The organism is Mycobacterium sp. ENV421, from assembly GCF_002887815.1.
In the GTDB taxonomy this organism is placed as follows: Bacteria; Actinomycetota; Actinomycetes; order Mycobacteriales; family Mycobacteriaceae; genus Mycobacterium.
Map to the genome: position 1 here is coordinate 1 of NZ_PDHO01000003.1, position 57671 is coordinate 57671.

At 67.4% G+C, this 57671-nt stretch carries 55 protein-coding genes and 3 tRNA genes (1 of these 58 running past the window's edge); 29 read left to right on the forward strand and 29 right to left on the reverse strand.

The window, feature by feature from the left end; genetic code table 11:
- Positions 1-77 precede the first annotated feature (77 nt).
- From CRM90_RS04325 to CRM90_RS04345, 5 genes are read left to right on the forward strand one after another with little or no spacing between them, the layout of a single operon-like run.
- The gene (locus CRM90_RS04325; RefSeq protein ID WP_102805796.1) at positions 78-494 is read left to right on the forward strand and encodes an EVE domain-containing protein; all 417 of its coding nucleotides are present in this window, start codon (positions 78-80) and stop codon (positions 492-494) included.
- A gap of 28 nt (positions 495-522) precedes the next feature.
- A complete protein-coding gene (locus tag CRM90_RS04330) occupies positions 523-1488 on the forward strand; it encodes a pirin family protein (protein WP_102806102.1) in 966 nt (321 codons plus the stop codon).
- An 8-nt stretch (positions 1489-1496) separates the two neighbouring features.
- Complete coding sequence (locus CRM90_RS04335) at positions 1497-1838, forward strand: GNAT family N-acetyltransferase (protein WP_102805797.1); 342 nt, start codon at positions 1497-1499, stop codon at positions 1836-1838.
- Positions 1839-1864: 26 nt separating this feature from the next.
- Complete coding sequence (locus CRM90_RS04340) at positions 1865-2698, forward strand: acyl-CoA thioesterase domain-containing protein (RefSeq protein ID WP_233209161.1); 834 nt, start codon at positions 1865-1867, stop codon at positions 2696-2698.
- A gap of 29 nt (positions 2699-2727) precedes the next feature.
- The gene (locus CRM90_RS04345) at positions 2728-3501 is read left to right on the forward strand and encodes a cyclase family protein (protein ID WP_102805798.1); all 774 of its coding nucleotides are present in this window, start codon (positions 2728-2730) and stop codon (positions 3499-3501) included.
- A gap of 10 nt (positions 3502-3511) precedes the next feature.
- Here the strand turns inward: CRM90_RS04345 and CRM90_RS04350 are convergent, their stop codons facing one another.
- From CRM90_RS04350 to CRM90_RS04370, 5 genes are read right to left on the reverse strand one after another with little or no spacing between them, the layout of a single operon-like run.
- Positions 3512-3787, reverse strand: a complete 276-nt coding sequence (locus tag CRM90_RS04350; protein WP_102805799.1) for a hypothetical protein — start codon at positions 3785-3787, stop codon at positions 3512-3514.
- A 27-nt stretch (positions 3788-3814) separates the two neighbouring features.
- Positions 3815-4558 (reverse strand): YqjF family protein, encoded by a 744-nt coding sequence (locus tag CRM90_RS04355; RefSeq protein ID WP_502693227.1) that lies wholly within the window; start codon positions 4556-4558, stop codon positions 3815-3817.
- On the reverse strand, positions 4555-5898 hold the full coding sequence (locus tag CRM90_RS04360) for an APC family permease (protein ID WP_102805800.1): 1344 nt from the start codon (positions 5896-5898) through the stop codon (positions 4555-4557). Before CRM90_RS04360 ends, CRM90_RS04355 begins: the two co-directional genes overlap by 4 nt.
- Positions 5895-7526, reverse strand: a complete 1632-nt coding sequence (locus CRM90_RS04365; protein WP_102805801.1) for an amidohydrolase — start codon at positions 7524-7526, stop codon at positions 5895-5897. The genes CRM90_RS04360 and CRM90_RS04365 overlap by 4 nt, the downstream gene beginning before the upstream one ends.
- Positions 7523-8506 (reverse strand): nitrilase-related carbon-nitrogen hydrolase, encoded by a 984-nt coding sequence (locus tag CRM90_RS04370; protein WP_102805802.1) that lies wholly within the window; start codon positions 8504-8506, stop codon positions 7523-7525. The genes CRM90_RS04365 and CRM90_RS04370 overlap by 4 nt, the downstream gene beginning before the upstream one ends.
- Positions 8507-8582: 76 nt before the next feature.
- On the opposite strand from CRM90_RS04370, the gene CRM90_RS04375 reads away from it, so the two are divergent.
- On the forward strand, positions 8583-9188 hold the full coding sequence (locus CRM90_RS04375) for a TetR/AcrR family transcriptional regulator C-terminal domain-containing protein (protein WP_102805803.1): 606 nt from the start codon (positions 8583-8585) through the stop codon (positions 9186-9188).
- On the opposite strand, the gene CRM90_RS04380 is transcribed toward CRM90_RS04375, so the two are convergent.
- The gene (locus CRM90_RS04380; protein ID WP_102805804.1) at positions 9185-9454 is read right to left on the reverse strand and encodes a YdeI/OmpD-associated family protein; all 270 of its coding nucleotides are present in this window, start codon (positions 9452-9454) and stop codon (positions 9185-9187) included. The two genes, CRM90_RS04375 and CRM90_RS04380, sit on opposite strands and share 4 nt — an antisense overlap.
- Before the next feature lie 152 nt (positions 9455-9606).
- On the opposite strand from CRM90_RS04380, the gene CRM90_RS04385 reads away from it, so the two are divergent.
- Together CRM90_RS04385 and CRM90_RS04390 are read left to right on the forward strand one after the other, a co-directional pair.
- Entirely contained in the window at positions 9607-10707 is a 1101-nt protein-coding gene (locus CRM90_RS04385; protein WP_102805805.1) for a GGDEF domain-containing protein, read from the forward strand.
- A gap of 233 nt (positions 10708-10940) precedes the next feature.
- Positions 10941-12092, forward strand: coding sequence for a GGDEF domain-containing protein (locus CRM90_RS04390; RefSeq protein ID WP_102805806.1), 1152 nt, complete (start codon positions 10941-10943; stop codon positions 12090-12092).
- 62 nt (positions 12093-12154) lie between these two features.
- Here CRM90_RS04390 and CRM90_RS04395 read toward each other — a convergent pair.
- Positions 12155-12237: transfer RNA gene (locus CRM90_RS04395), tRNA-Leu, on the reverse strand.
- Positions 12238-12462: 225 nt separating this feature from the next.
- On the opposite strand from CRM90_RS04395, the gene CRM90_RS04400 reads away from it, so the two are divergent.
- The 7 genes from CRM90_RS04400 (at position 12463) to pknB (ending at position 22380) form a co-directional block, all read left to right on the forward strand.
- On the forward strand, positions 12463-14103 hold the full coding sequence (locus tag CRM90_RS04400) for an FHA domain-containing protein (protein WP_102805807.1): 1641 nt from the start codon (positions 12463-12465) through the stop codon (positions 14101-14103).
- Between the two features lie 150 nt (positions 14104-14253).
- Positions 14254-14721, forward strand: coding sequence for an FHA domain-containing protein FhaB/FipA (locus CRM90_RS04405; RefSeq protein WP_102805808.1), 468 nt, complete (start codon positions 14254-14256; stop codon positions 14719-14721).
- The gene (locus CRM90_RS04410; protein ID WP_102805809.1) at positions 14718-16316 is read left to right on the forward strand and encodes a PP2C family protein-serine/threonine phosphatase; all 1599 of its coding nucleotides are present in this window, start codon (positions 14718-14720) and stop codon (positions 16314-16316) included. Before CRM90_RS04405 ends, CRM90_RS04410 begins: the two co-directional genes overlap by 4 nt.
- On the forward strand, positions 16313-17716 hold the full coding sequence (locus CRM90_RS04415) for an FtsW/RodA/SpoVE family cell cycle protein (protein ID WP_102805810.1): 1404 nt from the start codon (positions 16313-16315) through the stop codon (positions 17714-17716). The genes CRM90_RS04410 and CRM90_RS04415 overlap by 4 nt, the downstream gene beginning before the upstream one ends.
- Positions 17713-19188, forward strand: a complete 1476-nt coding sequence (pbpA, locus tag CRM90_RS04420) for a D,D-transpeptidase PbpA (protein ID WP_102805811.1) — start codon at positions 17713-17715, stop codon at positions 19186-19188. The genes CRM90_RS04415 and pbpA overlap by 4 nt, the downstream gene beginning before the upstream one ends.
- Positions 19189-19219: 31 nt before the next feature.
- A complete protein-coding gene (locus CRM90_RS04425; protein WP_102805812.1) occupies positions 19220-20500 on the forward strand; it encodes a protein kinase domain-containing protein in 1281 nt (426 codons plus the stop codon).
- Positions 20497-22380 carry a Stk1 family PASTA domain-containing Ser/Thr kinase gene (gene pknB, locus CRM90_RS04430; RefSeq protein WP_102805813.1) on the forward strand — a complete coding sequence of 628 codons (1884 nt, stop codon included), beginning with the start codon at positions 20497-20499 and terminating at the stop codon, positions 22378-22380. Before CRM90_RS04425 ends, pknB begins: the two co-directional genes overlap by 4 nt.
- On the opposite strand, the gene CRM90_RS04435 is transcribed toward pknB, so the two are convergent.
- Both CRM90_RS04435 and CRM90_RS04440 read right to left on the reverse strand, forming a co-directional pair.
- Positions 22364-23086: an aminodeoxychorismate/anthranilate synthase component II gene (locus CRM90_RS04435; RefSeq protein WP_233209162.1), complete on the reverse strand. Its 723-nt coding sequence runs from the start codon at positions 23084-23086 to the stop codon at positions 22364-22366. The genes pknB and CRM90_RS04435 overlap by 17 nt on opposite strands.
- A 28-nt stretch (positions 23087-23114) precedes the next feature.
- The gene (locus CRM90_RS04440) at positions 23115-23906 is read right to left on the reverse strand and encodes a DUF881 domain-containing protein (protein WP_102805814.1); all 792 of its coding nucleotides are present in this window, start codon (positions 23904-23906) and stop codon (positions 23115-23117) included.
- 49 nt (positions 23907-23955) lie between these two features.
- Between CRM90_RS04440 and crgA the strand changes: the two genes are divergently transcribed.
- Together crgA and CRM90_RS04450 are read left to right on the forward strand one after the other, a co-directional pair.
- Positions 23956-24237 carry a cell division protein CrgA gene (crgA, locus tag CRM90_RS04445; protein ID WP_036342287.1) on the forward strand — a complete coding sequence of 94 codons (282 nt, stop codon included), beginning with the start codon at positions 23956-23958 and terminating at the stop codon, positions 24235-24237.
- A gap of 155 nt (positions 24238-24392) precedes the next feature.
- Positions 24393-24812: a PH domain-containing protein gene (locus CRM90_RS04450; protein ID WP_102805815.1), complete on the forward strand. Its 420-nt coding sequence runs from the start codon at positions 24393-24395 to the stop codon at positions 24810-24812.
- 69 nt (positions 24813-24881) lie between these two features.
- Here the strand turns inward: CRM90_RS04450 and CRM90_RS04455 are convergent, their stop codons facing one another.
- Entirely contained in the window at positions 24882-25409 is a 528-nt protein-coding gene (locus CRM90_RS04455) for a peptidylprolyl isomerase (RefSeq protein WP_036342285.1), read from the reverse strand.
- 107 nt (positions 25410-25516) lie between these two features.
- Here CRM90_RS04455 and cwsA point away from each other — a divergent pair, with 107 nt between their 5' ends.
- A complete protein-coding gene (gene cwsA / locus CRM90_RS04460; RefSeq protein ID WP_102805816.1) occupies positions 25517-25927 on the forward strand; it encodes a cell wall synthesis protein CwsA in 411 nt (136 codons plus the stop codon).
- Positions 25928-26295: 368 nt separating this feature from the next.
- Here cwsA and CRM90_RS04465 read toward each other — a convergent pair.
- From CRM90_RS04465 to dnaA, 10 genes are all read right to left on the reverse strand, one after another.
- Positions 26296-26368, reverse strand: a tRNA-Ala gene (locus CRM90_RS04465).
- 129 nt (positions 26369-26497) lie between these two features.
- Positions 26498-26571: transfer RNA gene (locus CRM90_RS04470), tRNA-Ile, on the reverse strand.
- Positions 26572-26640: 69 nt separating this feature from the next.
- The gene (locus CRM90_RS04475; RefSeq protein ID WP_102806105.1) at positions 26641-27540 is read right to left on the reverse strand and encodes a DUF3566 domain-containing protein; all 900 of its coding nucleotides are present in this window, start codon (positions 27538-27540) and stop codon (positions 26641-26643) included.
- A gap of 31 nt (positions 27541-27571) precedes the next feature.
- Positions 27572-30103, reverse strand: coding sequence for a DNA gyrase subunit A (gene gyrA / locus CRM90_RS04480; protein WP_102805817.1), 2532 nt, complete (start codon positions 30101-30103; stop codon positions 27572-27574).
- Positions 30104-30141: 38 nt separating this feature from the next.
- Positions 30142-32154, reverse strand: coding sequence for a DNA topoisomerase (ATP-hydrolyzing) subunit B (gene gyrB / locus CRM90_RS04485; protein ID WP_102805818.1), 2013 nt, complete (start codon positions 32152-32154; stop codon positions 30142-30144).
- Positions 32155-32377: 223 nt separating this feature from the next.
- Complete coding sequence (locus CRM90_RS04490; RefSeq protein WP_102805819.1) at positions 32378-32941, reverse strand: DUF721 family protein; 564 nt, start codon at positions 32939-32941, stop codon at positions 32378-32380.
- Positions 32938-34086: a DNA replication/repair protein RecF gene (recF, locus tag CRM90_RS04495; RefSeq protein ID WP_102805820.1), complete on the reverse strand. Its 1149-nt coding sequence runs from the start codon at positions 34084-34086 to the stop codon at positions 32938-32940. The genes CRM90_RS04490 and recF overlap by 4 nt, the downstream gene beginning before the upstream one ends.
- A gap of 9 nt (positions 34087-34095) precedes the next feature.
- Positions 34096-34989, reverse strand: a complete 894-nt coding sequence (gene gnd / locus CRM90_RS04500) for a phosphogluconate dehydrogenase (NAD(+)-dependent, decarboxylating) (RefSeq protein ID WP_102805821.1) — start codon at positions 34987-34989, stop codon at positions 34096-34098.
- Between the two features lie 27 nt (positions 34990-35016).
- Entirely contained in the window at positions 35017-36204 is a 1188-nt protein-coding gene (gene dnaN / locus CRM90_RS04505; protein WP_036342279.1) for a DNA polymerase III subunit beta, read from the reverse strand.
- 511 nt (positions 36205-36715) lie between these two features.
- A complete protein-coding gene (gene dnaA, locus CRM90_RS04510) occupies positions 36716-38218 on the reverse strand; it encodes a chromosomal replication initiator protein DnaA (protein ID WP_102805822.1) in 1503 nt (500 codons plus the stop codon).
- Between the two features lie 557 nt (positions 38219-38775).
- Between dnaA and rpmH the strand changes: the two genes are divergently transcribed.
- The 9 genes from rpmH (at position 38776) to CRM90_RS04555 (ending at position 44870) form a co-directional block, all read left to right on the forward strand.
- On the forward strand, positions 38776-38919 hold the full coding sequence (gene rpmH, locus CRM90_RS04515) for a 50S ribosomal protein L34 (RefSeq protein ID WP_046365060.1): 144 nt from the start codon (positions 38776-38778) through the stop codon (positions 38917-38919).
- A gap of 18 nt (positions 38920-38937) precedes the next feature.
- Complete coding sequence (gene rnpA, locus CRM90_RS04520; RefSeq protein WP_102805823.1) at positions 38938-39294, forward strand: ribonuclease P protein component; 357 nt, start codon at positions 38938-38940, stop codon at positions 39292-39294.
- Positions 39291-39569: a membrane protein insertion efficiency factor YidD gene (gene yidD / locus CRM90_RS04525; protein WP_102805824.1), complete on the forward strand. Its 279-nt coding sequence runs from the start codon at positions 39291-39293 to the stop codon at positions 39567-39569. The genes rnpA and yidD overlap by 4 nt, the downstream gene beginning before the upstream one ends.
- On the forward strand, positions 39562-40644 hold the full coding sequence (yidC, locus tag CRM90_RS04530; RefSeq protein WP_102805825.1) for a membrane protein insertase YidC: 1083 nt from the start codon (positions 39562-39564) through the stop codon (positions 40642-40644). The genes yidD and yidC overlap by 8 nt, the downstream gene beginning before the upstream one ends.
- Before the next feature lie 34 nt (positions 40645-40678).
- On the forward strand, positions 40679-41242 hold the full coding sequence (locus CRM90_RS04535) for a Jag family protein (RefSeq protein WP_102805826.1): 564 nt from the start codon (positions 40679-40681) through the stop codon (positions 41240-41242).
- A 47-nt stretch (positions 41243-41289) separates the two neighbouring features.
- Positions 41290-41997, forward strand: a complete 708-nt coding sequence (gene rsmG, locus CRM90_RS04540) for a 16S rRNA (guanine(527)-N(7))-methyltransferase RsmG (protein ID WP_102805827.1) — start codon at positions 41290-41292, stop codon at positions 41995-41997.
- Positions 41994-42935 carry a ParA family protein gene (locus tag CRM90_RS04545; protein ID WP_102805828.1) on the forward strand — a complete coding sequence of 314 codons (942 nt, stop codon included), beginning with the start codon at positions 41994-41996 and terminating at the stop codon, positions 42933-42935. The genes rsmG and CRM90_RS04545 overlap by 4 nt, the downstream gene beginning before the upstream one ends.
- 12 nt (positions 42936-42947) lie before the next feature.
- Positions 42948-43913: a ParB/RepB/Spo0J family partition protein gene (locus CRM90_RS04550; protein ID WP_102806106.1), complete on the forward strand. Its 966-nt coding sequence runs from the start codon at positions 42948-42950 to the stop codon at positions 43911-43913.
- 228 nt (positions 43914-44141) lie between these two features.
- Entirely contained in the window at positions 44142-44870 is a 729-nt protein-coding gene (locus tag CRM90_RS04555) for an acetyltransferase (protein WP_102805829.1), read from the forward strand.
- Here the strand turns inward: CRM90_RS04555 and CRM90_RS04560 are convergent, their stop codons facing one another.
- The 8 genes from CRM90_RS04560 to CRM90_RS04595 all read right to left on the reverse strand — a co-directional run bounded on the left by CRM90_RS04560 (position 44871) and on the right by CRM90_RS04595 (position 55490).
- Entirely contained in the window at positions 44871-46118 is a 1248-nt protein-coding gene (locus CRM90_RS04560; RefSeq protein ID WP_199189775.1) for an N-acetylmuramoyl-L-alanine amidase, read from the reverse strand.
- A gap of 203 nt (positions 46119-46321) precedes the next feature.
- Complete coding sequence (trxA, locus tag CRM90_RS04565; RefSeq protein ID WP_036342267.1) at positions 46322-46654, reverse strand: thioredoxin; 333 nt, start codon at positions 46652-46654, stop codon at positions 46322-46324.
- On the reverse strand, positions 46651-47622 hold the full coding sequence (gene trxB / locus CRM90_RS04570) for a thioredoxin-disulfide reductase (RefSeq protein WP_102805830.1): 972 nt from the start codon (positions 47620-47622) through the stop codon (positions 46651-46653). The genes trxA and trxB overlap by 4 nt, the downstream gene beginning before the upstream one ends.
- Positions 47623-47701: 79 nt before the next feature.
- Entirely contained in the window at positions 47702-48196 is a 495-nt protein-coding gene (locus CRM90_RS04575; protein ID WP_102805831.1) for an RsmA family anti-sigma factor, read from the reverse strand.
- Between the two features lie 12 nt (positions 48197-48208).
- Positions 48209-48772, reverse strand: coding sequence for an RNA polymerase sigma factor SigM (sigM, locus tag CRM90_RS04580; RefSeq protein ID WP_102805832.1), 564 nt, complete (start codon positions 48770-48772; stop codon positions 48209-48211).
- 72 nt (positions 48773-48844) lie between these two features.
- Positions 48845-52372 (reverse strand): murein biosynthesis integral membrane protein MurJ, encoded by a 3528-nt coding sequence (gene murJ / locus CRM90_RS04585; RefSeq protein ID WP_102805833.1) that lies wholly within the window; start codon positions 52370-52372, stop codon positions 48845-48847.
- On the reverse strand, positions 52369-54693 hold the full coding sequence (locus tag CRM90_RS04590) for a DUF6049 family protein (protein ID WP_233209181.1): 2325 nt from the start codon (positions 54691-54693) through the stop codon (positions 52369-52371). Before CRM90_RS04590 ends, murJ begins: the two co-directional genes overlap by 4 nt.
- A gap of 2 nt (positions 54694-54695) precedes the next feature.
- Positions 54696-55490, reverse strand: a complete 795-nt coding sequence (locus CRM90_RS04595; RefSeq protein WP_199189776.1) for an NUDIX hydrolase — start codon at positions 55488-55490, stop codon at positions 54696-54698.
- Positions 55491-55561: 71 nt separating this feature from the next.
- Between CRM90_RS04595 and CRM90_RS04600 the strand changes: the two genes are divergently transcribed.
- Together CRM90_RS04600 and CRM90_RS04605 are read left to right on the forward strand one after the other, a co-directional pair.
- The gene (locus CRM90_RS04600) at positions 55562-57022 is read left to right on the forward strand and encodes a CCA tRNA nucleotidyltransferase (protein ID WP_102805836.1); all 1461 of its coding nucleotides are present in this window, start codon (positions 55562-55564) and stop codon (positions 57020-57022) included.
- Positions 57023-57029: 7 nt separating this feature from the next.
- Entirely contained in the window at positions 57030-57542 is a 513-nt protein-coding gene (locus tag CRM90_RS04605) for a pullulanase (RefSeq protein ID WP_102805837.1), read from the forward strand.
- On the opposite strand, the gene CRM90_RS04610 is transcribed toward CRM90_RS04605, so the two are convergent.
- Positions 57452-57671 carry the 3' end of a putative bifunctional diguanylate cyclase/phosphodiesterase gene (locus CRM90_RS04610; RefSeq protein WP_102805838.1) on the reverse strand. Its footprint extends 2249 nt past the window's final position, so the window shows 220 of its 2469 coding nt (coding positions 2250-2469); the start codon falls outside the window, past its right edge — the gene reads right to left on this strand; the stop codon is at positions 57452-57454. The two genes, CRM90_RS04605 and CRM90_RS04610, sit on opposite strands and share 91 nt — an antisense overlap.

Below are 57671 nucleotides of genomic sequence, written 5' to 3' on the forward strand. Positions count from 1 at the left end.
TGTCCCGGTCGGACGTTCGGCCCGCCCGCGGACCCACACCAAGGCTAAATGTCGGACCCCCGGCCTAGCGTGAGCCCATGACGTACTGGATCAATACCGTCAGCGCCGACCACGTACAACGCGGCGTCGCGGGCGGCTTCACTCAGGCCAACCATGGCAAGCCGCACATGCTGCGCACAATGGCCCGCGGCGATTGGATCATCTTCTATTCGCCGAAAACCGCTCTCGAACACGGGGAGTCGCTGCAGGCGTTCACCGCCATCGGTCGGGTCACCGATGACGAGCCGTACCAGGAGCACCCGTCGCACCCCTGGCGGCGCGCCATGGAGTTCCTGCCCTGCACGGCGACACCCATCCGACCGCTGCTGGACCAGCTGGAATTCGTTGTCGATCCGCAGCGCTGGGGCTACAAGTTCCGGTTCGGGGTGTTCCGCATCGAGGAGCCGGACTTCCTGCTCATCCGTTCAGCGATGACCCGGCAGCTCGCGGCCTGAGCGACGCACCGCGGGTAAGCTCGAGGTGGTGAGCAACCTCGAGACCGCTCCGCGTGAAGTTCCCTGCGGTGCAACAAGTTTCGATGGCATCGAGATTTTGGAGCCCCGCGAGGTCCCGCTCGGCGGTCCGCGCGCGCTTCCGGTCCGCCGGACCTTGCCCCAACGTGGGCGCTCGCTGATCGGTGCCTGGTGTTTCGCCGATCATTACGGCCCGCACGACGTACGCGAAGCCGCCGGCATGGATGTGCCCCCGCATCCGCACACCGGGCTGCAGACCGTCAGCTGGTTGTTCCGCGGCGAGATCGAGCACCGCGACAGCGCCGGTGTACACCAGACCGTCCGCCCGGGCGAGCTGAACTTGATGACCGCCGGGGCGGGGATCTGCCACTCGGAGGTGTCGACGCCGTCGACCACGATCCTGCACGGCGCGCAGCTGTGGGTGGCGCTGCCGGATGCGGATCGCAACGCCGCCAGGGATTTCGATCACTATGTCCCCGAGCCGTTTTCCCGTGGAGATGCATCCATTCGGGTGTTCCTCGGTGAGCTGGCCGGCCAGCGCTCTCCGGTGCACACCTTCACACCGCTGCTCGGCGCCCAGGTCGAGCTGGCCGCTGGCTGCACCCTCGACCTCGACGTCGATCCCTCCTTCGAGCACGGCGTCCTGCTCGATCTCGGCCAGGTGGAGGTGGCCGGGCGGGCGCTCGAGTCAGGGCAGCTGGCCTACCTGGGAACCGGGTCCACGACGCTGCGACTGCACAATGCGGCCGGCCTGGCCGCCCGGATGCTGCTGCTGGGCGGGACGCCGTTCACCGAAGAACTGTTGATGTGGTGGAACTTCGTCGGCCGCAGCCACGAGGAGATCGCCGAGTACCGCCGGCAGTGGGAAAGCGGCGACGATCGCTTCGGCGCCGTGAGTGGGTACCCGGGTTCCGTCCAGCGATTACCGGCACCCGCGCTGCCCGCCATCCGACTGCGGCCGCGCCGCCGAACCTGAGGAGTTCCATGAAACAAGACAAAACCGGCGCCGACACCACCGTCGCCGCCGGCAGGGACCAATTCACCATCACCGTCGAGGGCGAGCAGGTCGGCGTCGCCGACTACGTCGACCACGACGGTCAACGGATCTTCCACCACACCGAGGTCGAGAACGCGTTCGAAGGACGCGGACTGGCCAGCATCATGGTCGGCGAAGCGCTGGCCGCCACCCGCGACGCCGGGCTGCGCATCGTGCCGGCGTGCCCGATGGTGGCGAAGTACATCGAGAAGCACCCGGAGTTCGACGACGTGACGGACCCCGCGACCGCGGATACCGAACGCTACGTACAGCGGGTGCTGAGCAGCTGACTCGGGCGCCGCTATCGTGTGACCTCGTGACGGATCTGGGCGACTCGGCGGGCGCATCGCGGGCGTATCTGGTGTCGGACGGCGACGTGCTGCTGCCCGGCCCGGCATCGCAGGGGCCCTGGGGTCCCACGATCAGCGGTCACGTCGTGGGCGGCATCCTGGCGCGGGCCCTGGAGCAGGTGGGCGGTGCCCCCGGCTTCGTACCGGCCCGGCTGACCGTGGACCTGCTGCGGCCCACCGCGATCACGCCCCTGGAAGTGCGCACCACAATGCGCCGCGACGGCCGTCGCATCCGGCTGGTCGACGCCGAACTGATCCAGAACGACACCGTGGTGTCCCGGGCCAGTGCGATGTTCCTGCGCCGCGGCGAGCACCCGGCCGGCGACATCTGGTCCTCGCCGGTGACGATGCCGCCACTGCCGCCGGATCCGGGTCCGCTGCCCGACGACCTGATGATGTTCGTCTGGGGTTACGGGGGACAGGGCGAGTCCGGCGGAGCGATGGCCTTCACCGAATGGCACGACGCCACCGGCCCCAAGTACGCCTGGATCCGGCAGGTCCGCGCGCTGGTCGACGGCGAGGCGACCTCCCCGTTCGTCACCGTCGCGATGGCCGCCGACGCAGCCAGTGCGACATCCCATTGGGGCACAGGCGGTTTGCGCTACATCAACGCCGACTACACCCTGACCCTGGCGCGCGAGCCGGTCGGGGATTACATCGGCTTGGCCGCCACGTCGCACAACAGCAACGACGGGATCGCCTGCGGTGCGGTCGCGGTGTTCGACGCACACGGGCAGATCGGCAATGCGATCACCGTCGGCTTGGTCAACCCGGCCGAATCGTTCCACCCCCGGGCGTAACGTTCCATCCCAGAACGTAAGGGGTTCCGATGCGAAGGTTCGTCGACATTTCGGTTCCGCTGCAAGCCGGCATCGCCTCGGACCCACCGGGGCATCTGCCGGAGATCGACTACTACGACCACAAGCAGACCGCCGCGGAGGTGGTGTCGTTCTTCCCCGGCGCAACCGTCGACGATCTGCCCGATGGCGAAGGGTGGGCGATCGAACGGGTTCGGATCACCACCCACAACGGCACCCATCTCGACGCGCCGTACCACTACGCGTCGACGATGGACGGCGGCAAGCGCGCGATCACCATCGACGAGGTTCCGCTGGAGTGGTGTCTGCAGCCGGCGATCAAGCTCGACTTCCGCCACTTCCCGGACGGTTACGTGGTGACCGCCGCCGACGTGGAAGCCGAGCTGGACCGCATCGGACACAGCCTGTCGCCGCTGGAGATCGTGCTGGTCAACACCAGCGCAGGCACCCGCTACGGCCATGCCGACTATGTCGGGACCGGCTGCGGCATGGGCCGCGACGCCACCCTGTACCTGCTCGAGCGCGGCGTACGGCTCACCGGAACCGATGCCTGGAGCTGGGATGCGCCGTTCTCCTACACCGCGCAGCGGTACGCCAGGGACCACGACGCGTCGATCATCTGGGAAGGCCACCGCGCCGGTCGCACGGTCGGCTACTCGCATATCGAGAAGCTGCACAACCTGGAATCGTTGCCGCCCAATGGCTTTGAGGTCGCGTGCTTCCCGGTGAAGGTTCACGCGGCGTCGGCGGGATGGACCCGCGCGGTCGCGATCTTCGACGACTGACCCCGACGCGTTACGGCCAGGGCCCGCCGACCGGCGGCCCGCCGCCGCGTGGCGACTGGTTCTGCAGAATCCCCAGGCAGGTCCCCATCGACTTGCCCGGAATGCACGGGATGCCACCGACACTCGGAACACCGTTGGCCACATAGCACTGTCCGGTGATCGGGTCGGCCAGATGCCCGGTCGGGCAGGCATTGGCCGGGGCGGCGACCACGACGGGCGCGGCCACGAACAGCGCGCCGCACGCGGCGGCCATCAGCGCCCTCGACATCCGCATCCGCACAGCCATGGCTGTGAGCTTACTGCGAATGCAGTCTCAGCCGACCGCGATCGGACGGCCGAACTGGGTTCGCATGCCGGGGGAGTAGAGCGCCCGCAGCGGTTCCCCGGCCGTGCGTACGCCGGCGGCGGCGACCAGTTCGTCGTCGAGGTCCACCACCCGAGCCGACTGCAGAGCCCACGGGCCGTGATAGTTCGGCACCCACCAGGTCCGGCCGGCCTTCCGGGTGTGGGCGCCCCAGCGCGCGGTCAGCCAGGTTTCCAACGCGGTCGGCTCGACCGGCTCGCCCGGGCACACCGTCACCCGGCTGCGCAGCCCGCGCCGCGGCCAGCGCCGGACACTGTCGTAGCTGATCTGCTCCGGTGTCCGGGTGAACCGCATCCGGGCCCAGGTGTAGGGGATTCCCATGGCGATGCGGATCGCCGGAACCACCGCCAGCCGGGCGGCTTCCAGCGACCGGAACAGCACGCCGTGCCGTCCCGCGTCATCCACCGAATAGAGCCGCACATTGGTTTCGGCGAAGGAACCGAAGTACGGCACCGGCGGGGTCGGACCGATTGCGGTGTAACCCATCCGGAACGGCACCAGCCCGACGTACGTCACGCCCTCGAACACATCCGGGCGCGCGCCGGCCGGGTAGAGGTCCGCGATGTCGGCCGGACGCACCGGCCAGTGCACGAACGTCAGGTCCAGCCAGCTCTGGTCGAACCACGCCCGCCCCCGCAGGGGCGGGGCGGCAACGGGGTAGCCCGTCAGCGGGTCCGAGCCCTGCGGGCTCACTCGTATTCCAGATCCAACACCGGGGTGGGCCGGCGGAAGCCATGAGTGACGACCAGCAGCCAGACGAATCCGATTGCCAGCCAGATCAACCCGATCGTCAGCGCGGAGCCCGACAGGCTGGTCCACAGCCAGGCGGTGAGCAAGAAGCCGATCAGGGGAGCGATCACGTTGAGCAGGATGTTGCGCTCCCGCATGTCGACGAAATAGTGCTTGATCACCGACAGGTTCACCACCGAGAACGCCACCAGCGCGCCGAAACTGACGACCGACGCCAGGATCGTCAGGTCGATCCAGATCGCGAGCAGCGAGATGACGCTGACGGTGAGAATGGCGTACACCGGGGTGCTGTACTTGGCGGACACATGCCCGAAGACCTTGCGCGGCAGGATGCCGTCACGGCCCATCGCGTACAGGATCCGGGCGACCGACGCCTGCGAGGTCAACGCCGAACCAAGCGCACCGGCCACGTATGCCGCGGTGAAGAAGGTGTTCACGAACGCCCCGCCCGCGGCCATCATCACATCGGTCGAACCGGTGTCCACATCGGCGAACTTGTTGGACGGGAACACCAGCTGCGACACATAGGACAGCAGGATGAAGATGATCCCCGACACGATCGTCGCGATCATGATCGCCTGCGGCACCGTGCGTTTGGCGTCACGCGCCTCCTCGGACAGCGTGGAGACGGCGTCGAAACCGAGGAACGACAGACACAGGATCGCCGCGCCGGCCAGGATCGGGCTCATGCCACCCGCGGTGCCGTCACCGGTGAAGGGGGCCAGCAGGTCGACGCTTCCGTAGCCGGTGGTCTTGGCGACTGCGAGGGCGACGAACACCACGATGAAGATCGCCTGGATGGCGATGATGAGGAAGTTGGCCCGCGCGACGGACACGATGCCGATGATGTTGAGCACCGTGACGATCGCTATCGACACAAGGACGATGACCCACGCGGGGAGCGCCGGGAGCGCCGCGTTCAGGTAGAGCCCGATGACCAGATAGTTCAGCATCGGCAGGAACAGGTAGTCCAGCAGCAGCGACCACCCGGCCAGGAAGCCGACGGGTGCGCCGAAAGTCCGCTGGGTATAGGTGTATGCCGAACCCGCGACCGGTATCGCCGCGGCCATCCGCGCGTAGGACAGCGCGGTGAACACCATCGTGATGAGCGTGACGATGTAGGCTAGCGGCAGCCGGCCGCCCGAGGTTTCGGTGACGATGCCGTAGGTGGTGAACACCGTCAGCGGGACCATGTACACCAAGCCGAACAGCACCAGCGACGGCAGGCCGAGCGCTCGTTTCAGGTGCCCCTCATGGGGGTCGGCGATGAATTCCGCGGTCATGGTCGTACCTTTCCTTCGTCAGCCCGGTAGGCCTGCGCACCGCGCAAGTATGTGGCGTGGATGCCCACGCGCGGCAGATCCAGCGGCGGTGTGTTCCGCGGGTCCTGGTCAAGCCACACCAGATCGGCGCTGGCGCCGGGAGTGATCACTCCCCAGGTGTTTTCGGCGTACGCCTGGTAGGCGACGGCGCCGGTGTACGACGACAGCGCGCGTTCGATCGGCACGATCTCGTGCGGTGTCCAACCGCCGTCGGGCTGGCCCTCGGCGGTGAGCCGGGACGTCGCCACGGCGATGCCGTCCAGTGGGGCACCCGAGGACACCGGCCAGTCCGAGCCGAACGCCAGCGCTGCGCCGGATCGGTTCAGCGTTTGCATCTGGTACTGCCGGTCGCTGCGTTCGACCCCGAGCCGGGGGATGGTCAGCACCGTCATCAGCGCGTCCATCTGCGCCCACAACGGCTGCATGTTGGGGATGACGCCAAGCTCCGCGAACCGGCCGATATCGGTGTCGTCCACCAGCTGGACGTGGGCGATCACCGGTCTGCGGTCCCGAATCCCGTTGCGCGACACGGTGTACTCGATCGCGTCGAGGGCCTGGCGGACGGCGGCGTCGCCGATGGCGTGGATGTGGATCTGCAGTCCGAGCTCGTCGACCCGGCGTGCCGCCTCGGCCAGCGAGTCGCCCTCCCAGTTCTGCATACCGTGGCTGTGCAGCCCCGAGCAATACGGTGCCAGCAAGGCACCCGTCTCGTTCTCGACGACGCCGTCGGCGAAGAACTTGACCGTGTTCGCGGTCAGCAGCGGCGAGCCCGCATCCTCGACGGCTCGCCGCGAGGCCGCGAATTGCTCGATCTGCGAATCGAAGTGCCGCGGGTCGGCGTACAACGCGAGATTGAACCGCATGCGCAGTACGCCCTGGCGGGCCGCCTCGACGTAGGTGGCGACATCACCTGGCTCGACCCAGGCGTCCTGCACCCAGGTGACGCCACGGGCGAGGTAGTAGTCGGCTGCTGTGCCCAGCGCGCCGATACGCTGCCGCTCGTCACGAGGCGGCATCACGTTCATCACCAAATCCGTTGCGCCCCATTCCCGCAACGTGCCCAGTACGGAACCGTCCGGCCGGCGAGGGATTTCGCCCAGCACCGGGTCAGGTGTGTCGGCGGTGATGCCGGCACGCTCGATGGCCGCGGTGTTGCACCACACTGTGTGGTAATCCCAGGCCCGCAGCACCACCGGGCGATCCGGCACCGCGGCGTCGAGCCATCGGGCATCGAACAGTCCGCCCTCGGCCAGGCTGCCGTCATACGATGCGCCGACGATCCATTCCTCGTCCGGGTGGTCCTCGGCGTAAACCTTGACCGCAGTGACGATTTCGTCGATGGTCCCGCAGCCACGGACCGGCGGCCCGACTGCTTCCAGCCCGCCATACAGCGGATGTGCGTGGCCGTCGCCGAAGGACGACATCAGGAACCCGCCGGCGAGGTCGACGTGCTCGCAGTCCGCTCCGGCGGCCAACTCCCGGGCGTCGTCGCCCAACGCGCGGACCACTCCATCGGTGACCAAAAGCGCCTCGGTCTCGACGCCGGTTCCGGTCCACACCACACCGCCGGTGAACAGCGTCGAGCTCACTTGACCACCGCCGTCGCGGCGTGACCGGCACCGTAGGGCTCGTCGGCGACCACGGGCCGGGTCAGCGCGGCGTAGGTGTCAGGCCGTCGAGTCAACAGGAAAGGGAAGAGCTCCAACCAATCTCGGCGCTGATCGAGATCGAGGTCCGCGATCAGGACGGCCTCCTCGTCGCGCGGTGCCTGCACCAGTACCCGGCCGTACGGATCGGAGATGAAGGAGGACCCGTAGAACGTCACGGTTCCTTCGTCGCCGACCCGATTGGGCACCACCATGAACAGGCCGCTGTTGATGCCGTTGGCCACGATGACCTGCTGCCACAGCGGCCGGGTGTCGAAGTCGGGGAAGACCGGCTCGGATCCGATGGCGGTGGGGTAGACGACCACCTCGGCGCCGGCGAGCGAGTAGTTCCGCGCGACCTCGGGGAACCATTCGTCCCAGCAGGTCGGCATACCGATGCGAGCGTCCAGCCCGTCCGGCGCATAGACGGGATACGGGTCGCCGACGGGGCCGGGCCGGAAATAGGTGTCCTCGTGGTAGCCGGCCGAGATCGGGATGTGCAGCTTGCGGGTCCGGCCGACGAGTTCGCCGGCGGGGGAGACCAGGATCGCGGTGTTGTAGCCGAGGCCGTCGTGCATATCGGGAGTGCGTTCGTAGAGCGAGGCGTGCACGAAGATCCCGTTGGCCCGCGCCGCGCTTGCCGCCAGGTCGAAGGTAGGGCCGTTTTCCAGATCCTCGGCAAGTGCCGAGGGGTTGGCACCGGCCGGGCGATCTGCCGGATAGCGCAGCAAGGTGATCTCCGGCAGGAAGACCACCGCCGCCCCCTCACCCGCGGCGGTGTCGATGCCGGCACGCACGGTGGCGAGGAGTTCCACACGATCCGGTCGCCACCGGTGCTGGACCAGGCCGACCCGCAGCGGCGGGCGCTGCGAGGGCGCCGACCGGGACAGCGGTTCGGGCGCTCGGGCAGTCAAGGTGATCATCGAACTCCTAAAACGAATCTATTTCGTTTTAGTGTGAACTGGCTCATACTTCTTCGCAAGAGGAAGAGAGACTTTGATGGGCCGTCCGCCGACACCGCTGCTGTCGACCGACCGGATCGCGTCGGCCGCCATGGACTTGGTGCGTGCCACCGGCGAATTCACCATGCCCGACCTTGCGCGGAAACTGCAGGTCAGTCCGTCATCGCTGTACAACCACGTGTCCGGCCGCGGTCAGATCGTCGAGCTACTGCGGGAGCGGGCGATGTCCGAGGTGCAGCTTCCCGACGACCAACCGGACCGACCGTGGGCCGAGGCGGTCGCCGACATCCTGCGGTCCTACCGCCGCAGCTACGCCCGATATCCGCGGCTGATTCCCCTGCTGACCGCCTACGCCGTGAACAGCAGCCACGCCATCCGGATGTACAACATGTTGGCGGTGACCCTGCACCGCGCCGGGTTCGACGCCGCCGACACGCTGCGGGCCATCACTTTGATGGACTGCTTCGTGCTGGGGTCGGCCCTGGATCTGGCCGCGCCCGAGGAGCCGTGGGAATCAGGCGCGGAGGTCGGCCCCGAACTGGCCGCCGCGCTGGCGACCGGAGCGCCCAAGCCCGCGCGGGCCGACGACGCATTCGAGTACGGGTTGGCGGTACTGCTGCGCGGGCTCACACCTCGCCGCTAAGGCTTGCCGGTTCGCTCGCGGTGCTTGCAGCCCGGCCAGCAGCAAGGCCGGCGCATACCTTCTTCCAGCTCCTCCTGAGTCCGGCGGATCCGCCGCTCGCGAGTCTTCTGCTGCTTGGCGTCCTCGACCCAACAGATGAACTCGTTGCGCGCCAGGGGCGTGATGTCGTTCCAGGCCGCCAGCGCGGTCTCGTTGCCCAGCAGCGCAGTCCGCAAATCTGCCGGAAGCTTGTGCACAACTCCGCCGGGGATCGTCTGCGTGGCCATCCAAACAGGTTAGCCAGTCGAACGCCGCGCTAGCGGGCACCCGGCCGGCCGAGTCGGCTCACGCAGGATCTATTTTCTGCCGGCGTTGATATTTCGCCTCGCTATCGATTTGCTCGTATTACCGTGAACGCCATGCGGGGAGCGACGGCGCGGTGACCGAACAGCGGGCCGTCGGACCGGGCAACCAGGTCGGGGGGCCGCTCGCGCGATGGTGGCGGTTACCCGACCAGTTCGAGTGGCTGTCCGGGTATTTGAGGGCGCGCGGCCTGGCGTGGCCCACCAAGGTGTTGATGGCCCTCATCTCAGTTGGCCTGATGTTGATGGGCGCCGCCACCCCGACCATGCGCAATGTGCCGCCGATATGGGCGTGGACATTCGGCGCCGCCGCGGTGCTCACCGGGATCACCTACTGCACGCTGTGGCTGCGCGGCTGGCTGACCCGGCGGCAATCGCTGCGGATGGCCTGTTTCGGCAGTTCGCTCATCGCCGTCGGCTGCGTCATGCAGTCCTACCCGATGGTCGCCCTGATGGGCTGCGGCGGCATGGCCATCATCGGTGGATACGCCGCGTTCTTCCACAACTCGAAAGCGATCACATTCATCGTCGTCCTCGGCATGGCGGTCAGCGCGCTGTGCGCGATCCGGGTGGTCCCGGATTACGGCTGGGCTGTCGCCGCGGCCGGCTGGTGGTTGGTGGTCGAACTGAACCTCGCCTTTCCGTTGGCGATCCAAGCGGTGATGCGCACCATGGGCGCCGATGTGGTGCGCTCTGATCAAGACCCGCTCACCGGTGTCCTGAACCGGCGCGCCTTCTACGAGCGGGCGACGCTGCTGCTGACATCGCCCGGGAACGATCTTCACCTGATCGTCGTGATGATCGATCTCGACAAGTTCAAGAAGCTCAACGACGCCTACGGCCATATCGCCGGAGACCAGGCGCTGACCGCTGTGGGCTGGGCGCTTCGCGAAAACAGCAACAGCTCGGCGATCATCGGACGGTTCGGCGGCGAGGAGTTCATCGTGGTCGACGCCGTGCCGGCCGAACTGGCCGAGGAATTGCCCGCCCAGCTGTGCCTGGCGATCGCCGCCCTACCCCAACCGGTGACCGCCAGCGTCGGCGCGGCCATCGTGCGCTGGGACAGTGCCGCCACGATGGACCATCTGATCCGGACCGCCGACGCCGCCATGTACGCGGCCAAGCGGGCCGGCGGCAACCAGACGCGGATCAGCCGACCCGCCCGCGTCGACCGCTGATCACAATGTGCGCCGGCGCGATCTTCGGTAGCGTCGGCGCATCATGTTGGTGTTCGTCGAGTCGATGACGGCATCCATCGAAGGTCGGATCACCATCGGGCAACGCGCTGCACAACCTCGGTGACCGGCTGATCCCGATCAGCCGAGAACCACGGACTGAGCACTTCTGCTCGTAGCTGGCAAAATTGATTCCGCAATCACGGCACGACTTCCCGTAGGAATGGGGATGACACATGCTTCGGTGGGGAGCGCTGCCACCCCGTCACGCCGACCAATACGACTGGATCAGCGTCTACCTGCATGACCGCGACCAGCAGGGGATCTGGCGGACGCTGATCTTCACCGCGACCCTGGCTCTCGCATCGTCGACCGCGTTGATGATCGAGAGCCCGCAAGGTCCCGACGGCCCGGTAGCGGTCACGATCTGCGTCGTCGCGGCAGCGTTCGCCTTGGCAGCGGCGGTGCCGTTTTTGCTGCATTGGCCCACTCGCCGCCAGTCGCTGGTGTTCTCGTTCACCTCCACCGCGACCATCGCCGCCGCCGCGCTGTCCTATTCCAACGACTACGTAGGCCTGATGGGGTGCGCGACGTTCGCCGTGATCGGCGGCTTCGTCGCCTATTTCCACACCGCCCACGAAGTGGTGGCCAACGGCGCGATAGCCGCGATCTGCACAGTGATCCTGGGCGCCCGGCTTGTTTCCTCGACCGGCGACATCTATCTGACGGCCGCGGCGGTGGCGATCGTGGCGACGCTCAACGTGGGCCTGCCGTTCGGCGTCTTGTCGCTGGCCCAGACATTGCGCGTCGACCTGCGCAGCTCGGGCCGCGATCCCCTGACCGGTTTGCACAACCGGCGCTCGTTCCATCAGTCGGCCTACGAGCTGATCATGCGCAACGACACCGAGGGCAGCCGACTGATGGTCATCGTCATCGACCTGGACAGCTTCAAGAGACTCAACGACACCGCGGGCCACGCGGCCGGCGACGCCGCGCTGATCAGGATCAGCGCAGCGCTGGCCGACAACTGTGGACACTCCGCCATCATCGGTAGGTCCGGCGGCGAAGAATTCGTCATCGCCGACGTCGACCACCCCGATCCACCGGCGGTGATTGCCGAACGGCTTCGCCGGGCCATCGCCGAGCTGCCGGTACCGGTGACGGCGAGCATCGGCACCGCCTGCGCGCCGTTGAGGAACGGCTCTCAAGTCAACTTGGGGCTCCTCGACGAACTCGTCGAGGCCGCCGACGCCGCGATGTACGCGGCCAAGCGCGCCGGCGGAAATCAGGTGAGCCACGCCGCCGACATGCCCGGAGACGGTGAACACCAGCAGCTACCCCGCCGCGGACGGACTCAGTCGAATACCAAGGCCAGCAACCCGGATTGAGTTCAGCGCTTGCCGCCAACAGAAAAACCCCGGCCGGAAGCCGGGGTTTTTCTCCACTTGTGTGGGCGAAGGGGGACTTGAACCCCCACGTCCCGAAGGACACTGGCACCTGAAGCCAGCGCGTCTGCCATTCCGCCACTCGCCCGAAACAACCGGGGGAGCGTATCACGGTCGAGGGGGTGCACCTCAACTCGCGCCCGCGGCTCGTACCAGGTTAGCGGCCTGCGTCACAGTGCCATCCCCAATGCTCTGACCTGGTCTAACACGATTCTCAGAATTCTCATGGTGACGGCGCGTCGACCTGGGCCGATAGCATCAAGGTGAACAAGCGTCGACGCAACACGCACATGTACTCGAGCTAGGCGGTGAGATGAGTAACCAGAGAGGTCTGGTTCAACGCATCGAGCGCAGACTCGAGAACACCGTGGGCGACGCGTTCGCCCGGGTCTTCGGCGGATCGATTGTCCCGGCAGAGGTGGAAGCCGCCCTGCGGCGGGAAGCCTCTGCGGGTGTGCAAACCCTGCCCCATGAACGATTTTTGGCCCCGAACGAGTACGTCATTACCCTCAGTCCAGCTGACTTCGAGAAGGTCAGCGCCGATCGCGATCTCACCACGGACACTTTTGCCAAACACTTGGGCGGCCACATCCGTGATCAGGGATGGCAAACGTATGGTGAGCTGGTCGTCAGGTTCGAGCAGTCGCCGAATCTGCACACCGGCCAGTACCGTGCGCGCGGCGTCGTCAACCCTGACGTCGACCCCCACCCGTCCCTCGCCACAACCGCCCCGCCAGAATCGAACCAGGCGTACACCGCAGAACCAGGAGTACCAGCGATGAGCAACGACCCCACCTACCGAGGCGACCAGGGTCAGGGGCGGCCCGGCGACGACTACTACGACGAGCGCTACCCGCGCCCGCAGGACGAGCAGCGCGGCGTCCCCGAGCAGCGCGGCCCGTACCCGCCCGAGCAAGGCGGCTACGCGCCCCAGCCCAACGAGGGCTACGGCCAGCGGCCCGGCTACCCCGAGCAGGGCGGCTACGGCCAGGGCGGTTATGCCGGCGGGCAGGCTCCCGAGCAGGGCGGCTACGGCCAGGGCGGTTATGCCGGCGGGCAGGCTCCCGAGCAGGGCGGCTACGGCCAGGGCGGTTATGCCGGCGGGCAGGCCCCCGAGCAGGGCGGCTACGGCCAGGGCGGTTATGCCGGCGGGCAGGCTCCCGAGCAGGGCGGCTACGGCCAGGGCGGTTATGCCGGCGGGCAGGCTCCCGAGCAGCGTCCCCCGGCCGGCGGCTACGGCGGCCAGGGCTACGACCAGGGCCAGGGCTATGACCAGGGCTACCGGCAGGGCCCGCCGCCGGGATACGGCGCCCCGTCCTACGGCCCGCCGCAGGGTGGCGGTTACGCACCTCAGGGCCCGCCGGCCGGCGACTATGACTACGGCCGCGGTCCGGGCCGTCACGAGGACGCCGGCTACGGCCGTCCCGAGCCTCGCCCCGCCTACCCCGACCAGGGTGGCTATGAGCAGCAGGGCTACGGCCAGCCCGCCGGCGGCTACGGCCGCCAGGAGTACGGCCAGCCGGATTACGGTCAGCCGGCTGGCCGCGGCTACGAGCAGGGCGGCTACGCCGAACCCGCCGGGCGGGACTACGACTACGGCCAGCCCGCCGGTGGCGGTTACGGCGGGTACGCCCAGCCGCCCGCCCAGGGCGAATACCCGTCCGCCGGACACGCGGTCACCCTGCAGCTCGACGACGGCAGCGGACGCACCTATCAGCTGCGCGAGGGTGCCAACGTGATCGGCCGCGGCCAGGATGCCCAGTTCCGGCTGCCCGACACGGGCGTCTCGCGCCGGCATCTGGAAATCCGGTGGGACGGCCAGGTTGCGCTGCTGTCCGACCTGAATTCCACCAACGGGACCACCGTGAACAACGCCCCGGTGCAGGAGTGGCAGCTGGCCGACGGCGACGTCATCCGGCTGGGGCACTCCGAGATCATCGTCCGCGTTCACTGAGGTCGGCGAAGGTCTCAGCTTGGTTGACGCGGAGTGGCTTCACCCGCGTACCCACCGGCGTCCAAGTATCGTGACGGTGCCGAAGTCGGCCCGGTGCCTGCTGGTATCGCGGGGACGGCGAGCGGGGCACGAGGACGGAGAGGACGCCAGATGCAGGGGTTAGTTCTGCAGCTGACGCGCGCCGGCTTCCTGCTGTTGCTGTGGCTGTTCATCTGGTCGGTGCTACGCGTCCTGCGCAATGACATCTACGCGCCGACCGGCGCGGTGATGGTCCGCCGGGGCCTGGCGCTGCGCGGCACGCTGTTGCCGTCCCGCCAGCAACGGCACGCCGCCCGCTACCTGGTGGTCACCGAGGGAGCGCTGGCAGGCACCCGGATCACCTTGGGCACCCAGCCGGTGCTGATCGGCCGCGCTGATGACTCCACGCTGGTTCTGACCGATGATTACTCCTCGACCCGGCACGCCCGGCTGTCGCCACGCGGTGCCGACTGGTACGTGGAAGACCTAGGATCGACCAACGGCACATACCTCGACAGGGCGAAGGTGACGACGGCAGTACGCGTTCCGATTGGCACACCGGTGCACATCGGCAAGACGGTGATCGAGTTGCGCCCGTGACCCTTGTTCTTCGCTACGCCGCCCGCAGTGACCGCGGCCTGGTGCGCGCCAACAATGAGGACTCCGTCTACGCGGGCGCGCGCCTGCTTGCCCTGGCCGACGGGATGGGCGGCCACGCGGCCGGCGAGGTGGCCTCCCAGCTGGTGATCGCCGCGCTGGCGCACCTCGACGACGACGAGCCCGGCGGCGATCTGCTGAGCAAACTCGACTCCGCGGTACGCGACGGCAACACCGCGATAGCAGCGCACGTCGAACTGGAGCCCGAGCTCGAGGGCATGGGTACCACGCTGACCGCAATCCTGTTCGCGGGCAACAGACTTGGCCTTGTCCACATCGGTGACTCCCGCGGGTATCTGCTGCGCGACGGCGAGCTGACCCAGATCACCAAGGACGACACCTTCGTGCAGACCCTCGTCGACGAGGGGCGCATCACCGCGGAGGAGGCCCACAGCCATCCGCAGCGCTCGCTGATCATGCGCGCGCTCACCGGTCACGAGGTCGAGCCGACGCTGATCATGCGGGAAGCCAAAGAAGGCGACCGCTATCTGCTGTGCTCCGACGGCCTGTCCGACCCGGTCAGCCAGGAGACCATCCTGGAAGCACTGCAGATCGACGACGTCGCCGAGAGCGCTGACCGGCTGATCGAACTGGCGCTGCGCGGCGGCGGACCGGACAACGTCACCGTGGTGGTGGCCGATGTCGTCGACCATGACTACGGCGGCCAGACCCAGCCGATCCTGGCCGGTGCGGTGTCGGGGGACGACGACCACGTCGCCCCGCCCAACACCGCAGCCGGGCGCGCGTCGGCCTTCAACCCCCGGCCTGCGCCCGCCAAGCGCGTTGTGGCCGAGCCTGAGCCGCCACCCAAGCCCCGCTCGCGGCGGCGGATGATCATCGTCGCCGCCCTGGTCCTGTTGGTGGTCCTCGCCGGGGTCGCGGTCGGCCGGCAGATCATCCGCAGCAATTACTACGTCAGCGCTGAAAACGGCACCGTCGCGATCATGCGCGGTATCCAGGGCTCGATCCTGGGTTATCAGCTGCAGGAGCCGTACCTGCTGGGCTGCCTCAACGACCGCAACGAGCTGTCGCAGATCAGCTATGGCCAGCCGACCGACTCGCTGGGCTGCCAACTGATGCGATTGCAGGATCTTCGGCCCTCGGAGCGCGCGCAGGTCTCGGCCGGGCTCCCGGCCGGAACCCTCGATGATGCAATCGGGCAGCTGCGGGAATTGGCGCACAGCTCGGTGCTGCCCCCGTGCGCGCCGCCCCCGACCAGCACACCGACCCCCACCCCGACTCCGGCTCCGAGCGCATCTCCCGCGCCGGGGCCGGCGCCCGTTCCCACCGCCGCATCGACCTCGCCGTCGGCGTCCGCACCGACCTCCTCGTCGACCTCCTCGCTGGCCCCCGCACCGTCGCCGAGCACGCCATCGCCGCCGGTGGCCTCGTCGAGCCTCGCCCCATCTCCCACTGAAAGTGGCGTCGCCCCAACGCCTTCGGCTGCTCCGACACCTGCGCCGAGCCCCGCTCCGACGGTGACCCAACTACCCGCAGCGCCGCAGAAGCCGGGCACCGACTGCCGGGCGGCGGCATGAGTACCCAACCGCAGGCACCCGTCGCGCTGGCGCCGGCGACACCGACCCGCCGCAATGCCGAACTGGCGTTGCTGTGCTTCGCAACCTTCATCACCGTCGTGGCACTGCTGATCGTCGAGGCCAACCAGGAGCAGGGCATCAGCTGGGATCTGGCCAGTTCCACGCTGGCGTTCCTCACCTTGTTCGTGTGCGCGCACCTGGCCATCCGGCGGTTCGCGCCCTACGCCGACCCGGTCCTGCTACCCGTTGTCGCGCTGCTCAACGGGCTCGGCCTGGTGATGATCCACCGCCTCGACCTCATCGGCGGTGCGATCGCCCCGCAACGCGGACCCAGCGAAGAACAGCAGATGCTGTGGACGCTGGTCGGCGTGCTCGGCTTCTCGCTGGTGGTCGTCTTCCTCAAAGACCACCGCATTCTGGCCCGTTACGGCTACACCTGCGGTCTGGTCGGGCTTGTGCTGCTGGCGATCCCCGCGCTGCTGCCCAGTCATTTCTCCGAGACCAACGGTGCGAAGATCTGGATTCGGTTCCCCGGCTTCAGCATTCAGCCTGCTGAGTTCTCCAAGATCCTGCTGTTGATCTTCTTCGCCGCGGTGCTGGTGGCCAAGCGCGACCTGTTCACCAGCGCCGGCAAGCATTTCCTCGGCACCGACGTGCCTCGCCCGCGCGACCTGGCGCCACTGCTGGTGGCCTGGATCGTCTCGGTCGGTGTCATGGTGTTCGAAAAGGACTTGGGCACTTCGCTTCTGCTGTACGCCTCATTCCTGGTGATGGTCTACATCGCCACCGAGCGGTTCAGCTGGGTGGTCATCGGACTGACGCTGTTCGGCGCAGGCAGCGTGGTGGCCTACTACTTGTTCGGCCATGTGCGCGTGCGGGTTCAGACCTGGCTGGATCCGTTCGGCGACCCCGAGGGCACCGGGTATCAAATGGTGCAGTCGCAGTTCAGTTTTGCCACCGGCGGCATCTTCGGCACCGGGCTGGGCAACGGCCAGCCGGGCACCGTGCCCGCCGCGTCGACGGACTTCATCATCGCCGCGGTCGGTGAAGAGCTGGGCCTGGTCGGCTTGGCCGGTGTGCTGATGCTCTACGCGATCGTGATCGTGCGTGGGCTGCGCACTGCGATCGCCGTACGCGACAGCTTCGGCAAGCTGCTGGCCGCCGGGTTGGCCTCGACGCTGGCGATCCAGCTGTTCATCGTCGTCGGCGGTGTCACCGGGCTGATCCCGCTGACCGGCCTGACCACACCGTGGATGTCCTACGGTGGCTCGTCGCTGGTGGCCAACTATCTGCTGCTAGCCATCCTGGTGAAGATCTCGCACGCCGCCCGCCGCCCGATCATCACCAATCCGCATGCGCCGATCGCGTCGTCGAGCACCGAGGTGATCGAGCGCGTATGAACACTTCCCTGCGCCGCGTTTCGGTGATGATCATGGCGTTGATCGTGCTGCTGTTGCTCAACGCGACGATCACCCAGGTCTTCCGCGCCGATGGTCTGCGCGCCGACCCCCGCAACCAGCGTGTGCTGCTCGACGAGTACTCCCGCCAGCGCGGCCAGATCACCGCGGGCGGTCAGCTGCTGGCCTACTCGGTGTCCACCAACGGCCACTACCGCTTCCTGCGCGTCTATCCGAATCCCCTGGTCTACGCACCGATTACGGGGTTCTACTCGTTGCGCTACTCCAGCACCGGGCTCGAGCGCGCCGAAGACGGCATCCTCAACGGCTCCGATCAGCGCTTGTTCGGCCGCCGGCTGGCCGACTTCTTCACCGGCCGCGACCCGCGCGGCGGCAACGTCGACACCACGATCGTGCCGCGTATTCAGCAAGCCGCGTGGGAAGCGATGCAGCGGGGCTGCACCGGTGGATGCCGCGGCTCGGTGGTGGCCCTGGAGCCGTCCACCGGAAAGATTTTGGCGATGGTGTCCTCGCCGTCCTACGACCCGAACCTGCTGGCCACCCACGACACCGAAGAACAGGGCGCCGCTTGGCAGCAGCTACGCGACGACCCCGCCTCGCCGCTGACCAACCGGGCCATCGCTGAGACCTTTCCACCCGGGTCGACGTTCAAGGTGATCACCACCGCGGCGGCGTTGCAGAACGGTGTGACCGACAACGATCAGCTCACCAGCGCCCCCCAAATCCAGCTCCCGAACAGCACCGCGACCCTGGAGAACTACGGCGGCACCCCGTGCGGCAGCGCCCCCACCGCGTCTCTGCGGGAGGCGTTTGCCCGCTCGTGCAATACCGCGTTCGTGGAATTGGGTATCCGGGTGGGTGCTGACGCTCTGCGCAACACCGCGCAGGCGTTCGGGTTCGACAGCCCACCAGCGCCGATCCCGTTGGAGGTAGCGGAGTCGACCATCGGCCCGATCGCCGACGCCGCCGCGCTGGGGATGTCGAGCATGGGTCAGAAAGACGTGGCGGTGACACCTTTGCAGAACGCGTTGGTGGCGGCGACGATCGCCAACTCCGGTGTGATGATGCAGCCCTACCTGGTGGACAGCCTCAAGGGGCCGGACCTGTCGAATATCAGCACGGCAGCACCTCAGCAACAGCGGCGTGCCGTATCGACGCAGGTCGCCGCTAAACTTACGGATTTGATGATCGGCGCCGAACAGATGACCCAGCAGAAAGGGGCGATCCCCGGCGTGCAGATCGCATCCAAAACCGGGACCGCGGAACACGGAACCGACCCCCGCAACACTCCGCCCCATGCCTGGTACATCGCCTTCGCCCCAGCACAGAGCCCCAAAGTGGCGATCGCGGTGCTGATCGAAAACGGTGGTGACCGGTTGAACGCCACCGGCGGCGCGTTGGCCGCCCCGGTCGGCCGGGCGACGATCGCCGCGGCATTGCAGGGGGCATCATGAGCCCCCGCGGGCGAGCGAAGCGAGGCAAGCAATGAGCCCCCGCGTTGGAGTCACGCTGTCCGGCCGGTATCGGCTGCAGCGGCTGATCGCCACCGGCGGTATGGGCCAGGTGTGGGAGGCCGTCGACAGCCGGCTGGGACGTCGGGTCGCGGTGAAGGTGCTCAAGCAGGAGTTCTCGTCGGACCCCGAGTTCGTCGAGCGGTTCCGCGCCGAGGCGCGCACCGTCGCCATGCTCAACCACCCCGGCATCGCGGCCGTGCACGACTACGGCGAGACCGACATGGACGGCGAGGGCCGCACCGCCTACCTGGTGATGGAACTGATCAACGGTGAGCCGTTGAACTCGGTCATCAAGCGCACCGGCAGATTGTCGCTGCGCCACGCGTTGGACATGCTCGAGCAGACCGGCCGCGCGTTGCAGGTCGCTCACGCCGCCGGGCTGGTTCACCGCGACGTCAAGCCGGGCAACATCCTGATCACGCCGACCGGCCAGGTGAAGCTCACCGACTTCGGTATCGCCAAGGCCGTCGACGCGGCGCCGGTCACCCAGACCGGCATGGTGATGGGCACCGCCCAGTACATCGCCCCCGAGCAGGCGCTGGGTCACGACGCCACCGCCGCCAGTGACGTGTACTCGCTGGGAGTTGTTGGCTACGAGGCGGTTTCGGGTAAGCGGCCATTCACGGGTGACGGTGCGCTGACCGTGGCGATGAAGCACATCAAGGAAACGCCTGCGCCGCTGCCTGCCGACCTGCCGCCCAATGTGCGCGAGCTGATCGAAATCACCCTGGTGAAGAACCCGGGCATGCGCTACCGCAACGGTGGGCAGTTCGCCGACGCGACTGCGGCGGTGCGGGCGGGCCGGCGTCCACCGCGGCCCAACTCCGCGCCGACCATTCGCGCCACACCGGCGTCGATCCCCGGTAGTTCGCCGCGGATGCCTGCCGCCGCCCCGCCGACCGGGACGCGACCGCGGGCCACCACCGGCAGCCACCGCCCGCCGCCGCCGCGGCGCACCTTCTCCTCCGGCCAACGGGCGCTGCTGTGGGCGGCCGGCGTGCTGGGCGCCCTGGCGATCATCAGCGCCATCCTGATCGTGCTCGCCGACCGGGACCGCAAAGACAACAAACCCGTCGAGCAGACGGTCACCGACACCGTCACCCCCACCAGCCAGGCGGCGCCTTCGGGTTGGACGGATCACCACATCGCCGGTAATCCTGGAGGACAGATCGGGGTACCCCGATTCAGCGCTGCCAGCGCCGATGTTGGCTCGCTGTCCGAGGCTGTTCACACCGACGAGAAACCGCGATGACCACCCCACAGCACCTGTCCGACCGCTACGAGCTGGGCGAGATCATCGGGTTCGGCGGCATGTCCGAGGTGCACATGGCCCGCGACACACGCCTGCACCGCGATGTAGCGGTCAAGGTGCTGCGCGCCGACCTGGCCCGCGACCCGAGTTTCTACCTGCGGTTTCGCCGCGAGGCGCAGAACGCCGCCGCGCTGAATCATCCCGCGATCGTGGCTGTCTACGACACCGGCGAGGCCGAGACCGCCAACGGTCCGCTGCCGTACATCGTGATGGAGTACGTCGAAGGCGTGACCCTGCGCGACATCGTCCACACCGACGGCCCCATCCCGTACCGCCGGGCCATCGAGATCATCGCCGACGCCTGCCAGGCGCTGAACTTCAGCCACCAGCACGGCATCATCCACCGCGACGTCAAGCCGGCGAACATCATGATCTCCAAGACCGGCGCGGTGAAGGTCATGGACTTCGGCATCGCGCGTGCACTGGCCGACGCGGGCAACAGCGTCACCCAGACCGCGGCGGTCATCGGGACGGCGCAATACCTGTCTCCCGAGCAGGCCCGCGGGGAACCGGTCGACGCCCGCTCCGACGTCTACTCGCTGGGCTGTGTGCTCTACGAGATCCTGACCGGCGAGCCGCCGTTCGTCGGTGATTCGCCGGTGGCGGTGGCCTATCAGCACGTCCGCGAGGATCCGGTGCCGCCGTCGCAGAAGCATTCGGGCATCTCCCCGGAGCTGGACGCGGTGGTGCTCAAAGCGCTGGCCAAGAATCCGGACAACCGCTACCAGACCGCCGCCGAGATGCGCACCGACCTGGTGCGGGTGCACAACGGCGAGGCGCCGGAGGCGCCGAAGGTGCTCAGCGCCGCCGAACGGACCTCGCTGCTCAACGCAGCGCCGGCGGCGCCCTCCCGCAGGGACGACACCGACGAGATCCCGCGGCACGGCGCTCTTGTCGAGAGTGACCGGGCAGGCGGGTCCATCGGCCGCTGGCTGATCGTCGTCGCGGTGCTGGCCATCCTGACCGTGGTGGTGACCATCGGGATCAACATGGTCAGCGGCAATCCCCGCAATCTGCAGGTGCCGGATGTGCGCGGGCAGAGCCAGGCCGACGCGATCGCCGCCTTGCAGAACAAGGGCTTCAAGATCCGCACTCAGCAGAAGCCGGACAACACCGTGCCCCCGGAGAAGGTCATCGACACCGATCCGGCGGCCAACTCACAGGCCAGCGCCGGCGACGAAGTCGTGATCAATGTGTCGACCGGCCCTGAGCAGCGAGAGGTTCCGGACTGCTCCAACAACCTGTCCTACGGCGAATGCGTCCAGAAGCTCAAGGACGCCGGCTTCTCCAAGTTCAAGCAGACGGCGTCGGCATCCGCGCCGGATCTGAAGGACAAGGTACTGTCCACGATTCCGCCGGCCAACCAGACGTCGGCGATCACCAACGAGATCACCGTGGTCGTCGGCAACGGCCCGCAGACCGCCGAGGTGCCGGTGGTCGCCGGGCAGACGGTCGACGTCGCTCAACAGATCCTCACGGCGTCGGGATTCCTCAAGACGCTGCCGGTTCCGACCGACAGCACAGAGCCCTCCGGGCAGGTGGTCGGTACCGATCCCCCCAACGGCCAGACCGTGCCTCAAGACACGGTGATCCAGATCAAGGTGTCGAAGGGCAATCAGTTCGTGATGCCCGACCTGCGGGGCATGTTCTGGACCGACGCCGAACCGCGGCTGCGCGGCCTCGGCTGGACCGGTGTGCTGGACAAGGGTGGTGACGTGCAGAACAGCGGTCAGCCATCGCATGCTGTCGTGTCGCAGAGCCCGGCGCCGCAGAGCGCGGTGAACTTCGGCGCGACGATCACCCTCAGCTTTGCGTCGTAGCTTCTAAGGGTTGCTGCCCGCCGGTGTTGATCCCCCGGTCGCTGCGCTCCTGCCCGCCGAGGGCATGCCGCACGGTGTCGGCGACCTCTTGCTCGAGTCGGCACACCAGCGACTCCTCGGGAGCCTGCCCGCAGTAGCCCAGCCAGTTGGCCAGCATCCGGTGACCGCCCTCGGTCAGGATCGACTCCGGGTGGAACTGCACACCATGGATCGGTAGTTCGACATGGCGGACGGCCATGACGACACCGCCCTCGGTGCGCGCGGTCACCTCGAGTTCGGCCGGCATGGTTTCCGGCAGGATCGTCAGTGAGTGATAGCGCGTCGCCGTGAAAGGGTCCGGAAGTCCGTGCAGCACACCGATATTCGTGTGGTAGACGGTGCTGGTCTTGCCGTGCAGCAGCTCGGGTGCGCGGTCGACCGTGCCGCCGAATGCCACACCGATCGCCTGGTGACCGAGGCACACACCCAGCAGCGGGGTGCCCGCCGTGGCGCACGCGCGGACCAACGGGATCGACGCTCCGGCACGTTCCGGCGTACCCGGTCCCGGGCTGAGCAGGATCCCGTCGAATTCGGCGGCGACGCCGGCTTCGTCAGCCAGCCGCTCGTCGTCGTTGCGCCAGACCTGTGCGTCGACCCCGAGCTGGCCCAGATACTGGACGAGGTTGAACACGAAGCTGTCGTAATTGTCGACGACCAAAACCTGCATCAGGCCAGGTTACCTGGGGTGGTGCAGGTCAGTAGCCCACCGGACCCGCCGGCTGGGCGTAGCGCATCCGCACCGGTTCGGTGTATCCGGCGACCTGGACGTCGTCGCGGACCTGCTCGCTGTAGCCCAGGCCGAACCGCACGACGTATTGCTTGTACAGCGTGACCAGGGGAGCCGACGCCAGTGCGGCCTGCATGGCGGACGCGTCGCCGATCGCCGTGATTTTGTACGGCGGGCTGTACGTGCGCCCGTTGAGCAACAGGGTGTTGCCGACGCACCGCGGAGCGGACGTCCCGATGATGCGCTGATCCTGCATCTGGATCGCCTCGGCGCCGGCGCTCCACAGTGCGTTGAGCACGGCCTGGATGTCCTGCTGGTGGACCACCAGGTCGTCGGGCGAGGCGTCGCGGGGGAAGCGCCCATTGGCGTCGCGCTGTGCGTCGGAGAGGGTGACCACCAGGCCGGCCCCGTGTACCGGATTCAGCCCGGCAGTGGCAGCCAGCTCGTCGGCGCGGGCCTGCATGGCCGCCAGCGCGGTGCCGGATGCGCCGCCGTGGGTGGAGTCGATCTGGGACGCCAGGGCGTCGCGCTGGGCACTGAGCCGGTCGACCGACTGCTGCGCGTCGTGCACCAGGTCGACGAGCCGGGGGGAGTCGCTGCGGCGGATCTCGCTGCCACCGGACACACCGTGGGTGGTAGCCAGCAGTACGCCCGCCAACAGGCACACCACCGGGACGCCGAACCGCCACGGCGAGCGCGTGGCACCCGTCGTCGCTGCCGCCGGAATTGTCGGGTCACGGCGCCGCTGCGTTAATCTCATAAGCGATCTGCGCACCATCGTCGCAGAAGATCCCGGCCCGAAGGTACCCATGCCCAAGTCCAAGGTTCGCAAGAAAAACGACTTCACGGTCAATCCGGTGAGCCGCACTCCGGTCAAGGTGAAGGCCGGACCGTCGAGCGTGTGGTTCGTGGTGCTGTTCATCAGCCTGATGCTGATCGGGCTGGCCTGGCTGCTGGTGTTCCAGTTGGCCGCGTCCGGGTATGACACCCCGAGCGCGCTGCAGTGGATGGCCAAGTTGGGCCCCTGGAACTATGCGATCGCCTTCGGCTTCATGATCTCCGGGTTGTTGCTGACGATGCGGTGGCGCTGAGCGGCTGCGACATCTCGGCGGCCCCATGCTGTGCGAACGCCGTTCCCAGGCTGGCAACCTCCTGGTCACCCAATCACACGCGTGTGATTCATCCCCATTGTTGATAGCACCTGTGGATAACTGCATACCACGCGGTAGAGGTGCCGGGGGCAGCCATGCAGCAAACTGAGTGGGCCCCGAAAACTGCCGCCATCGCAGCTCTGGGGATCGGCGGTCTCTTGATGGCAATCGTCTGTGTGACCGTCATCACAGATGTCCCTGGCCGGATACTCACCGGCATTGCTGCGCTCGGACTGGTCGCGTTCGCGGTCGGATCATGGCGAGCGCGACCCCGGCTGGCTATCACCGGTGACGCGCTGGTGTATCGCGGATGGTTCAGCGCCCAGACATTGCGGCGATCCGACATCACACTGATCCGGATCACCGAGTTCCGCCGGCTCGGCCGCAAGACGCGTCTGCTGGAGATCGACACGACGGCCGACCGGCTGATCGTGCTCAGTCGGTGGGACCTGGGAAGCAACCCGGTCGATGTTCTGGACGCATTGACCGACGCGGGATTCGCCGGCCGCCACTAGCCCGTTGAGATAGCACTGAGGGCGAGAATTCCGCGGAATCCTCGCCCTCGGTACTGCCTCAATGCGCGGTCAGGAGATGGTGATCGACTCGATCACCACATCGTCGGTGGGCCGGTCGTTGCGATCGGTCGCCGTGGTGGCGATCGCGTCGACGACCTTCTGCGATTCGGGGTCGACGATCTCACCGAAAATGGTGTGCCGACGGTTCAGGTGCGGGGTCTTGCCCACAGTGATGAAGAACTGTGAGCCGTTGGTGCCCGGTCCTGCGTTGGCCATCGCCAGCAGGTAGGGCTTGTCGAACTGCAGCTCCGGGTGGAACTCGTCGGCGAACTTGTAGCCCGGGCCGCCGCGGCCGGTACCCGTCGGGTCACCGCCCTGGATCATGAATCCGTCGATGACGCGGTGGAAGACGGCGCCGTCGTAGAAGGGGCCCGAGGTGCTGCCCGACGCGTTCTCCGTCGAGTACTCCTTGGTGCCCTGAGCCAGACCAACGAAGTTGGCGACGGTCTTGGGGGCGTGGTTACCGAACAGGGCGATCTTGATGTCGCCGCGGTTCGTGTGCAGGGTCGCTGTTGCGGTTGCGATGTCGCTCGTCACGGGAACTCAGTGTGCCACTAGCAGCCGGTGCCCGATCCCGCGGCCACCCCCGTGGCGCTGTGGCAGTGTTGACGGCATCAACGCTGCGCCGGTGTCGGGAGGACGAAATGGGCCGCAAGAGTGAACCCAAGCTCACATCGCGGGAGCGGCTGAACCGCGGACTGCACTACACCGCCGTCGGCCCGGTGGACATCACCCGCGGCGTCGCGGGCATCACCGCGCATTCAGCGGAATCGGCCGCGGTCGCGCTCCGGCGCCGGGCCCGGGAGGCCCGTGCCGTGCAGCAGGAGGTCGGCGCCGAGGTCGAAGCGGTCAAGCAGGTGGTGGCCGAGCTTCCCCAAATACTTCAGGACGTCCGCACCGCGCGGCATCGGCGGCGCCGGCGGCGGCTGTTCGTCTTCGGCTTCCTGGGGTTGGCAACCGCCGGCGGGGCTGTGGCGTTCGTGATCACGAGGCGATCGTCGACGCCCGAGCCCTCCGCGCTGCCGCCGAGTGTCGACGTTTCGCCGAAGATCTGACCCGGCAGCCGAGCACCATTGCCGGCCATCGGCGTGCCGGTCGAGTCTTGAGTTCAATTGCCCCACAACGACATTTGCCGGCGCGGCCGCGCCACCCGCGAAAATGGCGAATCTTAGTTTGCTGCACTACTCAATTACGCATTTTGGTCTGTCAGCGATTTTGCTTTGCCGGATCCGCCCTAACGTGCATTATGTTCGGCATGGGTTGGGGGAGCCTTTCGCATCAGAAGGTCAAGTGCGCGATCTGCAGCCACGAGCAGACGCTGTTCATCGACAGGGAAACCTTCACCTGTCGCCGATGCAAGAAGACGCTTCCGCGTCGCCTGGCGGTACCGGCCAGGGGCTGATTGCGCCTCGCGCCATTCTTGTGGAGCCTAGGAGATTCGAACTCCTGACATCTGCCTTGCAAAGGCAGCGCTCTACCAACTGAGCTAAGGCCCCGTACGTCTCACTCGTCGAGCGTGTGCCAGACCTCGCCGCGGCGGGCCCGAATGACCGCGGCGCCCGCGACCAACACTGCCAACAGCAATGCAATCCGCACGGGCGCCCTTCCCGATGACCGAGACATCGTGGGCCTAGGAGGACTCGAACCTCCGACCTCTTCGTTATCAGCGAAGCGCTCTAACCGCCTGAGCTATAGGCCCGTATTTGCATACGACCGAGCGCCGAGATTACCCCACCGGAGGTGCTGCACCCAAACCGGTGCACCGGCGCTAGTCCCGGTCGGCCAGCGTGACCTCGATACCGCCGACGATGTCGGTGCTGAGGTTGTAGATGAACGCTCCGACGGTGGCCATCGCCGTCAGCAGCACGATATTCACCAGCCCGATGAGCGCCGCTCCGCCGAAGATCGCGCCGCTGGACACCAGCTCGCCGCCACCACCGCTGGTGGCCGTCAGCAAGTCGCCGACGTTGCTGTTCAGCTTGCTCCACACGCCCATACCGCCGAGCACCAGATACAGGAACGCCACCGCGACCATCCACACGAAGAACAACGCCACCGACAGCAGCAGCGACACCTTCAGTGCGCTCCACGGATCGATACGCCGAATCTGCATGCTGGCCCGCACCGGTCCGCGAGCGCGGTTGGCACCGACCTGAACGCGGGTGGACGGCCCGGCCGATCGCGTCGGCTGCTCGGGCGCCGGTTTGCGTTGCTGCGCAACCGGCTTGGGCGGGGCAACGCCCGACAGGTCCGGTAGCTCGCTGACATAGCCCTCGGGACGGGCGCCCTCGGGACGGTTGCCCTCGGCTCGCGACTCCGGCCGTGTCTCGGACCTGGCTTCGGGACGAAGTTCGCCCCGGGACTCCGGCTTGCGCTCCGGCTGTTGCGGACCGCCCGGCCCTGGATCGGGCGCGGCGGTGCCGCTGATGAAGCGGTTCACCCGCTGCTCGAGGCCCGGACCTCCCGGCTGCGCCTGGCGGGGTTGCCCCTCACCGGCCGGTCGCTGGGGTGCGCCGCCCTGCCGCGCTCGCGCAGCACCGCGCTGCCACGGCGGGGCCTCGCCGGACTCACCGTTGGTGAGTCGGGGACCGGTCCGCTCGGCCGAGCCGGTCCCGTTGGCCGGGCCCTCACTCGGTCCGGGTTGACCCGGCTCGTTCGGTGCGCTCACCACCACTCCTAACCTGTCGCCCCGCCGCGCGCTACGTCTCGTCGGACGTGTCGTCGGATTCGGAGTCCAGCTCGCCCACTTCGTCCGTGCTGTCCTGCTCCTCGGCATTGCGGGCGATAGCCAACAGTGTGTCGCCCTCACCCAGGTTCATCAAGCGAACGCCCTTGGTCTGGCGCCCGGCCTTGCGGACCTGACGTGCAGCGGTGCGAATGACACCCCCACCTGAGGTGATGGCGTACAACTCACTGTCTTCATCGACCACCAATGCGCCCACCAGACTGCCACGTCGCCGGTCGTATTGAATGGTCAGGATGCCTTTACCGCCGCGGCCCTGGGCGGTGTACTCCTCGATGGCGGTGCGCTTGGCGTAACCACCGGCGGTCGCGACCAGCAGATACGTTCCCTCCCGCACGACGTTGAGCGACAGCAGTCGATCGTCCTCGTTGAACCGCATGCCCTGCACACCCGAGGTGGCCCGGCCCATCGGCCGCAGCGCCTCATCGGTGGCCGAGAACCGGATCGACTGGCCGTTGGCACTGACCAGCAACAGGTCTTCCTCCGCCGAGCACAGCACCGCACCGACCAGTTCGTCGCCGTCGCGCAGGTTGATCGCGACGATTCCGCCCGAGCGGTTGGAGTCGAAGTCAGTGAGCTTGGTCTTCTTCACCAGGCCGTTGCGGGTGGCCAGCACCAGATACGGCGCGTCCTCGTAGCTCTTGATCTGGATGACCTGAGCGATCCGCTCCTCGGGCTGGAACGCCAGGAGATTGGCCACATGCTGGCCGCGCGCGGTGCGCGAGGCCTCCGGCAGCTCGTAGGCCTTGGCTCGATACACCCGGCCCTGGGTGGTGAAGAACAGGATCCAGTCGTGCGTCGACGACACGAAGAAGTGCCGCACGATGTCGTCCTGCTTGAGGCCGGCGCCCTGCACACCCTTGCCGCCGCGCTTCTGGCTGCGGTACAGGTCGGTCTTGGTCCGCTTGGCGTAGCCGGTCTCGGTGATGGTGACGACGACGTCCTCGCGGGCGATCAGGTCCTCGTCGGACACGTCGCCGTCGTTGGCCACGATCCGGGTGCGACGGTCGTCGCCGTGCTTGTCGGCGAGTTCCTTGAGTTCGTCGCGGACGATCGCGCGCTGCCGCTCCGGCTTGGCGAGGATGTCCTCCAGGTCCGCGATCTCGGCCTCGATCTTGGCCAGATCGTCGACGATGCGCTGGCGCTCCAATGCGGCCAGGCGGCGCAGCTGCATGTCGAGGATGGCCTGCGCCTGGATCTCGTCGACGTCGAGCAGTTCCATCAAGCCCACCCGGGCCACGTCGGCACTTTCCGACGCGCGGATCAACGCGATGACCTCGTCGAGGGCATCGAGGGCCTTGACCAGACCGCGCAGGATGTGGGCCCGCTCGTTGGCCTTGCGCAACCGGTACCGGGTGCGCCGGATGATCACGTCGAGTTGGTGTTCGACGTAGTAACGGATCATCTGGTCCAGGCGCAGCGTCCGGGGCACGCCGTCGACGATCGACAGCATGTTGGCACCGAAGCTGGTCTGCAGTTGGGTGTGCTTGTAGAGGTTGTTCAGCACCACCTTGGCCACGGCGTCGCGCTTGATCTCGACGACGATGCGCAGGCCGACCCGGTCACTGGACTGGTCTTCGATATTGGAGATGCCGCCGAGCTTTCCGTCGCGGACCTGCTCGGCGATCGAGGTGATGAAGTTGTCGTGGTTGACCTGATACGGCAACTCGGTGATCACGATCGAGGTCCGACCGCGCGAATCCTCTTCGACCTCAACGACGCCGCGCATCCGGATCGAGCCGCGGCCCGTGGTGTACGCGTCGTGGATGCCTTGGGATCCGACGATCAAACCGTGGGTGGGGAAGTCGGGACCCTTGACGCGCTCGCAGCAGGCGGCCAGCGTCGCCTCTTCGTCGGCTTCGTGGTTCTCCAGGCACCAGTAGACGGCTTCGGCCAGCTCGCGCAGGTTGTGCGGCGGGATGTTGGTGGCCATACCGACGGCGATACCGCCGGATCCGTTGGCCAGCAGGTTCGGGAACCGGCTGGGCAGCACCGTGGGCTCTTGCACACGGCCGTCGTAGTTCGGGATGAAATCGACTGTCTCCTCGTCGATTTCACGCAACATTTCCATGGCCAGTGGCGTCAGCCGCGCCTCGGTGTACCGCATGGCGGCCGCCGGATCGTTGCCCGGTGAACCGAAGTTGCCTTGGCCGTCGACCAGCGGGTAACGCAGCGACCACGGCTGCGCCATCCGCACCAAGGTGTCGTAGATCGACGAATCACCGTGCGGGTGATAGTTACCCATCGTCTCGGCGACCGACCGCGCCGACTTGGCGTGGCCGCGGTCCGGCCGGAATCCGGAGTCGAACATGGCGTAGAGCACCCGGCGGTGTACCGGCTTGAGGCCGTCACGAACCTCGGGAAGCGCACGGCCGACGATGACGCTCATCGCGTAGTCGATGTAGCTGCGCTGCATCTCCTGCTGGATGTCGACCGGTTCGATGCGGTCGCCGGCCTCGTCGCCGGGGGGCAGGGTGGTGTCAGTCATGTGATTCCTCTGTTGTCCCTACGAAGGGCGATACGTCACTAAACATCAAGGAAGCGAACGTCTTTGGCGTTTCGGGTGATGAAGCTGCGACGTGCCTCGACGTCTTCGCCCATCAGGATGGAGAACAACTCGTCGGCCGCGGCCGCGTCGTCGAGGGTGACCTGCCGCAGCACCCGAACCGTCGGGTCCATGGTGGTCTCCCACAGCTCCTTGGCATCCATCTCGCCGAGACCCTTGTAGCGCTGGATACCGTCGTCGACGTTGATCTTCTTGCCGGCCGCCTTACCCGCCTCCAGCAGACCGTCGCGTTCGCGGTCGGAATAGGCGAACTCGGGCTCGCTGCGCTGCCACTTCAGCTTGTACAGCGGCGGCTGCGCCAGGAAGATGTGGCCGTTCTCCACCAGCGGCTTCATGAACCGGAACAACAGCGTCAACAGCAGCGTCGAAATGTGTTGTCCGTCAACGTCGGCGTCGGCCATCAGCACAATCTTGTGATAGCGCAGCTTGGCCAGATCGAACTCGTCGTGGATGCCGGTACCCAGCGCGGTGATGATGGCCTGGACTTCGGTGTTCTTCAGTACCCGGTCGATGCGGGCCTTCTCGACGTTGATGATCTTGCCGCGCAACGGCAGGATCGCCTGGAACATCGAGTCGCGGCCGCTCTTTGCCGAGCCGCCGGCCGAATCACCCTCCACCACATACAGTTCGGACTTGCTGGGATCGGTGGAGCGGCAATCGGCGAGCTTGCCGGGCAGGCCACCGATATCGGTTGCGCTCTTGCGTCGCACCAGCTCTCGCGCCTTGCGCGCCGCGATCCGTGCCTGCGCCGACGACACCGCCTTGTTCACGACGGTCTTGGCCTCGGTCGGGTTGGACTCGAACCAGTGGGTGAGCTGCTCGTTGCAGATCTTCTGGACAAACGACTTCACTTCGGTATTACCGAGTTTCGTCTTCGTCTGCCCCTCGAACTGAGGCTGGGAAACCTTCACCGAGATCACCGCGGCCAGGCCCTCGCGGATGTCATCTCCGGTGAGGTTGGCGTCCTTTTCCTTGAGGAGCTTCTTGTCCTTGGCGTACTTGTTGACCACCGTGGTCAGCGCGGCACGGAATCCCTCTTCGTGGGTACCGCCCTCGTGGGTGTTGATGGTGTTGGCGAAAGTGTGCACCGACTCCGAATAGCCGGCGTTCCACTGCATCGCGATCTCGACCTCGTGGCCCTCACCCTTGCCGTCGAAGTCGATCACGCTGGGCTGGATCGAATTCTTGGTGCGGTTGATGTGCTTGACGAAGTCGACCAGACCGCCCGGGTAGTGGAATACCCGGTGCTTGACCTTGTGCGGCGCCACTGCCTCGGCGGCCTTCTCCTCGGCCGACTTCGGTGCCGCGGCCGTATCACTGACGACCTCGTCCACCACCTGCTCCGGGGTGACCCGCTCATCGGTCAACTCAATGGTGAGGCCCTTGTTGAGGAAGGCCATCTCCTGCAGCCGGCGGGCAATGGTTTCGAAGTCGCAGGTGGTGGTCTCGAAGATGTTGGGGTCGGCCCAGAATCGGATGGTGGTGCCGGTCTTCTTGGTCTTCTCGCCCTGACGAAGCGTGCCCGGTACCGAATGGTCATAGGTCTGGAACCACTCGTAACCGTCGGTACGGACGTCGGCCTCGAGCCGGCTCGACAGCGCGTTGACCACCGAAACGCCCACGCCGTGCAGGCCGCCGGACACCTGATAGGCGCCCTCTTCGAACTTGCCGCCGGCGTGCAGCACGGTCATGACCACGTCGATGGTGGGGATTCCGGTGGAGTGCATGGCAACCGGGATTCCGCGGCCGTCGTCGGTGACCTCGACGCCGCCGTCCTCGAGGATCCGCACCGTCACCTTCGTGGCGAAACCGGCCATCGCCTCGTCGACCGAGTTGTCGACGACCTCCCACACGAGATGGTGGAGTCCTCGCTCACCGGTCGAACCGATGTACATACCGGGACGTTTGCGGACCGCCTCCAAGCCTTCGAGGACTTTGATCGAGTCGGCACCGTACTGTTCATTGGCAGCCACTAGCGGAACGCTCTCCTTGGGGTTCGCAAGCGCACGGTGTCACCGGCCGCGCGCGGGTCCTGACCAGTCTACCGGTAAGTGCGTTCCGGACTGATTCTGCGGCCGCGTTTCTACACACCTAGTTGACCCGTGCACGGAATTTCTCGGATTGCCATACGTGGTGACGCTTGACACGGTGGTCGGCGCGCGTCTCGTGGCTGTCAGCCGACAGTGGCGGTGCGGCTCACCCGTAGGTGTCCCGCGGCCCGCGCCCAGAGATGTGCAGCGGGCCTTTTCGCCACGACGGAGCCACCGGGCCGGTGATCTTCATCGACTTCACCACCCCGTCGCCGACAGCGGCGGCGATTTTGGCCAACAGCTGCGACTGCACCATCCGCAACTGGGTCGCCCACGCAGTCGATTCGGCGGCCACGCTCAACACACCGTCGCGCAGGGTGGTCGGCTGGGCGTGCTCGGCGATCTGTTCGCCGACCACCGTCGCCCACTGGGCGAACACCGCGCCCTCGGCGACCCGGCCGGTCCAACCACGCGATTTCGCCAGGTCGTTGGCGGCTGTCCCGAACGTCTGTGGATCACGGCGATCCGGCCCGGGCCCCGACCAGGTCCGGCGACTGCCCCGCTCGGCGCCCCGCCTGGCCCGGGGAGAGCGGCCGCCACGACCGACTTCCTTGCCCTGGCTGCGGGCCGCACCGCGGGCTTCCTCCAATGCGCGGCGCACCAGATCCATCCCGGCCAGATTCGTGAGGTGCTCGGGCGGACCGGCCGGCTCGTCCTCAGGTTCGGTCATGTCACCACCTCCGACATCCGGCCGCCGTCGTCGTCGCGCAAGCTGATGCCGATCCGGGTGGCGTCCCAATCGCTCGGGATGTCTTCCCCGACGGCCGCGGTGATGAGTACCTGCTCGGCGTCGGCGGCCACACCGGCCAAGGCCCGCCGCCGCGCGTTGTCCAGCTCGGCGAACACGTCGTCGAGGATCAGCACCGGTTCGCTGCCCTCGGTGCGCAACAGTTCATAGGACGCCAACCGCAACGCCAATGCCATCGACCAGGATTCACCGTGACTGGCGAACCCCTTGGCCGGCTGATCACCGAGCCGCAGTTCCACATCGTCGCGGTGTGGTCCGACCAGGCACATCCCACGTTCCAGTTCCGCGCCGCGCCGCGCCGCGAGGCCAGCCAGCAGAGCGGCCTCCAGATACTCGACGTCGTGACCGTCGTCCGTCCCGTCGAGGACACTGCTGCGGTAGCTGATCGCCGCCGGGCGCGACGCCGGGGCCAGTAGCTGATAAGCCTTCTCGACCTCAGGCGCGAGGAGATTCGTCAGCTCGATCCGGGCCGCCATCAGCTGGGCTCCGTGTGCGGCCAGGTGGCCGTCCCACACGTCGAGGGTTTCGAGAACTCCAGAATCGCCCCGAAAGCGCGCTCCCGCAGCGGATTTCAACAACGCGGTGCGCTGTTTGAGCACCTTGTCGTAGTCGGCGCGGATCGCCGCGACCCGTGGCCGGCGCACTGAGGCAAGCTCGTCGAGGTAGCGCCGGCGTTCGCCGGGGTCGCCACGGACCAGGGCCAGATCCTCGGGCGCGAACAGCACGGCGCGAACAGCACCGAGGATTTCGCGGGTACTGCGTACCGGGGAGCGGTTCAGGCGCGCCTTGTTGGCGCGCCCGGCCGCGATCTCGAGATCGATCGCCAATTCCCGACCCTCGTTGACGACGATCGTCGAGACCACCGCACGCTCGGCGCCGGCCCGGATCAGAGGCGCGTCGGTGGCGACCCGGTGCGACCCAAGCGTCGCGCAATACCACAGCGCCTCAACGAGATTGGTTTTGCCGAATCCGTTCGGTCCGACGAACACGGTTCGGCCCGGCGCCAATTCGATATCGACGCTTTCCCACGACCGGAAGTCGCGGAGCGTCAGGTGCCGGACATACATTGCGGCTGGTTATCCCGACACCGAGACCCGCTTGACCGCGTGCCCACCGAACTGATTACGCAGTGCCGAAACGGCTTTCATCGTCGGCGAATCTTCTTGCCGCGACGCGAAACGTGCGAACAGCGATGCTGCGATCACCGGCATCGGCACCCGGTGGCGGATGGCCTCTTCCACCGTCCAGCGGCCCTCACCGGAATCCTCGGTGTATCCGGAGATGGCGTCGAACGCGGGGTCTTCCTTCAGCGCCTTGGCCAGCAGCTGCTGCAGCCACGAGCGCACGACTGTGCCGTTGGTCCATGCCTGGATCACCGCTTGGGTGTCTGTGATCAGCGGTTCGGCGGCAAGCAGCTCATACCCCTCGGCGTAGGCCATCATCAGCCCGTACTCGATACCGTTGTGCACCATTTTCGCGTAGTGACCCGCACCGACCGGGCCGGCATGCACGAAACCGTCAGCCAGATCCCCCGGCGGCCGCAGCGTGTCGAAGATCGGCATCACCCGGGCGACGTCCTCGTCGCTACCGCCGACCATCAGGCCGTAGCCTTCGGCCAAACCCCAGATACCGCCGGAGACACCCGCGTCGACAAACGAAATGCAGTTCTTGCCAAGCAATTCCGCGTGCGGACCGTCTTCGGTGTACTTGGAGTTGCCGCCGTCGACCACCAGGTCACCCGGGCTGAGCACCTCCGCCAGTGAGCTGATCGTGTCATCGGTGATCGGCCCGGACGGCACCATCACCCAGATCACCCGCGGTGCGCTGAGCGCCTCGGCGAGTGCGGCCAGGGTCGGTACATCGGTGACCTCGGGTCTCGGGTCGTACCCGACGACTTCGTGTCCGCCTTCGCGCAACCGCTGGCGCATGTTGAAGCCCATTTTTCCAAGACCGACCAAACCCAGCTGCATGACTGCCTCTCTACGTCGGGGACCCGGTCAGCCTGGCAGACGGACCGGCATCAACAGGTATACGTAGTCGGTCTGAACGGCCGGGAACGGTCCGGTGCCATCCACCTGTGTTTCCGCATTCGCGGGCCGCAACACCGCTGGGCGGCTGGGAGTAGTGAACCCGAACGTCACCCGGTCGGAATGCAGCGACCCCAGGCCGTCGGTCAGGTAGGTGGGATTGAAGGCGATCGTCAACGGCTCGCCGGCGAACTCGACATCCAAGTCCTCCTCGGCGCGGCCGACGTCGTCGGCACCAGCCGACAGGTGCAACACGCCGTCGCCGAATTCCATCCGAACCTGCGCGCCGCGATCGGCAACCAACGCCACACGCTTGATGGCTTCGGTGAGCTCACCGACTCCGATGGTCGCCACCGCGGTGTGCTCGGCGGGCAGCAACTGACGGAACTTCGGGAACTCGGCGTCCAGCAGGCGAGTGGTGCTGCGCTTGCCGCCGCTACGGATTCCCAACAGGCCTTCCTTGCCCACGGCCGAACCGGCACCCAGAGCCAGGTGAACCTCAGAGCCGGACGTCCCGGCCTTGGCGGCTTCGGCCAACGTCTTGGCCGGCACCAGCACCGCGGCTTCCAGGCTGGGGGAGGAGGTCGACCAGGTCAGTTCACGCACGGCCAACCGGAACCGGTCCGTCGCCGCCAAAACCACTGTCTCACCGGAAATCTCCACCCGGATGCCGGTCAGCATCGGCAGCGTGTCGTCGCGGCCTGCGGCAACCGCCACCTGGCCGATCGCCTCGCCGAACAGATCGGCGGAGATGACACCGGTCTCCTCCGGCAATTCCGGCAGCGCCGGGTAGTCCTCGACCGCCATGGTCGGCAACGAGAACCGCGCGCTTCCACAGCTCAGCGCCACACGGGTGCCTTCGACGCTGACGTCGACCGGCTTGGCCGGCAGCGCCCTGGTGATGTCGGACAACAACCGACCGGATACCAAAACGCTTCCAGGAGAAGCGATTTCGGCGGGGACCCGGACCTCGGCCGACACCTCGTAATCGAAGCCGGAGATGGTCAAACCCTCGTCGGTGCCGGTCAGCAGCACGCCGGCCAGCACCGGCACCGTCGGCCGGGTCGGAAGGTTACGGGCAACCCAGGCCACCGCGTCGGCGAAGTCCTCCCGCACCAAGCGGAACTTCAGGTCGGAGCCAACCGTCGTCGTTGCCACGTCTACATAGTCCCTTCATCACCCAATAACCCCGACCAGCGTCCACCGCGTGCCGGAGCACGGATGAGCGTGATCTGTGAGCGACAGCCGCTGAACGGCAGTCAGAACAACAACCGTAGAGCGTCGGACGCCATCTTGAAAGCTAATCGATCGCGGTGACAAGAGCACCGCGACACCGTGCCGGATGCCCTGTGAACCGGCTGCTCCCCAAGCCTGTCTTCAAAGAGGTAAATGGAAGAGAGAGAACGGTAATAGTAATAGGGCCTGTGCAACCTGTGGACTAGCCGACCGATTGCCTGCTCCGGCGGTGTGACGCCATGTGGACCAGTTGTGCATGACTGCGGGCGAATCACACGACTGGTGTGCACAGCCGGCGGTTGTTCATTGTCATTCCGATACTTCCCTCGCGATGTGAGGTGTTGTCCACAACTGTGTGCACAAGCCCAGAGTGTGACGGGTGGTACGACAGTGGCCGAAGTTTTTCGCGGCGATGACAGAAAAAGTGGAGATTTCAGCGCTTGGAACGCTGGCGGATCCGGGTGGTGAGCTCCTTGACGTGATCGAACACCTCACGCCGATGGGCCATTTCACCGCGAATCTTCTTCTCCGCGTACATGACCGTGGTGTGATCACGGCCGAACGCCTGCCCGATCTTGGGCAGTGACAAGTCAGTGAGCTCCCGGCACAGATACATGGCGATCTGCCGCGACTGAGCCAGTGCCCGGGTCTTGCCGGGCCCCCGCAATTCCTCGACGGTGGTGTCGAAGTACTCGGCGGTGGCCGCCATGATGGCCGCGGTGCTGATCTGCATCGTGCCGGCATCGGCGATCAGGTCGCGCAACACGATCTCGGCGAGTGCCTTGTCGATCGGTGTCTTGTTCAGCGAGGCGAACGCGGTGACACGAATCAACGCGCCCTCGAGCTCGCGAATGTTGCGCTCGATGCTGCTGGCGATGAGCTCCAGGACGTCATCGGGGACGTCGAGACGCTCCATCTGCGCCTTCTTCCGCAAAATCGCGATGCGGGTTTCGAGTTCGGGCGGCTGGACGTCGGTGATCAGTCCCCACTCGAACCTGGTCCGCAGCCGATCTTCGAGGGTGGCCAGCTGTTTGGGCGGCCGGTCCGAGGAGATCACGATCTGCTTGTTGGCGTTGTGCAGCGTATTGAAGGTATGGAAGAACTCTTCCTGGATACCTTCTTTGCCTTCGATGAACTGGATGTCGTCCACCAGGAGCACATCGATGTCGCGATAGCTGCGTTTGAACGCGACCTTGCGGTCGTCACGCAGCGAGTTGATGAAGTCGTTGGTGAACTCTTCGGTGGAGACGTACTTCACCCGCATGCCGGGAAACAGCCGTTGCGCATAATTTCCGGCAGCGTGCAGCAGGTGGGTCTTGCCCAGTCCGGACTCACCCCAGATGAACAACGGGTTGTATGCGCGGGCCGGTGCCTCGGCGATCGCCAGGGCCGCCGCGTGTGCGAACCGATTCGAGGCACCGATGACGAAGGTGTCAAAGGTATAGCGGCGATTGAGGCTGATGCCGGGCGCTTCGGCCGACGGGTTACTGCGCGGCCGCTCGATGAAGTAACTCGGCCAGGTCTCGTGAGCGCTGGCCAGTGCCTCGCGATCTTCGTCCACCTCGTCGAGGTCGGAGTCGACGACGGCCGGCTCCGCGGCGGCGGGTTCGCTCTCTTCTTCCAGGGCGGGCGGGGCGATCCGAACACCGAGCTCGACCCGCTGACCCAGGCGCCGGCTGAGGGCGTCGACGATCTGGGTGCGCAGATGACGTTCGATCTCGTTCTGCACGAAGCTGCTCGGCACTGACAGCAGAGCGAAGCCTTCGGCGATGGTGAGTGGTTGAACCAACTTGAGCCACGCGCGTTGCTGCGGAGTCAGCGGTGCATCGCCACCAGTTCCGTTACTGGGGCGCTGGTCCGCAGTTCCGTCGCCGTTGAGCTCGGCGACAACCGAACTCCACACCGTGGCGAACGCTGAACCGGGATCATCGGTCAACGACAGATCCCCCTGGTCGCAAGGTCGGGCAAGAAACCAATAGCTGAGCCGACGAACGATCTGTCCACAAAGTTATCCACAGGTGTGGACAGGACAGTCGGCTCGCCTCGGAGCATATCGGCGAAGGGTCACGGGTCGGCAGTAATCCCCGCATTGATCTCGTGTGGACCGTTCGCCGACCTGTTCCCCCGCTTGGTGATTGCGCGCCGCCTCGATCTGAAACGGCTTTGGCAGAAGCTAACAGTTTTCGGGGCGAGTGCCAACCGTTCTGCAACATTCGGATCACGACGAGATAACGGCGCCGTGCGGGAACGGTGACGGCTGTGGCAGCAGTGGACGGTGCGGTGATCGACGGCACGACAAGGCGGTTTGACCAGGGGAAGTGAGGTCAGTACCCTCGAACAGTCGCCCATACGTCGGCGATACGGCTGCGACCGATTCGGGACCGCGCCGGTTAGAGCGAGACCAGAGCTTACCAACGGCAGTCGCGAAAGCCGGTGTACACGCGCAAGCGTGTGCTTCGGACAGCGACCGCCAAACGACGAGGAGATATAGCCGTGGCCAAGGGCAAGCGGACCTTCCAGCCGAACAACCGGCGCCGGGCGCGAGTTCACGGCTTCCGTCTGCGCATGCGGACGCGCGCCGGGCGCGCCATCGTGTCGGGCCGGCGCCGCAAGGGTCGTCAGTCACTGACTGCCTGATCCACGGGATCACGCGGCGTGCTCCCGGCTCAGTTCCGGATGACACGGTCTGCGGAGTTCGGCGCCACCATCAAGCACGGGGTGCGAGCGGCGCAGCCGGATCTCGTCGTGCACGCACGACGGATGATCGACTGCGCCGACGGACCCCGGATCGGCTTGGTCGTGTCGAAGTCGGTCGGTAACGCGGTGCAGCGACACCAGGTGTCTCGTCGTCTGCGGCACGTGGCCCGATCTGTTCTCCCGGATCTGACTGCAGATGAGCGCATCGTGATCCGCGCGCTGCCCAGTAGCCGCGACGCGATCTCGGCCCGCCTCGAACAGCAGCTGCGAACGAGCATCCGGCGGACCCACTCGTTGATGGAGAAGACGCAATGAGTCGTCTCCCGGCTCGCGTCGTGATCTTTCTCGTCGAGCTCTACCGACACACCATCTCGCCACTGCGACTGCCGACCTGTCGGTTCACCCCGACCTGCAGTCAGTACGCCGTGGACGCACTGACCGAGTACGGATTGATTCGCGGTGGTTGGCTGACCGTTATCCGCCTCGGGAAGTGTGGTCCGTGGCATCGGGGAGGATGGGACCCAATACCCGAGCGGCGCCCGCAGGTGCCCGGGTCCGAGTGCAACGAACGCAGGAGCACGCATGTTTAATTGGTTCAGCCTGGACTTCATCTATTACCCGGTGTCCGGGATCATGTGGCTCTGGTACAAGCTGTTTGCCGCCATCCTCGGACCCACGAACTTCTTCGCCTGGGCGCTGTCGGTGATGTTCCTGGTCTTCAGCCTGCGTGCTCTGCTCTACAAGCCGTTCGTCCGCCAGATCCGCACCACCCGGCAGATGCAGGAGTTGCAGCCCCAGATCAAGGCGCTGCAGAAAAAGTACGGCAAGGACCGCCAGCGGATGGCGCTGGAGATGCAGAAGCTTCAGCGCGAACACGGGTTCAATCCGATTCTCGGCTGTCTGCCGATGCTTGCGCAGATCCCGGTGTTCCTCGGTCTCTATCACGTGCTGCGCTCCTTCAACCGGACCCAGCACGGATTCGGTCAGCTCGGCCTCTCGGTGGAAGAGAACCGGGCCACCGGCAACTACGTTTTCAGTGCAACCGACGTCGGACACTTCCTCGACGCGAATCTGTTCGGTGCCCCGCTCAGTGCGAGCATGACCCAGAGCTCCGGCCTGGAGGCGTTCAAGAACTTCGACTTCAGCCGACCCGCCGTCATCGCCGTCGGCATTCCGCTCATGGTTCTTGCCGGTATCGCCACCTACTTCAACAGCCGGGCGTCGGTCGCGCGCCAGAGTCCGGAGGCGGCAGCCAACCCGCAGACCGCGATGATGAACAAGCTCGCGCTGTACGTCTTCCCGCTCGGTGTCGTCGTCGGCGGTCCGTTCCTGCCGATCGCGATCATCATCTACTGGGTGTCCAACAACATCTGGACCTTCGGCCAGCAGCACTACGTGTTCGGCCGGATCGAGAAGGAAGAAGAAGCCAAGAAGGAAGAGGCGCTGGCCCGTCGAGCGGCCAACGCCCCGGCGCCCGGCGTGAAGCCGACCAAGCCGAAGAAGGGTGCGCCCGCCGCGACGAACGGTGCCGCGGTCGAGGGGACCGACGCGGCAGCCGGCGACGGGGAGATCGACACCGACGCCGAACCGGCGAAGGCGGCCGACGACGCGCCGGCCAGCCGCACACCGCGCCCGGGAGCGCGGCCCAAGAAACGTAAGCGTTGACCGGAGATCACTCCGGCGAAAGAGGGAGAGACACATGGCGGATGCCGACACCACTGAAGTGACCGAATCTGACGTCGCGGTCGACAACGACCTCGACCAGACCTCGGACAAGGCCGAAGTGAAGGGCGAGGACCTCGAGGAGCGCCTCGTCGCCGAAGGCGAGATCGCCGGCGACTACTTGGAGGAACTGCTGGACCTCCTGGACTTCGACGGCGACATCGACCTCGACGTCGAGGGCAACCGCGCGATCGTCAGCATCGACGGCGGCGAAGACCTCTCGAAACTGGTCGGCCGCAAGGGCGAGATCCTCGATGCACTGCAGGAGCTGACCCGACTGGCAGTCCACCAGAAGACGGGGGAGCGCAGCCGATTGATGCTCGACATCGCGAACTGGCGCCGCCGCCGCCGCGAAGAGCTCAGCGCACTGGGCGACAAGGTGGCTCGCCGCGTGCTGGAGTCGGGTGATCGCGAGGAATTGGCCCCCATGACTCCGTTCGAGCGGAAGATCGTGCACGACGCGGTTGCTGCCGTGGACGGCGTGCACAGCGAGAGCGAAGGCGTGGAACCGTCGCGCCGCGTTGTCGTCCTGAAGGGCTGAAGTTACATCGGTGTAGTTCGTGACCCGGACGCCACTATGACCGGAGGATGTTTCACGTGAAACATGGCACCGCGCCCCCTCCTCCGCCGGCGGCCGAGGTCGTCTTCGGCGACCGGGTGCACCTGGCTCAGCGCTACGCGGATCTGCTTGCGGGCCCCGGCGTCGAGCGGGGGTTGATCGGCCCAAGGGAAGTCGACCGCCTGTGGGAGCGGCACATTCTCAACAGTGTCGCGGTGGCGGAACTCATCGAGCCCGATGCCCGGGTTCTCGATATCGGAAGCGGCGGCGGTCTGCCCGGACTGCCGATCGCGATCGCGCGACCCGACGTTCGGGTGACGCTGATCGAGCCGATGCTGCGCCGGACGGAATTCCTCGAGGAGTCGGTCTCGGCACTGGGACTTCCCATCGAGATCATCCGCGGCCGCGCGGAGGAGCCGGATGTCCGCGCTTCGGCCGGCGGCGCGGACGTGGTGGTGTCCCGGGCGGTGGCGTCACTCGACAAGCTGACCCGATGGTGTCTTCCGCTGCTGCGGCCCGGCGGGCGCATGCTGGCAATGAAAGGCGAACGTGCCGAAGAGGAAGTCGTCGAGGGACGGCGCGGGATGGCGTCGTTGGGCGCAACCGATGTGAGGGTGGTGAGATGTGGCGAGAGCTATTCGGATCCTCCCGCGACCGTGGTGATCGCGGTGCGGGGGGAGCGAGCGCCAGGCGGGAAGAAGAAGTCCGCGCGAACGTCGGAGAAAAGGGGATCATGACCATCCCATCGAACCCGGATTCCTCCGGAACCGCGGGCGCCGATGTTTCACGTGAAACATGGAACCCGCCGGACGACTTCGAGACCCCGATCGGCGCCGCAGCACAGCGCGCGATGCAGGTCCTCCACACCACCGCAGGACAGCTGCCGCGGCCCGGCCGCCGCCGGGTCTTCACCGTCGCCAATCAGAAGGGCGGGGTCGGCAAGACGACGACCGCGGTGAACTTGGCGGCCGCCCTCGCGGTCCAAGGACTGAAGACCTTGGTCGTCGACCTCGATCCCCAGGGCAATGCCAGCACCGCGCTCGGGATCGCCGATCGGCAATCCGGCACCCCGTCGTCCTACGAAGTGCTCCTCGGGGAGATCCCGCTACAGGCCGCCATCCGGCAGAGCCCGCATAGCCCACGCTTGTTCTGTGTACCGGCCACGATTGATCTCGCGGGCGCCGAGATCGAACTCGTCAGCATGGTGGCGAGGGAGAACCGGCTTCGCAACGCGCTGGCCGCGCTCGATGATTCGGACTTTGACTACGTCTTCATCGACTGCCCGCCCTCGCTCGGGCTGCTCACCATCAACGCGCTCGTCGCGGCACCCGAGGTGCTGATCCCGATCCAGTGCGAGTACTACGCCCTGGAGGGCGTCTCGCAGCTGATGAGAAACATCGAAATGGTCAGGGCACACCTCAACCCGCAACTGACCGTCTCGACTGTCATCCTCACGATGCATGACGGCCGTACCAAGTTGGCCGACCAGGTCGCCTCCGAGGTGCGCAACTACTTCGGCGACAAGGTACTCACCACCGTGATTCCCCGTAGCGTCAAGGTGTCGGAAGCACCCGGATACAGCATGACGATCATCGACTACGATCCCGGCTCGCGAGGTGCCATGAGCTATCTCGACGCAAGCAAAGAACTCGCGCAGCGGGCTACCCGGGCATAAGTGGAGGCGCACATGTCATCGAAGAGCAAGGGCGGCCTCGGCCGCGGTCTCGCATCGCTTATCCCGACCGGACCGGCCGACGGTGGTCCGCGCCTCGGTTCTGCCGCTGCCGACGTGGTGATCGGTGGGGGAGCGCCGCTGGACGTGGACAGCGTCGGGGCGGTCTATCGCGAGATCGACCCGTCGGCCATCGAGCCGAACCCCCGCCAGCCGCGCCAGGTCTTCGACGAAGAGGCCCTTGCCGAACTCGTGCACTCCATCCGCGAGTTCGGGCTCATGCAGCCGATCGTGGTGCGGGCGCAGCCGGACTCCGGACCCGGAGCACCGGCGCGCTATCAGTTGGTGATGGGGGAGCGGCGTTGGCGCGCGGCGCAGGAAGCCGGCCTGGCCACCATCCCGGCAATTGTCCGAGAGACCACCGACGACAACCTGCTGCGCGACGCACTACTGGAGAACATCCACCGCGCTCAACTCAATCCTCTGGAAGAGGCGGCGGCCTACCAGCAACTGCTCGACGAGTTCGAGGTCACCCACGACGAACTCGCCGCACGGATCGGCCGGTCGCGTCCGGTGATCACGAACATGATCCGGTTGCTCCGCCTGCCGATCGCCGTCCAGCGCCGGGTGGCGGCGGGTGTACTGTCGGCGGGTCACGCACGTGCACTGCTCGCGCTGGAGGCCGGCGCCGAGGCTCAGGAAGAGCTGGCCGCGCGGATCGTGGCCGAGGGATTGTCGGTGCGGGCGACTGAGGAAGCCGTCACTCTGGCGAACCGGTCCGACACCAAGACGCCACCCGCGCCGCGGCGCAAGCCGATCCAGATGCCCGGCCTCCAAGACGTCGCCGAACGGCTGTCGAGCACCTACGACACCCGGGTGACGGTCAGCCTCGGCAAGCGCAAGGGAAAGATCGTCGTCGAGTTCGGCTCGGTCGACGATTTGCAGCGCATTGTCGACATGATGAACCGGCCTGCGGGCTGAATTTCCAGGTACGACGACACCAGCCAGTTCCGTCACAGTGACGCCAACCCCGGTCCGCGTTCGCTGCCGAATGTATCCAGCGAGGAATCGCACAGTGCGCCAACAAGTTCCGCTCCCACCGAGCGCCGGCTTCGGTAGCTACTCCATCACTGGCACGCCCGCGGTCGCCTCTCCTATTCTGGAGGGGCAGTTGCGCGCATCCGCACCGCAAGAAAGCCGGGAAGGTTAGTGTCCGTCCGTATCACGCCGCTTCGGCTCGAAGGATTCGAGCAACTACCCAAGCACGCGCGCCGATGTGTGTTCTGGGAAGTCGACCCCGCGACGCTCGGCGGTGACTACCTTCCGGATCCTGAGTTCGAGAAGGAAGCATGGCTGTCGATGGTCATGCTGGAGTGGGGGTCGTGTGGTCAGGTGGCCAGTACGACGCCCGCCGACGGATCGGCGTCGGACGACGAGCAGCCGTGCGTCGGTTATGTGTTGTACGCCCCACCCCGGGCGGTACCGCGTGCGCAACTCTTCCCGACCGGACCGGTCAGCGCGGACGCCGTTCTGCTGACATCGATCGGGATCGAGTCGGGGCAGGCCGACGGAGTTCCGCACGCGTTGATCAGCCAGGTGGTCAACGAACTGGTTCGACGCGGCGTGCGAGCCCTCGAGGCGTTCGGCCGCACCGCCGACGCCGGAGAACTACTCGATCCCGACGCCGTCGACCCCGAGTTGCGACCGGCCGTCGAAGTGTTGGGGGACTGCTCCTTCGACCAGTGCATGATCAGCGCCGACTTCCTGCTCGACGCCGGGTTCACGATCGTCGCGCCCCATCGGTACTTCCCGCGGCTGCGGCTCGAGCTGGACAAGGGGTTGGGCTGGAAAGCCGAGGTCGAGGCCGCACTGGAACGGCTGCTGGAAAGTGCACAGCTGCAGCAGCCGGTCGGCGCCGGCGCCGAGGTTCGCGGCTAGTCAGAAAGCGGGCCGGGCCTGTTCGACCGACATCTCGTGGGCGAGCAGCTCGGCGAATGTGAAAGTACCGGTGGGCCGGTCGTTCTTGCCCAGCAGGTAGAGCCGCTTGACGGCGGCCAGGATGCCCTCGGCGATCGCGTCGCGCGCGTGACTGGTCACCAGCATCGACCGGTCTCGCGGGTTGGTGATGTAGCCGACGTCGACCTGAACCGTCGGCATCCGGGTGAGCCGCAGCAGATCCCAGGTTCGGCCGTGGGTCCGGCAGTCGCGTAATCCTGTGCGCGCCACAACTTCTCGCTGGATGAAGTCGGCCAGATTGCGACCGATCGTCGATACCGAACCGTGCGAGCTGCCGAAGTAGAACGACGCCACGCCGTTGGCCGACGGGCTGGGCTGGGTCTCACAGCGCAGGCTGATCATCAGATCGGCGCCCACGGTGTTCGCGGTGGCGGCCCGCTCGGCGTCCAGCGGGCTGCGGCCGGCCGGGCGGGACAGGAAGGTCTCCATGCCGATCGCGGTCATCCGACCTTCGAGCCGACTTGCCAAGTCCCACAAGATGTCTGCTTCGCTGATCGGGCCGTCCGGTCCTTGGGTGATCAGGCCGTGGTCGGAACCGCCGCGGCCCGGATCGATGATGATCCGCTTGCCGGACAGCCGCGGTCCCGAGCGGCGGACCTGCTCCTCCTCGCGGATGGCGTGCAGCGAGCCGCCGGTGACGCGTGAACCCAGAAAGTCCAAGGAGCGCAACGTTTCCGGGCCGCAGATGCCGTCGGCGGACAAGCCGTACTCACGCTGATAGGACATCAGCCCGTTGTGGGTCTGCAAGCCGAAGTAGCCGTCCACCAAGGCGGTGTAGAAGCCGAGCTCCTGCAGTTTGGCCTGCAGCGTCGCGACGTCGTCGCCGTACATCGGGGCGCCGAACTGGTGCAGCAGGGTGCGGGCGCCGAGCCGGTAGGAGGCTTCCTTCAAGGCGCGGTAGGTGGCCTCGCCGACGATCCCATCGACCAGCAGGCCGCGGCGCTGCTGGAACGCGCGCACCGCGTGGTCGAGGTCGGCGTCGAACACGTCGACCGCCACCCGCTTACCGGTGGTGAGGTTCGCGTCAGGATTGTCGACCAGGCCGAGCGCGGAGAGCGCTTCGCGAATCTCGACGACGGCGTTGCTGCGGTCACCGCGGCGCAACACGTCATCACGACCGCTCCGGTGCGAGGAGGCATCGCCCCCGGCACCGTGGCGAAGACTCGACATACAGGGCCCTTCGATCGCCGTTGTCAGCTCAGTATCGCCAGGGCTGACGATTGCACACAGGCTAGGGAGCATTCTCTCAGAACCTCACCGCATTCCGGAAAACGGCAGGCGAGGCCGCTGATAACGGAATCGTCTCAGGCATGCGGCGACAGCGTCACCGCATGCCCGGACCGGGGGAGGAGCAAGCAGTTGGTCCGCCAGGGTCAGACGACGTCAGCGATCTCCCGCAGCAGCGCCGCCTTGCCCTTGGCGCCCACGATCCGCTTCACCGGCTGACCGTCCTTGAACAGGATCAGCGTCGGGATCGAGACCACCTGGAAGTCGCGGGCCGTCGCCGGGTTGGCGTCGACGTCGAGCTTGGCCACCGTCAGGGCGCCGGCCTTCTCGGTGGCGATCTCCTCGAGGACGGGGGCGACCATCCGGCACGGACCGCACCAGGTGGCCCAAAAGTCAACCAGCACAGGGGTATTGCTGGACAAGACGTCCTGGGAGAAGGAGTCGTCGGAGACCGTTACGGTCGCGCCGCCTTCGCTCATTGGTGTGCTCCAATCATCTCGGTGGTTGCGGTGTCGTCGGCATCGGCCAGCCAGCGTTCGGCGTCGATCGCGGCCGAACAGCCCATCCCGGCCGCGGTGATGGCCTGCCGGTAGGTGTGGTCGACGAGGTCGCCGGCGGCAAACACGCCGTCGATCGAAGTGGCGGTGGTGCGGCCGCGAACCAGCACGTAGCCCTCCGGGTCGAGCTCGACCGCGTCGCGGACCAACTCGGAGCGGGGATCGTGGCCGATCGCGACGAACACACCGGTCACCGGCAAGGTGGATTCCTCCCCGGTGAGCACGTTGTGCACGCGCAACCCGGAGACGGTGGTGTCACCCTCGACCGCGTCGACCGCGGTGTTGGTCAGGAACGTGATCTTGTCGTTCTCGCGGGCGCGCTCGAGCATGATCCGCGACGCGCGGAACTCGTCACGGCGGTGCACCAGGGTGACGCTGCGCGCGAAGCGGGTCAGGAACGTCGCCTCTTCCATCGCGGAGTCGCCGCCGCCGATGACCGCGATGTCCTGCTCCTTGAAGAAGAAGCCGTCGCAGGTGGCGCAGGCGCTGACGCCGCGGCCGAGCAGCTCTTGTTCGCCGGGGACGCCGAGGTAGCGGGCCGCGGCGCCCATCGCGAGGATGACCGACCGGGCCAGGTGGGTTTCGCCGTCGCCGGTCACCACCTTCTTGACGGGTCCGTCCAGGTCGACTGATTCGACGTCTTCCATCCGCAGGTCGGCGCCGAAGCGCAGGGCCTGCTCGCGCATCTCGTCCATCAGCTCCGGGCCGGTGATGCCCGAACGGAAGCCGGGAAAGTTCTCCACCTCGGTGGTGGTCATCAAGGCGCCGCCGAACGACGTGCCCTCGAAGACCAGAGGCTGCAGCTGCGCGCGGGCGGTGTAGATGGCCGCGGTGTAGCCGGCGGGGCCTGATCCGATGACGATGACGTCATGAACTGGGTTGGCGCTCATACCAGCCTTTCTGCGTCGGGTGCCGTTCTGGGGCACCTGGTCAAACAACAGGGTAGGCCGCGCTGTTCCCCGCCGTGCACTATGGGCGTCGCACGGTGGTGTCGGCGATCAGCCCGGTGTCCATCGAGCTGCACGAGGCGGCGACGGCGACGCCCACGATCACATCGGGCTGGTCGCCGGGTAGCACCAGCACGATGGCAGGCTTGCCGTCGACCTGCACCTGCTCGGCACCCAGGACCTGCACCGATCCGGGATAGCCGAGCGCGCTCAGGCACGCGGCCCGCCGATTGGGATCGGCCAGCGGGCCGAAGTCCGGACCGCGGGCGATCAGGGCATTGAGCTCACGGCTGCTGATCGGCATTTTCGGGGTGACCGTGATCATGCTCGCGCTGGTCAGGGTGCTGGCGGCGGGCCCGCCGGACTTCAGCAGTGCCGCGGTGCCGAGACCGATCGCGGCGAGCACGGCCGCCGCACCGATGCCGGCGGCCATCAGCCGGCCGGTCCGCGCGGCCGGGCGCCGCGCATGGGCTGCGGGGCCGTCGGACGCCGGGGTGACGGTGTGCGTGGGCTCCACCCGACCAGTGTGTCAGCTGCGCGTGGCCGCGCCGTCGGACCGCAGCAGGCCAGTCAGGCGTGCTCGTCCCCGCGCGCAGCGGCTCTTCACGGTGCCCTCGGCAACGCCCAGAAGCGCGGCCGCGTCGGCCACCGAGTAACCATGCATGTCGACGGCGAGTAAGGCGGCCCGCTGGTCGGCCGGCAGGCGCATCAACGCGCGCCGCACCAGCAGCACGGTGTCGACTTCGGCGGTGCGGTCACCGACTCCGTGCTCGTCGACCAGAGGCGCGGTGGTCGGCTGTGCGGCACCGCGGCGCACCCGGTCCAGGCAGGCGTTGAGCACAATGCGGTGCAACCAGCTGCCGACCGCCGCGTCGTGGCGAAACCCGGGGGCACCGCGGTGGGCGGCCAGCATCGCGTCCTGGATGACGTCGGCGGCGTCCTCGGGACTGCGGGTCCTCCGGCGCGCCAGCTGGTACAGCCGGCGGTGGTGTCGGGCCAGCAGCTCCTCGAAGGCGTAGCGGTCGCCGGCGACATGGGCGGCGAGCAGCTGGGCATCGCTGCGAACGACGGCCGGGCCGAGGAAGCTGAGCATGGCCGGACAGTAGGTTTCCCGCCGCCCGCGGGCACTTCACCAGGGGGACGGGCTGTGGAGGACCGAGGAGGCTTAGCCGGCGGCCTTGACCGTCAGCCCGGAGATCTCGGTCTTGTTCTTGCCGTCGGTGGTGCCCATCGTGGAGATCCACACCACCAGGTAGGTGGTCGGCGTCGTCGCATTCACCTGAATTGTGTTGGCGCCCGGCTGCAATGCGGTGGGCTGGGTGAGCACGGTGGTGTCGTCCAAGGTGGTGGGATTGGCCGACGACGCGGAGCGGATCTGCACCTGGGTACCGGTACTGGGAACCGTCAGCGACACACTGCCGACCGTGGTGGGCTGGGGCAGCTGCAGCAGCAGGCCGACGCCGTTCTTGAAGTTGGGGAACGGATTCGGATCGGTGTAGGTGTCGGTGGGCCAGCCGGTGCCGGGTCCGCCGGTGACGGCCAGGTCGGCCTTGTCCGGATTGTCGGCGCCACCGCCCGGTGAAAACACGGTCACCTTGACGGGTTTGACGGTGCTCCCGCTGGCGGCGGCATTGTTGTCGGCGGTCTGCGACGTCGAGGGGTTCAGCCCGAGTTGGTCACCCTTGAGCCCACCACCGACGTCGCCGAAGATACTGCTGAGCACCGAGGCCAGCACAATCAGCGCGATCACCAGGATTCCGGCTCCCACGCCGACGCCGATCAGCAGGTTGCGCCTGCGGCGCGCCTGGGCTTCGGCATCCGCCGGCTCGGCGGGCAGAGCTGCGGCCGGCCCGCCGACAGGATCGACGGGTTCGATCAGATCGGTACGGTCGGCTGTCGCGGTGGCCTGCTGCAACAGGTTCAAAAGGGTTGGCGCCGAACGAATTCCACCGCCAACTTGCACCGAGCGCGCGGCTGCCGCGGAAATCTGGAACGGGATGGCGCCATCGATCGCACGAGGTTCGAGGGGCTCACCGGCCGGGTCGGTCTCGGCGGGCTCCAACCCACTGGGCACGCCCTTCTCCGGCAACGGCCACCGGTCGACCAGCAGGGCGTACAGGGCGGCGCCGATACCGCGGATGTCGTCCTCGGGGGTGGCTCCGGGCATCGTCGCCGGGAATGCCAGCGCGACATCACCTTCGATGCTGACCCGCACCCGGCTCGGATGGTCGATCGACAGCGCGACGCCGGCGCCGTGCGCTGCGTCGGCCGCCGCGGCCAGCGACTGAACGGCGCGCGCTCCGCCGATCGGTGAGGGCGAGGTGTCGGCGACTTCCTTCAGTGAGCCGCCGCGAATCCATTCCGAAACCACCAGACCACCGGCACCGGTGTTGGCGACGTCGAGAACCCGAGCGATGCCCGGCCGTTCGATCTGGCTGAGTTTGAGTGTGCGGGAAAGGATTTCCTGCACCTGTTCGTCTGACATGGTGCGCTCGGGGTCGACGAAGGTGAGCGCCACCTGCCGGTCCAGCGCGGTGTCGAGGGCCTGCCAGAACTGCAGTCCGGGCGGGCCGCCGTGCGAGACCAGTAGCCGGTAACGCCCGCCGGCGATGCTGGCTCCCGGAATCAGGTTGGTGTCCTCGTCGGCCGCGGCGCTGGATTCCATCGCCGGTTCCCGGGGGGACTCGAAGCCGAGCGGCTCGCGGGTCGGATCGCCGGCGAAGTCGGCGTTGGGCTGCTTGGGAGGCACGGTCGGGGGAACCGTGCCGACGTGCATGTCGGGTGCCACATCGGGCTGGAAGTCGTCCGCGGCCTGGCGCGGGATCTTCGTCGTGGCGTCCCCGATCGGCTCAGCGGGAGGATTACCCGAGGGTTGGTCGTTCACCTCCGGTCCTTTCCCCGTCGAGCCGGTGGCTCCGTACGAATTGCTGTGCTCAGGGTACGGGAACTGCCTCGGGACCTGCGGCCGGTCGAGCGCAGCGAGTGAAGTGACGGTCTGCGGCGGGGTGCGGCTGATGCGGCGCTTGACCGCACCCCACGCGGCGACCGCATCGGGAACCCGCGCGGCAAGCATCACCGCCGCCAGGATCGGCAGCATGATCACGCCGAGCACCAGCAGCCGCAGCAGCGACCCCGCGCCGCCGCCGTGCTCGGTGAGCACCTTGAGCCCGAGCAGCCGGTCGATGACGTAGGCGATCAGCCCGGCCAGCAGCGATGCTGCGGTGGTGACCAGAATCGTGCGGACCACATCGAGGTCGAGCAGGGTGCCGCGCGGCGGCTTCAGCGCCCGCTCCAGCAGCACGTAACCAAGGATGGCGCCGGCCAGGAAGCCCAGACCGTTGGCCAGGCCCAGGTAGCCCGCGACGAGTTCCTTGTCGCCGGTCAGGTGTGGGGCCACCAGCGATGCCGCGATCTTGACGACCGTGATCGTGACGATGATCAGGATCGGTGTCCACGGTTGTTCGCGGGCGTAGAACACCCGCAGCTGCAGCAACACCAGCGCGTACGGGATCAGGGTGAACGCCGACAGGCTGATCGCCACACCGAGGTAGTTGGCGTCCACCTCGCCGAACTTGCCGTAGGCGAACAGCGCGCTGCCCATCGCCGGACCGCCGACGGTCATGAACGCCACGATGGGGATCAGCGTCACCATCGTCAGCCGGGTGGCCAGCGACAGGTCGGCCAGCACGGCGGGGGTGTCGTCGGCGGCGGCGTTGCGGCTCAGCCGCGGCATCACCACCGTCAGGACGGTGACGCCGATGATGCCGAACGGCAGCATCAGCACCAGCCAGGTGTAGTTGTAGATCGCCGGGCCGGAGGCGGCCGCGGTACTGGCGATCTGGTTGACGACCACCAGCCCGATCTGGCTGATCAGTACATAGAGCACCATGGCGCCGGCCATCGCGCCGAACCGTTTGAGCCGATCGTCGACGCCCCACAGCGGGCGCAGGCTGATCCGCTCGGCGCGGATCGCGACCAGCAGCACCACGGTCTGAGCGACCACGCCCAGCGTCGTTCCGATGCCCAGCACCAGCAGCTTGGCGTTGCCCATCTGCACCGGATCGACCGAGAGCTGGCCCGGGACAATCAGATACAGCCCCAGAGTGGCGATCGCGACCACATTGTTGACCACCGGGGCCCAGGCCGGCGGGCCGAACACGTTGCGGTTGTTCAGGATTGCCATGAACACCGACGACAGCCCGTAGAAGATGACCTGCGGCAGCAGCAGATACGCGAACGCGGTGGTCAGCGGCTGGTTGACCTGCGGGTCCTGGCCGAGCATGAGCCGCACGAGCAGCGGCCCCGCCGCCACCGACAGGATGGTGGCGACCAGCAGCAGGGTGGTGGCCAGCGTGACCAGCCGGCGTACGAACGCCTCGCCGCCGTCGGCGTCGTCGCGCTCGGCGCGGGCCAGCACCGGGACGAAGATCGCGGTGAAGGTGGCCTCCAGCACCAGCGCCGCGATCAGGTTCGGCAACTGGTTGGCGACGGTGAACGCACTGGACAGTGCCGCACCGAGGATCGCGGCCAGCAGCACGATGCGGATGAACCCGGTGATGCGGCTGACCAGGGTGGCCAGCGCCATGCCCCAGGAGCGTGACACCACCGCGGCGTCGGACAGTTCGGCGCGCACCGCGCGGGTGCGGGGACCGGGCCGGACGTAGGCGACCGGCCTGCGGTTGGGCGGCGTCATTCGCGGCCTTCGGGCCAGGCCCGGCGCGGGCGGTCCAGGTCGGCGGGGTCGGGCTGGCCGCGGAAGCGGTGGTAGAGCCGGCGTCCGACGAGCACCGCGAGCACGGTGCCGCCGATCAGCGTGATCGCGAACAGCACCTTGCCGTAGGCGTTGGAGTGCACCGACAGGCGCACCGGTTCACCGAGCTGCAGCCCGTCCGGGGTGCGCAGTGCGACGTCGACGGCGACTCGCTGCGTGAAGTGCACCTCGATGGGGACCCGCAGCGGCAGGTAGCCCGGCGGGATCTCCTGCTCGCCGAGGTCGGTGACGGTCATCCCGGGCGGGGCGTCGACCTGCAGGCGGACCCGGATCGGGACGGCCAGGTCGTTGCGCACCGCCAGCGGCAGCGGGCTGTGCTCGGTCGCCAGCGTGTACGAACCACCCGGGTTGACGATGGTGACCGCGCCGAACAGGTCGTTGATGGTGGCACCGACGGCACCCAGCCGGCGCCGGGCCAGATCGTTGCGCTCATCGGGCGGCTCGGTCTGGCTCAGGGCGCGCAGCATGTCCTCGCGGAGCGGAGCGGTGTATTGCGGGCCGGTCAGCCCGGTGCGTGGATCGGTGGTGAGCGCGGCGGTCAACCCCCACAACCGGCCGTTCTGTCCGGCGATCGTGGAGATGACATCGTCGTCGAAGCCGCCTCGGGTGTCGCGAGGCAGATCGGCACCGGCATCGGGGCCGGCCTGCGCCGCCTCCGTGATGACGTCGCCCAGCGGCCGGGCGAACGCCAGTCCCGAGCGGATCGTGGTGGCCAGCGCGGTCAGCATCGACTGCGCGTCACCGGGTTGCGGGCTCCACTTCAGCGGGGGGAGAAGGATCTGCTGGCGCGGCTCGGCGCTCGGCTGCAGCGCCCGCCACAGCATGGACGCGATGGCGTCCTGCCGCCGCGCGACCATCGAGTCGTGGTCGAGCGGAACGTCCAGCGACGAATCAACATAGGTGGGCAGATCGGGGTCGGTACCGACTCCGGCCAAGGCGGCGCCGACGGCGGGGTCGAACGGTGCCATCACCACTTGCGGCGACACCCGGCGCGGGGTCACGTCGGCGGTCATCGGCTCCCCGGTCGCGGAGTCCTGGGCGGAGCAGTTGGCGGCCGCGATCGCGACCGTCGAACCTTGGCTGCCCAGCAGGTCGACGGCGGCGGGCGTCAGCGGCCCGTCACCGAGGACCGTCGCGCCGCGCAACGAGGCGATGCCCAGGATCTGATCGATGATGTCGCTCCCGCTGATGGTTGCCGCGGCGTCGAGCCCGGCGTCCCCGACCCGTTGCAGTGCGCCGAGATCGGCCTGCGCATAGGGCGTGGCTGTGACGCACATCCGTTTGGCCAGGCCGCGCAACTTGTCCAGCCAGGCCACCGCGGCGGCCTGTCCGGTGCCGGGGTGGGAGGCGACGCCGAGCCCGTCGGGGGAATCGGAGACGACGTAGCCGGCTGTCATCGCGTTGACGGTGACCAGCAGATCCGGGTCGATCGCCAGGCACAGCGCCCGCGCGGTGTCGCCGCCGGGATCAACCGGGGGGCTGGTGGCGAAATCGACCGCCGACAGCAGCGAGTCCAGCCGGCCGCCCGCGGCCAGCGACACGGCCAGGTCGTCGTTCATCAGCCGCACCGGTGTGGTGCCGCCCGGCACCCCGGGGGCCAGCCTCGGTCTGTCGGCGAGCGGCCAGAGCATGGTCACCGCAACAGGTTTGGTGGTGTCCGGCGGGACGACGTCGGTCAGGGCATCCGCCGAGGCGCTGGCCGGGTCGGGCGGTACACCCAGGACCGGCAGCAGGAAGCGGGCGTCGTCGAGGCGGGCGGCGTCGCCGTAGTCCGGGGTGCCGTTGATGTTGACCAGCAGCGGGTAGACCCCGGGCTGTTCGACGCCCAGCGACGGTGCGGTGCGCGAGCGGAGCGGATAGCTGAAGCTGAACCCGACCGCCTGCCCACGCTGCATTTCGGGCGAGATCGCGGTGAATTCGCCGACCGGCTGGAACTGGTCGTTGGCGCCGTCGAGATTGGTGCGCAGCCCGGCCGACGAGGTCACCGCGGCAGCGTGTTCGAGGCGGGCGACGACGTCACGTACCGGACGGTCGCCGACGTTGGTGACGGTGCCGGTGACGGTGACGGTCGGTTCGCTGGTGGTGGTGATCAGATCCGGGGTGACGCTGTCCACCCGCACTTGCAGGAAGGGCGCCGACCCGGGCTCGCCGGCGGCGGCCGGCGCGGTCGTTGGCATCGCGAGCAAGGCAAGGAAACCGAGGACCAGCACGATCCGGGGCAGCCTGCCGACCCGCCTCGGCATGGTCACGTTCCCGGTCCGCAGCCGTTCGTCCGCGGGCCGGATTGACGCGGTCCTGAATCGTCCGAGCGACGGTTGCGGGTGTGGGAATGCGTCTGGGGCCGCCGGCGAGGGGTGGTGCGCGGCAGCGGCGGCAGCGCGGCGACGCCGTCGGACTGCAGGAGTTGGATCAGTTCGCCGGCGACCTCGGCCAGGCGACGTTCGTCGGCGTAGGCCAGCCGTTTGGGGAGTTCACCGACCGGGACCCAGGCCACCTCGGTGACCTCGACGTCCTCGTCGCACAGTTCACCGCCGGAGAACTGCAGGAGGTAGTGGTGCACCGTCTTGTGCACGCGCCGGCCTTCGGTGACGAACCAATAGTCGATGCTGCCGAGCGCGGCCAGGACCTGCCCGCGGATACCGGTCTCCTCGGCGACCTCGCGGATCGCGGTCTCCTCGGCGGTTTCACCCTGTTCGATGTGGCCCTTCGGCAGTGACCACAGCATCCGCCCGCGCCGGTCGACCCGCCCGATGAGGGCGGCCACCTGAGCTTCGGGAGGCCCGTCGATGCCGTCGATGACCAGTCCGCCCGCGGACGTTTCGTGGACGGTGCGCAGTCGCGCCGGCGCCCGGCGGGGGCGGCCGGGTTTGCCCGGCCGGGGCTGACCGTTACTGCCGTTGACGGCGGGGGATCCGGTGGCGGTGTCCGAGCTTTCGGCGGCGCCGGCGTCCGCCGGGGTGGGATTTGCCGGACCGGCCGCGCGACGGCCGCGGCGACGCCCTCGGCGCCGTCGTGGTTTGGCCTGTTCGCCGTCCGACACCCAAGCGATAGTAGCTGGCACGGGATGGTGTCCCGACCGCACTCGCCGGTACACGACTACGCTTCTGCCACGTGTCCGAAGCCATCCACGACGTCGAACTGCTCGCCCGGGCCCTCGTCGCACTCAATCGACAGGGTGCGTTGTTGCGTGAAGTCGGTGCCCTGTTCGACGCGGCCGGCCACGAGCTCTACCTCGTCGGGGGCAGTGTGCGCGACGCCGTCCTCGGCCGGCTGAACCCGGACCTCGACTTCACCACCGACGCGCGGCCCGAGGTGGTCCAGCGGATCGTGCGGCCGTGGGCCGATGCGCTGTGGGATACCGGCATCGAGTTCGGCACAGTCGGTGTCGGCAAGTACGGCGAGCGGCTGGAGATCACCACCTTCCGCGCGGACAGCTACGACCAGGTGTCCCGCAATCCCCAGGTCCGCTACGGCGACCGGCTCGAGGACGATCTGGTACGCCGCGACTTCACGGTCAACGCGATGGCGGTGCGCATCACCGCGGACGGTCCGGGCGACTTCATCGATCCGCTGGGCGGCCTGAGCGCGTTGCGGCAGCGGATCCTGGACACCCCGGCGGCGCCCGAGGTGTCGTTCGGCGATGACCCGCTGCGCATGCTGCGGGCGGCGCGCTTCGTCTCCCAGCTGCGGTTCGGCGTCTCCGATCGGGTGCGTCGCGCGATCGTGGAGATGGCGCCACAGCTCGGGCGAATCACGGTCGAGCGGGTGGCCGTCGAGCTGGACAAGATGCTGCTGGGTGAGGATCCGGTCGCAGGCATCGATCTGATGGTCCACACCGGGATGGGCGAGGTGGTGCTGCCCGAGATCGGCGGCATGCAGATGGCCATCGACGAGCACCATCAGCACAAGGACGTCTATCAGCATTCGCTGACCGTGCTGCGCCAGGCGATGGAACTCGAGGAACCGGGCGAGCGCGACCTCGTGTTGCGCTGGGCGGCGTTGCTGCACGACATCGGCAAGCCGGCCACCCGGCGTCACGAATCCGATGGGGGAGTGAGCTTCCACCACCACGAGGTGGTCGGGGCCAAGATGGTCCGCAAGCGGATGCGGGCGCTCAAGTACTCCAAGCAGATGGTCGACGACGTGTCGCAGCTGGTGTATCTGCATCTGCGGTTCCACGGCTACGGCGACGGCAAGTGGACGGATTCGGCGGTACGCCGCTATGTCGCCGACGCCGGCCCGCTGCTGCCCCGGCTGCACAAGCTGGTCCGCGCCGACTGCACCACCCGCAACAAGCGGCGTGCGGCGCGGCTGCAGGCCAACTACGACGAGCTCGAGGCGCGGATCGCGGAGCTGGCCGCCAAGGAGGATCTGCAGCGGGTGCGTCCGGACCTGGACGGCAACGAGATCATGCGGTTGCTCGGCATTCCGCCCGGCCCACTGGTGGGGCAGGCCTGGTCGTTCCTCAAGGAGCTGCGCCTGGACCGCGGCCCGCTCGAGCACGACGAGGCCGTCGCCGAACTGCTGGCGTGGTGGACCGAACGGAACGCGAAGGACCAGCCCGGCGTCTGAGGTAGGTATGGACTACTGCCTGGGACACGGGGACGGCACGGCGGCGATGTTCAGCGGTCACCCCGGGGTGGACGTCGACGGTGATGGCGAGCTCGATGGGGTGCGCCTGGACCTCGACGGCGACGGCGCCTTCGACGATGCGCTGGCCGACTTCGACGACGACGGGCTGGCCGACCACGCCGCCTTCAACCTCGATGACGGATCCGCGGAGCGCGTCTTCACCGACGACGGGTCGGGGACGTGGGCGATGACGCCGGCCGGCCCGGTCGGCCCGCTGCGCTGGTTCGGTCTCGACGGCGTCGAGCACACGGCGGACGGGCCGATCGATTTCGACGGTGACGGACGGCCGGACCGGATGCTGGACGTCGACCGCGACGGGCTGGCCGATCGGGTGCTGCGCAGCGGGCCCGACGGCGGGTTCGACACCGGTTACGTCGACACCGACGGGGACGGCCGCTGGGACGTCACGGTCGTCGACTCCGACGGCGACGGATTCTCCGACGACGCCAGCCCGGTGTAGCCGCCGTCCGACGGCACCGGGCACACCCCGCCCGATTCGAGCAGCGCGCGGGCCGCGTCCCACGGCACGGGGTGGTGATAGAGGAAGCCCTGCCCCTTGTCGGCGCCGAGATCCAGCAGGGTGTCGCGT

Bases quoted from the DNA above. Each gene is read 5' to 3' on its own strand.
- CRM90_RS04345 (WP_102805798.1), top strand. From the start codon at position 2,728: ATGCGAAGGTTCGTCGACATTTCGGTTCCGCTGCAAGCCGGCATCGCC.
- gyrA (WP_102805817.1), bottom strand. From the start codon at position 30,103: ATGACTGACACCACCCTGCCCCCCGGCGACGAGGCCGGCGACCGCATC.
- recF (WP_102805820.1), bottom strand. From the start codon at position 34,086: ATGTATGTCCGGCACCTGACGCTCCGCGACTTCCGGTCGTGGGAAAGC.
- CRM90_RS04425 (WP_102805812.1), top strand. From the start codon at position 19,220: ATGAGCCCCCGCGTTGGAGTCACGCTGTCCGGCCGGTATCGGCTGCAG.
- CRM90_RS04405 (WP_102805808.1), top strand. From the start codon at position 14,254: ATGCAGGGGTTAGTTCTGCAGCTGACGCGCGCCGGCTTCCTGCTGTTG.
- CRM90_RS04335 (WP_102805797.1), top strand. From the start codon at position 1,497: ATGAAACAAGACAAAACCGGCGCCGACACCACCGTCGCCGCCGGCAGG.
- CRM90_RS04360 (WP_102805800.1), bottom strand. From the start codon at position 5,898: ATGACCGCGGAATTCATCGCCGACCCCCATGAGGGGCACCTGAAACGA.
- CRM90_RS04435 (WP_233209162.1), bottom strand. From the start codon at position 23,086: ATGCAGGTTTTGGTCGTCGACAATTACGACAGCTTCGTGTTCAACCTC.
- CRM90_RS04535 (WP_102805826.1), top strand. From the start codon at position 40,679: ATGGCGGATGCCGACACCACTGAAGTGACCGAATCTGACGTCGCGGTC.
- CRM90_RS04390 (WP_102805806.1), top strand. From the start codon at position 10,941: ATGCTTCGGTGGGGAGCGCTGCCACCCCGTCACGCCGACCAATACGAC.
- crgA (WP_036342287.1), top strand. From the start codon at position 23,956: ATGCCCAAGTCCAAGGTTCGCAAGAAAAACGACTTCACGGTCAATCCG.
- gnd (WP_102805821.1), bottom strand. From the start codon at position 34,989: ATGCAGCTGGGTTTGGTCGGTCTTGGAAAAATGGGCTTCAACATGCGC.
- CRM90_RS04325 (WP_102805796.1), top strand. From the start codon at position 78: ATGACGTACTGGATCAATACCGTCAGCGCCGACCACGTACAACGCGGC.
- CRM90_RS04490 (WP_102805819.1), bottom strand. From the start codon at position 32,941: ATGACCGAACCTGAGGACGAGCCGGCCGGTCCGCCCGAGCACCTCACG.
- murJ (WP_102805833.1), bottom strand. From the start codon at position 52,372: ATGACGCCGCCCAACCGCAGGCCGGTCGCCTACGTCCGGCCCGGTCCC.
- CRM90_RS04380 (WP_102805804.1), bottom strand. From the start codon at position 9,454: ATGGCCACGCAGACGATCCCCGGCGGAGTTGTGCACAAGCTTCCGGCA.
- CRM90_RS04550 (WP_102806106.1), top strand. From the start codon at position 42,948: ATGTCATCGAAGAGCAAGGGCGGCCTCGGCCGCGGTCTCGCATCGCTT.
- yidC (WP_102805825.1), top strand. From the start codon at position 39,562: ATGTTTAATTGGTTCAGCCTGGACTTCATCTATTACCCGGTGTCCGGG.
- CRM90_RS04440 (WP_102805814.1), bottom strand. From the start codon at position 23,906: ATGAGATTAACGCAGCGGCGCCGTGACCCGACAATTCCGGCGGCAGCG.
- CRM90_RS04590 (WP_233209181.1), bottom strand. From the start codon at position 54,693: ATGCCGAGGCGGGTCGGCAGGCTGCCCCGGATCGTGCTGGTCCTCGGT.
- pknB (WP_102805813.1), top strand. From the start codon at position 20,497: ATGACCACCCCACAGCACCTGTCCGACCGCTACGAGCTGGGCGAGATC.
- yidD (WP_102805824.1), top strand. From the start codon at position 39,291: ATGAGTCGTCTCCCGGCTCGCGTCGTGATCTTTCTCGTCGAGCTCTAC.
- trxB (WP_102805830.1), bottom strand. From the start codon at position 47,622: ATGAGCGCCAACCCAGTTCATGACGTCATCGTCATCGGATCAGGCCCC.
- CRM90_RS04560 (WP_199189775.1), bottom strand. From the start codon at position 46,118: ATGTCGAGTCTTCGCCACGGTGCCGGGGGCGATGCCTCCTCGCACCGG.
- CRM90_RS04415 (WP_102805810.1), top strand. From the start codon at position 16,313: ATGAGTACCCAACCGCAGGCACCCGTCGCGCTGGCGCCGGCGACACCG.
- rsmG (WP_102805827.1), top strand. From the start codon at position 41,290: ATGTTTCACGTGAAACATGGCACCGCGCCCCCTCCTCCGCCGGCGGCC.
- CRM90_RS04350 (WP_102805799.1), bottom strand. From the start codon at position 3,787: ATGGCTGTGCGGATGCGGATGTCGAGGGCGCTGATGGCCGCCGCGTGC.
- trxA (WP_036342267.1), bottom strand. From the start codon at position 46,654: ATGAGCGAAGGCGGCGCGACCGTAACGGTCTCCGACGACTCCTTCTCC.
- CRM90_RS04375 (WP_102805803.1), top strand. From the start codon at position 8,583: ATGGGCCGTCCGCCGACACCGCTGCTGTCGACCGACCGGATCGCGTCG.
- CRM90_RS04605 (WP_102805837.1), top strand. From the start codon at position 57,030: ATGGACTACTGCCTGGGACACGGGGACGGCACGGCGGCGATGTTCAGC.
- CRM90_RS04370 (WP_102805802.1), bottom strand. From the start codon at position 8,506: ATGATCACCTTGACTGCCCGAGCGCCCGAACCGCTGTCCCGGTCGGCG.
- CRM90_RS04400 (WP_102805807.1), top strand. From the start codon at position 12,463: ATGAGTAACCAGAGAGGTCTGGTTCAACGCATCGAGCGCAGACTCGAG.
- pbpA (WP_102805811.1), top strand. From the start codon at position 17,713: ATGAACACTTCCCTGCGCCGCGTTTCGGTGATGATCATGGCGTTGATC.
- CRM90_RS04450 (WP_102805815.1), top strand. From the start codon at position 24,393: ATGCAGCAAACTGAGTGGGCCCCGAAAACTGCCGCCATCGCAGCTCTG.
- sigM (WP_102805832.1), bottom strand. From the start codon at position 48,772: ATGCTCAGCTTCCTCGGCCCGGCCGTCGTTCGCAGCGATGCCCAGCTG.
- cwsA (WP_102805816.1), top strand. From the start codon at position 25,517: ATGGGCCGCAAGAGTGAACCCAAGCTCACATCGCGGGAGCGGCTGAAC.
- CRM90_RS04545 (WP_102805828.1), top strand. From the start codon at position 41,994: ATGACCATCCCATCGAACCCGGATTCCTCCGGAACCGCGGGCGCCGAT.